The 55,785-nt window shown below is 68.6% G+C and carries 54 protein-coding genes (1 of these 54 only partly in view); 29 read left to right on the forward strand and 25 right to left on the reverse strand.

The window, feature by feature from the left end; all coding sequences use genetic code 11:
* A partial coding sequence (locus tag ABD255_RS20090; RefSeq protein ID WP_344216114.1) for a protein kinase domain-containing protein occupies positions 1–683 on the reverse strand: 683 nt, incomplete at its 3' end.
* A gap of 120 nt (positions 684–803) precedes the next feature.
* On the opposite strand from ABD255_RS20090, the gene lipB reads away from it, so the two are divergent.
* Positions 804–1,523, forward strand: coding sequence for a lipoyl(octanoyl) transferase LipB (gene lipB, locus ABD255_RS20095; protein ID WP_344216306.1), 720 nt, complete (start codon positions 804–806; stop codon positions 1,521–1,523).
* A gap of 512 nt (positions 1,524–2,035) precedes the next feature.
* On the forward strand, positions 2,036–3,574 hold the full coding sequence (locus ABD255_RS20100) for a hypothetical protein (protein WP_344216116.1): 1,539 nt from the start codon (positions 2,036–2,038) through the stop codon (positions 3,572–3,574).
* A gap of 62 nt (positions 3,575–3,636) precedes the next feature.
* On the opposite strand, the gene ABD255_RS20105 is transcribed toward ABD255_RS20100, so the two are convergent.
* The 3 genes from ABD255_RS20105 to ABD255_RS20115 form a co-directional block, all read right to left on the reverse strand.
* The gene (locus ABD255_RS20105; RefSeq protein WP_344216118.1) at positions 3,637–4,602 is read right to left on the reverse strand and encodes a LysR family transcriptional regulator; all 966 of its coding nucleotides are present in this window, start codon (positions 4,600–4,602) and stop codon (positions 3,637–3,639) included.
* Positions 4,603–4,710: 108 nt separating this feature from the next.
* Entirely contained in the window at positions 4,711–5,883 is a 1,173-nt protein-coding gene (locus tag ABD255_RS20110; protein WP_344216120.1) for an ABC transporter permease, read from the reverse strand.
* A complete protein-coding gene (locus ABD255_RS20115; protein ID WP_344216122.1) occupies positions 5,880–6,770 on the reverse strand; it encodes an ABC transporter ATP-binding protein in 891 nt (296 codons plus the stop codon). The genes ABD255_RS20110 and ABD255_RS20115 overlap by 4 nt, the downstream gene beginning before the upstream one ends.
* Before the next feature lie 235 nt (positions 6,771–7,005).
* Here ABD255_RS20115 and ABD255_RS20120 point away from each other — a divergent pair, with 235 nt between their 5' ends.
* Positions 7,006–8,307 (forward strand): hypothetical protein, encoded by a 1,302-nt coding sequence (locus ABD255_RS20120; protein WP_344216124.1) that lies wholly within the window; start codon positions 7,006–7,008, stop codon positions 8,305–8,307.
* Positions 8,308–8,320: 13 nt separating this feature from the next.
* Here ABD255_RS20120 and ABD255_RS20125 read toward each other — a convergent pair whose 3' ends face one another.
* Positions 8,321–8,548 (reverse strand): hypothetical protein, encoded by a 228-nt coding sequence (locus ABD255_RS20125; RefSeq protein WP_344216126.1) that lies wholly within the window; start codon positions 8,546–8,548, stop codon positions 8,321–8,323.
* Between the two features lie 131 nt (positions 8,549–8,679).
* Here ABD255_RS20125 and ABD255_RS20130 point away from each other — a divergent pair, with 131 nt between their 5' ends.
* Positions 8,680–9,924 (forward strand): low temperature requirement protein A, encoded by a 1,245-nt coding sequence (locus tag ABD255_RS20130; RefSeq protein WP_344216128.1) that lies wholly within the window; start codon positions 8,680–8,682, stop codon positions 9,922–9,924.
* Here ABD255_RS20130 and ABD255_RS20135 read toward each other — a convergent pair.
* Together ABD255_RS20135 and ABD255_RS20140 are read right to left on the reverse strand one after the other, a co-directional pair.
* Positions 9,847–10,521 carry a response regulator gene (locus ABD255_RS20135; RefSeq protein ID WP_344216130.1) on the reverse strand — a complete coding sequence of 225 codons (675 nt, stop codon included), beginning with the start codon at positions 10,519–10,521 and terminating at the stop codon, positions 9,847–9,849. The two genes, ABD255_RS20130 and ABD255_RS20135, sit on opposite strands and share 78 nt — an antisense overlap.
* On the reverse strand, positions 10,518–11,867 hold the full coding sequence (locus ABD255_RS20140) for a sensor histidine kinase (protein WP_344216132.1): 1,350 nt from the start codon (positions 11,865–11,867) through the stop codon (positions 10,518–10,520). The genes ABD255_RS20135 and ABD255_RS20140 overlap by 4 nt, the downstream gene beginning before the upstream one ends.
* Positions 11,868–11,928: 61 nt before the next feature.
* Between ABD255_RS20140 and lipA the strand changes: the two genes are divergently transcribed.
* The 4 genes from lipA to ABD255_RS20160 all read left to right on the forward strand — a co-directional run bounded on the left by lipA (position 11,929) and on the right by ABD255_RS20160 (position 15,408).
* Positions 11,929–12,873, forward strand: a complete 945-nt coding sequence (gene lipA, locus ABD255_RS20145; RefSeq protein WP_344216134.1) for a lipoyl synthase — start codon at positions 11,929–11,931, stop codon at positions 12,871–12,873.
* 30 nt (positions 12,874–12,903) lie between these two features.
* The gene (locus tag ABD255_RS20150) at positions 12,904–13,599 is read left to right on the forward strand and encodes a DUF4191 domain-containing protein (RefSeq protein ID WP_344216136.1); all 696 of its coding nucleotides are present in this window, start codon (positions 12,904–12,906) and stop codon (positions 13,597–13,599) included.
* 75 nt (positions 13,600–13,674) lie between these two features.
* Positions 13,675–14,046, forward strand: coding sequence for a VOC family protein (locus tag ABD255_RS20155; RefSeq protein WP_344216138.1), 372 nt, complete (start codon positions 13,675–13,677; stop codon positions 14,044–14,046).
* Between the two features lie 84 nt (positions 14,047–14,130).
* Positions 14,131–15,408 carry a class I SAM-dependent methyltransferase gene (locus ABD255_RS20160; RefSeq protein WP_344216140.1) on the forward strand — a complete coding sequence of 426 codons (1,278 nt, stop codon included), beginning with the start codon at positions 14,131–14,133 and terminating at the stop codon, positions 15,406–15,408.
* On the opposite strand, the gene ABD255_RS20165 is transcribed toward ABD255_RS20160, so the two are convergent.
* Complete coding sequence (locus tag ABD255_RS20165) at positions 15,405–15,887, reverse strand: RDD family protein (protein WP_344216142.1); 483 nt, start codon at positions 15,885–15,887, stop codon at positions 15,405–15,407. The genes ABD255_RS20160 and ABD255_RS20165 overlap by 4 nt on opposite strands.
* Positions 15,888–16,055: 168 nt before the next feature.
* Between ABD255_RS20165 and glnA the strand changes: the two genes are divergently transcribed.
* From glnA to ABD255_RS20210, 9 genes are all read left to right on the forward strand, one after another.
* Positions 16,056–17,480, forward strand: coding sequence for a type I glutamate--ammonia ligase (gene glnA, locus ABD255_RS20170; RefSeq protein ID WP_344216144.1), 1,425 nt, complete (start codon positions 16,056–16,058; stop codon positions 17,478–17,480).
* A 111-nt stretch (positions 17,481–17,591) separates the two neighbouring features.
* Positions 17,592–18,506 carry an ATP-binding cassette domain-containing protein gene (locus ABD255_RS20175; protein ID WP_344216146.1) on the forward strand — a complete coding sequence of 305 codons (915 nt, stop codon included), beginning with the start codon at positions 17,592–17,594 and terminating at the stop codon, positions 18,504–18,506.
* Positions 18,503–19,336, forward strand: coding sequence for an ABC transporter permease (locus tag ABD255_RS20180; protein ID WP_344216148.1), 834 nt, complete (start codon positions 18,503–18,505; stop codon positions 19,334–19,336). The genes ABD255_RS20175 and ABD255_RS20180 overlap by 4 nt, the downstream gene beginning before the upstream one ends.
* Positions 19,337–19,384: 48 nt before the next feature.
* Entirely contained in the window at positions 19,385–20,089 is a 705-nt protein-coding gene (locus ABD255_RS20185) for a response regulator transcription factor (RefSeq protein ID WP_344216150.1), read from the forward strand.
* Complete coding sequence (locus ABD255_RS20190) at positions 20,086–21,552, forward strand: sensor histidine kinase (RefSeq protein ID WP_344216152.1); 1,467 nt, start codon at positions 20,086–20,088, stop codon at positions 21,550–21,552. Before ABD255_RS20185 ends, ABD255_RS20190 begins: the two co-directional genes overlap by 4 nt.
* Positions 21,553–21,596: 44 nt before the next feature.
* Positions 21,597–22,715 (forward strand): LLM class flavin-dependent oxidoreductase, encoded by a 1,119-nt coding sequence (locus tag ABD255_RS20195; RefSeq protein WP_344216154.1) that lies wholly within the window; start codon positions 21,597–21,599, stop codon positions 22,713–22,715.
* Between the two features lie 2 nt (positions 22,716–22,717).
* Positions 22,718–23,032 (forward strand): hypothetical protein, encoded by a 315-nt coding sequence (locus ABD255_RS20200; RefSeq protein WP_344216156.1) that lies wholly within the window; start codon positions 22,718–22,720, stop codon positions 23,030–23,032.
* 279 nt (positions 23,033–23,311) lie between these two features.
* Positions 23,312–24,445, forward strand: coding sequence for a peptidoglycan recognition protein family protein (locus ABD255_RS20205; RefSeq protein ID WP_344216158.1), 1,134 nt, complete (start codon positions 23,312–23,314; stop codon positions 24,443–24,445).
* Between the two features lie 265 nt (positions 24,446–24,710).
* The gene (locus ABD255_RS20210; protein WP_344216160.1) at positions 24,711–26,957 is read left to right on the forward strand and encodes an RICIN domain-containing protein; all 2,247 of its coding nucleotides are present in this window, start codon (positions 24,711–24,713) and stop codon (positions 26,955–26,957) included.
* A 12-nt stretch (positions 26,958–26,969) separates the two neighbouring features.
* On the opposite strand, the gene ABD255_RS20215 is transcribed toward ABD255_RS20210, so the two are convergent.
* On the reverse strand, positions 26,970–27,875 hold the full coding sequence (locus ABD255_RS20215; protein ID WP_344216162.1) for a hypothetical protein: 906 nt from the start codon (positions 27,873–27,875) through the stop codon (positions 26,970–26,972).
* Positions 27,876–27,941: 66 nt separating this feature from the next.
* Here ABD255_RS20215 and ABD255_RS20220 point away from each other — a divergent pair, with 66 nt between their 5' ends.
* Positions 27,942–28,250: a nucleoside triphosphate pyrophosphohydrolase family protein gene (locus ABD255_RS20220; RefSeq protein WP_344216164.1), complete on the forward strand. Its 309-nt coding sequence runs from the start codon at positions 27,942–27,944 to the stop codon at positions 28,248–28,250.
* Between the two features lie 19 nt (positions 28,251–28,269).
* Here the strand turns inward: ABD255_RS20220 and ABD255_RS20225 are convergent, their stop codons facing one another.
* The 3 genes from ABD255_RS20225 to ABD255_RS20235 are packed head-to-tail and all read right to left on the reverse strand — an operon-like array spanning position 28,270 to position 31,102.
* Positions 28,270–29,826 (reverse strand): DUF6297 family protein, encoded by a 1,557-nt coding sequence (locus tag ABD255_RS20225; RefSeq protein ID WP_344216166.1) that lies wholly within the window; start codon positions 29,824–29,826, stop codon positions 28,270–28,272.
* A complete protein-coding gene (locus ABD255_RS20230) occupies positions 29,823–30,464 on the reverse strand; it encodes an ABC transporter ATP-binding protein (RefSeq protein WP_344216168.1) in 642 nt (213 codons plus the stop codon). Before ABD255_RS20230 ends, ABD255_RS20225 begins: the two co-directional genes overlap by 4 nt.
* The gene (locus ABD255_RS20235; RefSeq protein WP_344216170.1) at positions 30,461–31,102 is read right to left on the reverse strand and encodes an O-methyltransferase; all 642 of its coding nucleotides are present in this window, start codon (positions 31,100–31,102) and stop codon (positions 30,461–30,463) included. The genes ABD255_RS20230 and ABD255_RS20235 overlap by 4 nt, the downstream gene beginning before the upstream one ends.
* 95 nt (positions 31,103–31,197) lie before the next feature.
* On the opposite strand from ABD255_RS20235, the gene ABD255_RS20240 reads away from it, so the two are divergent.
* Positions 31,198–32,178 (forward strand): carbohydrate kinase family protein, encoded by a 981-nt coding sequence (locus ABD255_RS20240; protein WP_344216172.1) that lies wholly within the window; start codon positions 31,198–31,200, stop codon positions 32,176–32,178.
* Positions 32,179–32,223: 45 nt separating this feature from the next.
* On the opposite strand, the gene ABD255_RS20245 is transcribed toward ABD255_RS20240, so the two are convergent.
* From ABD255_RS20245 to ABD255_RS20255, 3 genes are read right to left on the reverse strand one after another with little or no spacing between them, the layout of a single operon-like run.
* Positions 32,224–33,519, reverse strand: coding sequence for an alpha/beta fold hydrolase (locus ABD255_RS20245; RefSeq protein ID WP_344216174.1), 1,296 nt, complete (start codon positions 33,517–33,519; stop codon positions 32,224–32,226).
* A 28-nt stretch (positions 33,520–33,547) separates the two neighbouring features.
* Complete coding sequence (locus ABD255_RS20250) at positions 33,548–36,073, reverse strand: polynucleotide kinase-phosphatase (protein ID WP_344216176.1); 2,526 nt, start codon at positions 36,071–36,073, stop codon at positions 33,548–33,550.
* Positions 36,074–37,654 (reverse strand): 3' terminal RNA ribose 2'-O-methyltransferase Hen1, encoded by a 1,581-nt coding sequence (locus ABD255_RS20255; RefSeq protein WP_344216178.1) that lies wholly within the window; start codon positions 37,652–37,654, stop codon positions 36,074–36,076.
* A gap of 289 nt (positions 37,655–37,943) precedes the next feature.
* Here ABD255_RS20255 and ABD255_RS20260 point away from each other — a divergent pair, with 289 nt between their 5' ends.
* The gene (locus ABD255_RS20260) at positions 37,944–38,264 is read left to right on the forward strand and encodes a hypothetical protein (protein WP_344216180.1); all 321 of its coding nucleotides are present in this window, start codon (positions 37,944–37,946) and stop codon (positions 38,262–38,264) included.
* Between the two features lie 74 nt (positions 38,265–38,338).
* Here the strand turns inward: ABD255_RS20260 and folE are convergent, their stop codons facing one another.
* Positions 38,339–39,058, reverse strand: coding sequence for a GTP cyclohydrolase I FolE (folE, locus tag ABD255_RS20265; protein WP_344216182.1), 720 nt, complete (start codon positions 39,056–39,058; stop codon positions 38,339–38,341).
* A gap of 83 nt (positions 39,059–39,141) precedes the next feature.
* Here folE and ABD255_RS20270 point away from each other — a divergent pair, with 83 nt between their 5' ends.
* Both ABD255_RS20270 and ybaK read left to right on the forward strand, forming a co-directional pair.
* Positions 39,142–39,834: a helix-turn-helix transcriptional regulator gene (locus ABD255_RS20270; protein WP_344216184.1), complete on the forward strand. Its 693-nt coding sequence runs from the start codon at positions 39,142–39,144 to the stop codon at positions 39,832–39,834.
* Positions 39,821–40,312, forward strand: coding sequence for a Cys-tRNA(Pro) deacylase (gene ybaK, locus ABD255_RS20275; RefSeq protein WP_344216185.1), 492 nt, complete (start codon positions 39,821–39,823; stop codon positions 40,310–40,312). Before ABD255_RS20270 ends, ybaK begins: the two co-directional genes overlap by 14 nt.
* Before the next feature lie 82 nt (positions 40,313–40,394).
* On the opposite strand, the gene ABD255_RS20280 is transcribed toward ybaK, so the two are convergent.
* Genes ABD255_RS20280 through ABD255_RS20295 form a run of 4 tightly spaced genes read right to left on the reverse strand, consistent with a single transcriptional unit; the run spans position 40,395 to position 44,764 of the window.
* Positions 40,395–41,870 carry a glycoside hydrolase family 32 protein gene (locus ABD255_RS20280; RefSeq protein ID WP_344216187.1) on the reverse strand — a complete coding sequence of 492 codons (1,476 nt, stop codon included), beginning with the start codon at positions 41,868–41,870 and terminating at the stop codon, positions 40,395–40,397.
* Positions 41,867–42,670, reverse strand: a complete 804-nt coding sequence (locus ABD255_RS20285) for an ATP-binding cassette domain-containing protein (protein WP_344216189.1) — start codon at positions 42,668–42,670, stop codon at positions 41,867–41,869. Before ABD255_RS20285 ends, ABD255_RS20280 begins: the two co-directional genes overlap by 4 nt.
* On the reverse strand, positions 42,667–43,722 hold the full coding sequence (locus ABD255_RS20290) for an ABC transporter permease (RefSeq protein WP_344216191.1): 1,056 nt from the start codon (positions 43,720–43,722) through the stop codon (positions 42,667–42,669). Before ABD255_RS20290 ends, ABD255_RS20285 begins: the two co-directional genes overlap by 4 nt.
* A gap of 1 nt (position 43,723) precedes the next feature.
* The gene (locus tag ABD255_RS20295) at positions 43,724–44,764 is read right to left on the reverse strand and encodes a substrate-binding domain-containing protein (RefSeq protein ID WP_344216193.1); all 1,041 of its coding nucleotides are present in this window, start codon (positions 44,762–44,764) and stop codon (positions 43,724–43,726) included.
* 163 nt (positions 44,765–44,927) lie between these two features.
* On the opposite strand from ABD255_RS20295, the gene ABD255_RS20300 reads away from it, so the two are divergent.
* The gene (locus tag ABD255_RS20300; RefSeq protein WP_344216195.1) at positions 44,928–45,959 is read left to right on the forward strand and encodes a LacI family DNA-binding transcriptional regulator; all 1,032 of its coding nucleotides are present in this window, start codon (positions 44,928–44,930) and stop codon (positions 45,957–45,959) included.
* Here the strand turns inward: ABD255_RS20300 and ABD255_RS20305 are convergent.
* Together ABD255_RS20305 and ABD255_RS20310 are read right to left on the reverse strand one after the other, a co-directional pair.
* The gene (locus ABD255_RS20305; protein WP_344216197.1) at positions 45,936–46,610 is read right to left on the reverse strand and encodes a response regulator; all 675 of its coding nucleotides are present in this window, start codon (positions 46,608–46,610) and stop codon (positions 45,936–45,938) included. The two genes, ABD255_RS20300 and ABD255_RS20305, sit on opposite strands and share 24 nt — an antisense overlap.
* Entirely contained in the window at positions 46,607–47,677 is a 1,071-nt protein-coding gene (locus tag ABD255_RS20310; protein WP_344216199.1) for a sensor histidine kinase, read from the reverse strand. Before ABD255_RS20310 ends, ABD255_RS20305 begins: the two co-directional genes overlap by 4 nt.
* Positions 47,678–47,843: 166 nt before the next feature.
* On the opposite strand from ABD255_RS20310, the gene ABD255_RS20315 reads away from it, so the two are divergent.
* From ABD255_RS20315 to ABD255_RS20325, 3 genes are read left to right on the forward strand one after another with little or no spacing between them, the layout of a single operon-like run.
* Positions 47,844–48,770 carry an ABC transporter ATP-binding protein gene (locus ABD255_RS20315; protein WP_344216201.1) on the forward strand — a complete coding sequence of 309 codons (927 nt, stop codon included), beginning with the start codon at positions 47,844–47,846 and terminating at the stop codon, positions 48,768–48,770.
* On the forward strand, positions 48,770–50,197 hold the full coding sequence (locus tag ABD255_RS20320; protein ID WP_344216203.1) for a DUF1349 domain-containing protein: 1,428 nt from the start codon (positions 48,770–48,772) through the stop codon (positions 50,195–50,197). Before ABD255_RS20315 ends, ABD255_RS20320 begins: the two co-directional genes overlap by 1 nt.
* On the forward strand, positions 50,194–50,982 hold the full coding sequence (locus ABD255_RS20325) for an ABC transporter permease (RefSeq protein ID WP_344216205.1): 789 nt from the start codon (positions 50,194–50,196) through the stop codon (positions 50,980–50,982). Before ABD255_RS20320 ends, ABD255_RS20325 begins: the two co-directional genes overlap by 4 nt.
* A gap of 3 nt (positions 50,983–50,985) precedes the next feature.
* Here ABD255_RS20325 and ABD255_RS20330 read toward each other — a convergent pair whose 3' ends face one another.
* From ABD255_RS20330 to ABD255_RS20340, 3 genes are all read right to left on the reverse strand, one after another.
* Positions 50,986–51,462, reverse strand: a complete 477-nt coding sequence (locus ABD255_RS20330) for a phospholipase domain-containing protein (protein ID WP_344216207.1) — start codon at positions 51,460–51,462, stop codon at positions 50,986–50,988.
* A complete protein-coding gene (locus ABD255_RS20335; RefSeq protein ID WP_344216209.1) occupies positions 51,459–53,060 on the reverse strand; it encodes a phosphocholine-specific phospholipase C in 1,602 nt (533 codons plus the stop codon). The genes ABD255_RS20330 and ABD255_RS20335 overlap by 4 nt, the downstream gene beginning before the upstream one ends.
* Before the next feature lie 65 nt (positions 53,061–53,125).
* Positions 53,126–54,208, reverse strand: coding sequence for a 3-deoxy-7-phosphoheptulonate synthase (locus tag ABD255_RS20340; protein WP_344216211.1), 1,083 nt, complete (start codon positions 54,206–54,208; stop codon positions 53,126–53,128).
* Between the two features lie 300 nt (positions 54,209–54,508).
* On the opposite strand from ABD255_RS20340, the gene ABD255_RS20345 reads away from it, so the two are divergent.
* The 3 genes from ABD255_RS20345 to ABD255_RS20355 form a co-directional block, all read left to right on the forward strand.
* Entirely contained in the window at positions 54,509–55,033 is a 525-nt protein-coding gene (locus ABD255_RS20345; protein ID WP_344216213.1) for a GNAT family N-acetyltransferase, read from the forward strand.
* Positions 55,034–55,202: 169 nt separating this feature from the next.
* Positions 55,203–55,673 carry a hypothetical protein gene (locus ABD255_RS20350; protein WP_344216215.1) on the forward strand — a complete coding sequence of 157 codons (471 nt, stop codon included), beginning with the start codon at positions 55,203–55,205 and terminating at the stop codon, positions 55,671–55,673.
* A 9-nt stretch (positions 55,674–55,682) separates the two neighbouring features.
* Positions 55,683–55,785, forward strand: the beginning of a protein-coding gene (locus tag ABD255_RS20355) for a histidine phosphatase family protein (RefSeq protein WP_344216217.1). It continues 449 nt past the right edge of the window; only the first 103 of its 552 coding nucleotides appear in the window; its start codon is at positions 55,683–55,685; the stop codon falls past the right edge of the window.

The raw sequence follows: 55,785 nt of genomic DNA on the forward strand, positions 1-55,785 counted from the left end.
GGTGGGGGCTGGGGTGCGGGGGTTGTGGGTGCGTGGTGGGGGCGGGTGGTGGAGGTTTGGCCTAGGTGGATGGGGGCGGGTGGGGCTAGGTGCAGGATTTGGCGGGAGAGGTGGTCGCCGTCGCCGGTGAAGAGGGAGTCGGGGAACTGGGTTGGTGAGCCGCCTGCTTGGCGGGCGATGGTGGCTAGGGCTGCTAGGTCGGCTTGGGGGCTGCCTGAGTACTCCTGGAGGCGGAGGCCTGCGTCGGTGATGACTGGGCGGCCGTCGGCGTCGAACATGACGTCGCGGAGGTCTAGGTGACCATGGACCAGCCCGGCTCGGTGCATCGCGGCCAACCCCTGTGCGAGTGGGCTGATGAGGGTGACCAGTTCGCCCAGGGACAGCGGACCCCTGCGTTCTAGTAGCGCGGCTAGGGTGCCGGCGGCGACGTACTGGCTGAAGAGGAGCCATTCGCCCTCGGCCTCGCGGACGTCGAGCAGCCTGGCGACGTGCGGGTGGTCGATCGATCGGGCCAGGGCGATGTCGGTGGTGAACGCCTCGGCGGAGGGGATGGAGGTCTTGGGGACGCGTTTGAGCACGGCGTGCCGGCCGGAAGCCAGGTCCCGGAGCAGCCAGACGGTGCCGACCGAACCGGACCCGAGCCCACGGCGCAAGCTGTAGCCGGCGAGGTCTTCGAGTGCCATGCCTTAGAGGTTGCCCGAATCGGCGTCGGCGTCGCGGAAGTTATCCACAGCGAGGGCCGGGGCTGGGTGCCTGTGGACGGGGGCGAACGGCCGCAGATCGGTCGGCATACACTCGATGGCGTGAGGGCTATCAAGTATGTGGAGGCCGGCTTCGGCGCCGACGCGGTGGATTACGAGCAGGCGTGGGCCGAGCAGCGCCGCCTGCACACGGAAGTTGCCGAGGGCACCGGATCTGACACGGTCATCCTGCTCGAGCACCCGCCGGTCTACACCGCCGGCAAGCGCACCGAGCCGCACGAGCGGCCGATGGACGGGACGCCGGTGGTCGACGTCGATCGCGGTGGCAAGATCACCTGGCACGGGCCGGGCCAGCTGGTCGGCTATCCGATCGTGAAGCTCGCCTCACATGTGTATGTCGTGGATTATGTGCGCCGGTTGGAAGAGGCGCTGATTGCGGTCTGTGGCGAGCTTGGTGTGCGTACTGGGCGGGTGAAGGGGCGCAGCGGCGTGTGGGTTCCCGCCGATGAGCGTGGGCGGGAGCGGAAGATCGCGGCGATCGGGATTCGGGTCGCGCAGGGTGTGACGATGCACGGGTTCGCGCTGAACTGCGACAACGATCTGAGCTGGTTCGACCGGATCGTGCCTTGTGGGATCTCCGATGCGGATGTGACCACGTTGTCGAAGGAGCTTGGGCGGGACGTTGCGATCGCCGAGGTACTTGAGCCTGTGCGGCGACAGTTGGACAAGCTGCTGGCTTGGGATGAGTACGAGCGGACGCCGGATCTGGAGCATGAGGATGAGCCGACTCCGGCGGGCATTACGTACGGTCTGACGGTCTGACGGTCTGAGCTTCTGTACTCCGCTCACTGGCTCGCAGCGCGGGCTCAGCAGCGTGGTCGATTGGGGCGGATGGCAAGGAGTCGCCGAGGGGCTCGGTGGTCACCGGCGGAGCTATCTGCTCGGCGGCCCGGCCGGATCGGGTCGGGCTTCCGCGATCGGGCTTGCTGACCACCGATGCGCTTGCGGCCCGGCGATGGGCTTACTGGTCGGATGGCTTGCTGGTTGCTGGAGGGCGGCGGTGGGCCTCGGCCTGTTCGGCGCGGCACTGGTGGTGCTGACGCCGGATGGGCTTGCTGGTGACTGAAAGCCGGATGGTCCTCGGTGTTGCTGGGGCGCTGCGGGGTGCGTTTTTGTTGGTGCTCTGTGTTACCGGGTGGAGCTTGTTGGGCTCGATCCGGCCGGCTGGATGGTTGTGCGGTGGTGGATTGGTGGGTGGTTCACGCCGGTGGAGACGTAAAGATTGAGCGAAGTGTCGTCGCTGCACGGAGCGTAAACGTCGCTACGGTGGGGATGTGTCCAAAATTCTCGGCTTCCTCCTCGGCATCGCCGTAGCGCTCGTCGGGCCGGCCATGTTCGGCGTACTCGCGGCAGACGGCGGTATCGAGCTGAACGCTAAGGAGATGGCGCTTGCCTATGGCATCGGAGCGCTGATCTTCTGGGCCGTGGTGTCGTATTTCTCGGGTGCCGCGGCACTCGGTGCGGCGCTGACCTTCGGCGCGATGATCTACACCGTGCACTGGATTCCCAACCGGACGACGAATTTCCTCAACGACGTTCCCGGGGTGACGACCCGGATGATCGACGGGATCAAGCAGTACACGCTGAACGGTGTGGTGCCGATTCTGGCGGTGATCTCGTTGGTGTTCGGGATTCAGCAGATTGTGCGGGCGGTGCAGCGGCGGCGGCGTGAGCGGGCGGAGGCCGCGCGGCGGCAGGCGGAGCAGGATGCTGCTCAGCAGCAGGAGATGGATTCTGCGGCGGCGTATCCGGTGGGTGGGGGTGAGTATCAGCCCGATAGCCGGTTCGCAAACAACTTTGGCAATACGAGTTATGACGATCTGTTTGATGAGGAGCCGCGGGCGGTGCCGCCGCGTAGTCAGGCTGATGAGCAGACCGCACAGTTTGCGCAGTCGCCGGTTGCTGAGGTTGAAGAGGATCGCGACGAGACGGTGTTGGTGCCGACCGATCGCGATGAGACGGTGATGGTGCCTACCGGCGACGGTTCTGGTGATCGAGACGGTGATCAGTCGCGCGGTGAGCCGGCGGACGAGGCGATTGATCGGTCGGACGACGCGACGCAGGCGGATGAGGACACGAGGCTGACACCCGAGGCTTCGGACGACGACTCGAGGCCTGTGGGAGATGACGCGAGGCTTGCGGGAGATGACGCGGAGCCGGTCGCTGGTGGCGCGGACGAGGGCGGGAGGCCAGGGCGTGATGGTGCGGATGACGGCACCGCCAGGTCTGAGGCTGAGGCTGCTGGCGAGAAGACGGTAATCGCGGGTGCGGGAGACGAGGACGAGCAGGAGGCAGTTGCGCCTAAGCCAGCTGGTGGGGCTACTCAGGCTCCGCAGGCTTCTGCTCCTGGGAATCCGGGGCCGGCTACTGCGGTGACGCCTGCGGCTGGGCCGGTGCCTGGTGTGCAGCAGGCGCCGGTGGTTAAGCCGGATTTGCCGCAGGCACCTGCGCCGCAACCCGATGCGCAGCAGACACACCAGTCACCTGCCGCGCCCCAGGCGGCTGCGCCGCAGACCGAGGCATCACAGACCGCTGAACCGCAGGCGATAGCACCCCAGGCAGCGGCAGCGCAGGCCGCCAGCCCGGCGGCAGTTGCGCCGCAGGCGGTGGCGTCGCAGAGTGCGCCAGCCCAGACTGCGGCTCAGGCGGTTGCGCCTCGGCGGGTTGAGGAGGTTGGGCAGCAGTATCGGGAGCGGATGGATCCGCCGGATGTTGATGACACCGGGGAGTTTCACCTGGGGGCTTTTGAAAGTCCCGGGCGGGGCGATGAGCACACTGCGCCGATGATGGGGCTCAGGCCCGCGGGGGCTTAGAACACAAGTAGATAAGAGAACAACCGCCGCTCTTCCTGTAGAGGGAGGGCGGCGGTTTGGGGTTACGCGACGTGCATGCGTTGGTGGTGGCCCCAGCGGGCGTGTTCGGCGAAGGCCTCGTCGTAGGCGTGGATGGCCATTTGGCAGACGTCGGCGGACATCTGGGCTCGGGGGGAGTCGGTGCTCCAGGCAAGCATCAGGCGGCGGTGGATGGGGTTGCCGGCCAAAGGGCGGGTGGTGACGTCGCTGGAGAGCATTCGGTACGACGTGGGCGAGATCAGCGCGACGCCCTGGCCACTGGTGACGAAGCCCATCAGGACCGACGTGTCCACCGAGTGGTGTTCGATCTTCGGCTGGAAGCCGGCCTGTTCGCAGGCGGAGCGGAAGAGTACGTGGAAGCCGCTGTCGTCCGGTGGCTCGCCGATCCACTCCTCCCCCGCCAGGTCGGCCAGGTCGATCTCGCCGCGGTGCCTGGTCGCGGCGGCCAGCGGGTGGTCGGCCGCCATCACCGCGTACGCCGATTCGGACTCGACGATCGTGCACGCGTCGACCCCGCTCGGCAACCGCAGCTCGAAGCCGGGGAACTCGCGCAGCAGGGCGAAGTCGAGCCGGCCGCTCTCCAGCTGTTGCAGCAGCACGCTGGTGGCCCACTCGACCTCGATGCTGACCTGCTCGATCTCGCCGTGGTCGCGCAGCCGGCTGGCGATCCCCGACATCGGTGCGGTCGGGAATCCACCCAGCCGTACTGCGCTCGACTCCACCGCCGTCATCGCCGAGACCGTCGCGGACAGGTGGTCGACGTCGACCAGGATCGCCCGGGCCCGGTCCACGGCGTACCGGCCCAGGGCGGTCGGGGTGACTCCGGTGCGGGAGCGCTCGAACAGCTCACCGCCGAACGCCGACTCGATCCGCTTCAGCTGCGCGGTCAGGCTCGGCTGGCTGACCTTCAGCCAGCGGGCGGCCCGACCGACGGACCCCGCTTCTGCCACCAGGACCACCACCCGCAGGTGGCGCAGCTCGACGTTCATGCGTTGTGACCGTAGTCCAGGTCGCCGCTCCGCACACAGCTATCCCGTATTGCGGTTTCGTCACAGTGGGCAAATTCTCTGTAACGTTCGCCGCGCTGTCACGATAGGTCAGGTCGACTTGATCGAAATCGCCTCTCGGTAACCGAGCCGCCGCCCCGTCTGCAGCAGCGTCCGCTCGTACAGCCTGGCCCCGAGCCGGACGATCAGCACAGTCGTCAGCAGCAGGATCAGGATGGCCAGCAGCGGTTGCCAGACCGGCACGTGCTCGGTGAGCATCCGGCCGGGCATCGCCATCGACGACGCGACCGGGACGAACGAGGCGACCGTCTTGGCGTTCGCGCCGGCGAAGACCGAGAAGAAGAACGGGATCATCAGGATCATCTGCCCAGGCAGCGTGGTCGAGCCGAGATCCTCCTGCCGGGTGGCCAGTGACCCGGCCACTGCCCACAGTCCGGCGAGCGCCACGAAGCCGAGCACGAAGAAGACCACGAACCAGCCCGCGACCGGCGCGATCACTTCCAGGATGTCGGCCTGACCGGTGGCCAGCAGCCCGAGCAGCGACGCGGCCGCGATCACGACGATCTGCGACAGCGCGAGCACCGTGTTGCCGATCACCTTGCCCCACAGCAACGCCCGAATCGGTACTGCGGCCGCCAGGATCTCCACGATCCGGCTCTCCTTCTCCTGCACGACGCTCTGCGCGATCATCATGCCGAAGCCCAGCGCGGTCATGTAGAAGGCCAGGGCGAGACCGATGTTGACGAAGTCCGCCACGATCTCGGGCAGCGGCCCCGGACTCAGCAACCGCTCCTGGAGTTGCGTGTTCGCCCGCAACTGCTCAGGGGTCAGACCGGCCTGCGCCGCGTTCTGCTCCATCCCGAGGTTGACGGTCGCCTCGCGCAGGATGTTCTGCAGGCCCGAGTCCACCTTCTGCTTGCCCAGTACGACGAATCCGCCGTCGCCCGGCAGCAGAGCCGCCTTCACCTCGCCCTCGCTGACGAGACGTTCCGCCGACGCGGCGTCCGTAGTACGGGTGACTTCGTAGCTTTCGCCGCCCTTGATCGCGTCGGCGCGTTCCACGATCCGCGCGCCGGCGTCGTCCAGGACCGCGATCTTGTCCGGCTTGCCGTTGCCCGCGATCAGCGCGGGGATGATGACGGCGGCCAGCACCACGATCAGCATGAAAGCGGTGCTGCCGAGGAAGGTCTTGTCGCGGATCTTGGTGCTGATCTCGCGCTGGGCGACCAGTTGCCACGGGTGCCGCAGGGTCTCGTTGCTCATCGGGTCGCCTCCCGGAAGACGTCGCTCAACGCCACGCGCTCGGGCCCGAACTCGAGCACCGGCCCACGGCTCATCGCCTGCTGCAGGACCTGTTGCACCAGGCCCCTTTCGTCCTCGGTCCCGACATCGAACAACGCGGTACCACCGGCGACGTCACGCACCTTGATCCCCGGTACGTCGCGCAACCAGCCGGCGTCACCGTCCAGCACCAGCCGGTACGTCGACGCCGGGCCCGCGGCGAGTTCGGCAACCGGGCCCGCGGCAACCACCTTGCCCCGGGACAACACCACCAGGTCGTCGCACAGGCGCTCCACCAACTCCAACTGGTGGCTGGAGAACAGCACCGGCACCTGCGGCGTGACCTCCTCGCGGAGCAGGTCGACCATCGCGTCGACGGCGAGCGGGTCGAGTCCGCTGAACGGCTCGTCCAGGACCAGCGCGATCGGCTCGTGCACCAGCGCGGCGGCGATCTGGACCCGCTGCTGGTTGCCCAGCGACAGCGTCTCCAGGGTGTCCCCCGCCCGCTCGGCCAGCCCGAGCCGGCCGAGGATCTTCTCGGTCCGCTCGGCCGCCTTCGACGAGTCGAGTCCGTGCAGCCGGCCGAAGAAGACCAACTGCTCGTGGATCTTCATCTTCGGGTAGAGGCCGCGCTCCTCCGGCATGTAGCCGAAGTCTCGGCGGACCTCCTGGCTCAGGGGCGCACCGTTCCACCGCACCTCGCCGCTGGTCGCGGCCAGCACGCCGAGGATGATCCGCATCGTCGTCGTCTTGCCGGCCCCGTTCGCCCCGACGAAGCCGGTCATCCGACCCGGCACCACGTCGAAGCTCACACCGTCCAGCGCGAGGTGATCACCGAACCGCCGGGTCAACCCAGCCACGCTCAGCATCCCGTTCACCGTTCCTCTGCTACTTCGGCCCCCGGACCGGACGCACGCCCAGCCGCTCCCGCTCGGAAGCAGTTCCAACGCTAGTCATCCGGCCTCTCGATCACGTCGGTCCGCAGAGTGATCGGCCAGGTCATCCGCAGGGAGGACCAGCACCCGCCAGGGTCTGCTCGCGGGGCCGCGCGAAGACACTCGGCGGAACCGCCCGGGGTGACCCGGTGAACCGTACGGTTGGCTGGTGACGTTCGTTCGGGCCCTGCTGCGAGCCGCCCACCGCCTGCTGACCGACGACAATTTCGACCTCTGGTTGCTGACCGCCGCGGCCGCCGTCTTCACCGTCCTCGGCATCGTGGACGTCGCCGACATGAGCGTGCTGAGCTCGGCGATCCTGGCGCTGCTCGCGGCCCTGGCAGTCGCCCAGATCCGGTCCCGCAAACTGGTCGCGCAGCTCGCGATCGACGGCTCGAAGTCGGCCGGGGTGCTGTTGCGCCAGTTCCCCGAGGACCTGATCAGCCGGCGGGCCGAGGCCGACGACATGCTGCTCATCGGCATCGCGATGGCACGCACGATCCAGGGCGCCCGGGACGATCTCTACCGGGCGTTGATGCGAGGCGCGAGAATCCGCGTTCTGGTCGTCGATCCGACCGACGACAGGCTGGTCGAGCAGGCTTCGATGCTCCGCCCGGCGGGCCGTACGGCGTTGCTGGCCAGGCGGATCAGGACGACGCTGGACGAACTGGTCGAGCTCAAGGGCAGTACGAACGGGAACCTGGAGATCCGGGTCGCGCGCTTCGTTCCCCCGATCGGGGTGAGTCTGCTGCGAGGCGTTCGCCCGGCCAGCATCACTGTCCAGCATCCCGAGCTCCGGCCCGCCTCCGAACCAGGACCGATCCTTCACTTCGAGGAGTCCGACAGCTGGTTCGCCTTCTACGCCCAGGAAGCCGAGCGGCTCTGGGAGGCGGGCACTGCCTGGCCGCTGCCGTCCACCCAGCAGCTGAGGTCGATCGCGCGCCCGCAGTTCACCGACTCCTTCGGGACAACACTGATCACCTCGATGAAGGCCGCGTCCGACCTCTTCATCACCGGAATCACCCGCAACACGCTGCTGAACTCGAACTACCTCGAGTTCGAGCGGCTGCTGGCGGCGGGATGCCACCTCCGGGTCCTGCTGATCGCGCCCGATTCCGCTGCCGCCCGCGGCGCGGCCGAGCGGTACTACGCGGAGCGGTCGGAGGAGTCGACCGTCACCAGGATCGAGCACTCGCTACGTCTGCTGACCCAACTAGCGACATCCACCGGCGCCTCACTGGAGGTACGCCTGACGACCTATCTCCTCTCATCCGGGATCGTCGCGGTGGACATCCCCGACGACCACCGCCACGAGTCGTCCGGGCTGTTCGTCGAGTACTACACCTTCCAGGCTGACGGCGAGCCGAAGTTCGTCCTGTTGCCTGGCGACGCGGGCTTCGACCAGTTCCTGGGCGAGGCCGAGAAACTCTGGGCCGACGCGACGCCCTTCCTCCCCGTCGCGAAGTCGTAGGGCGGACCGGCAGCTAGATGGTGCCGGTCGGTTCGCCGGGGTGGTCTTCGAGGGCCTGGACGGCGCCGAGAAGACTGCGATGAGCGATCTCGTCGCGCTCGTACTCCGCCGGGTCCATCAGCCACTCGCTGACCGGCTGGGTGCCCGGCTCGCCCGGGCGGTCGGCCACATCCATGGCCAGCTCGGTCTCGACCTCGATCTCCAGGCCGTGCAAGAAGTCGTCGCCTGTCGGGGTGCTCATCTGTCCTCCAGCTGGGTTTCGTCCGGTTACCCGCAATGACAAGACAGCGGACAGAGCTGTGACAGTCACAGATCGCGGGGCTGCGCTGTCTAGCTGTCAGAGGATCCGTGCGACCCCAGAGGAGCTGAGCCTTGCCCGCAGCGACAACCAGGATCCGGTACCGGGTCCGGATGACCGCGCGCCCGATCGACGAGCCGCACCGGGCGGCGAGCTCGCTGGAACTGCTGTTCGACCTGATCTTCGTGGTCGCCATCGCCGCCGCCACCGCCGAGTTCGCGCACAGCATCGCCGATGCTCACGCCCTGGACGGGTTGCTGCCGTTCCTCCAGGTGTTCTTCGCGATCTGGTGGGCCTGGATGAACTTCACCTGGTTCGCCTCGGCCTTCGACACCGACGACGTCGCCTACCGGCTGCTGACCATGCTCCAGATGGCCGGCGCGCTCGTCCTCGCCGCCGGGGTGCCGGTCGCGTCCGAGCACGGCGACTACCGGGGCGTGACCCTCGGCTATCTGGTGATGAGGATCGGGCTGGTCGCCCAGTGGTTGCGGGCGAGCATCGAGGATCCCGAGCGCCGGCGGACGGCCCGGCGCTACGCGGCGGGAATCTCGGTCCTCACAGCCGGCTGGCTCGTCCGCCTGGTTCTCGGGCAGGCCGGCCTGCTGCCGCACACGATCGACGTCGTGGTGTTCGTCGCCCTGGCCGTGCTGGAGATCGCCGTACCGAGCTGGGCCGAGCGACCGCGGCCGACCAACTGGCATCCGCATCACATTGCCGAGCGGTACGGCCTGTTCACGATCATTCTGCTCGGCGAGAGCGTGCTCGCCGCGACGATCGGCCTGCAGAGCGCACTGGACGCAGCCAAGATCAGCGTCAATCTGATCGTGATCGCCGCCGCCAGCCTGGTCGTGCTCTTCGCCCTCTGGTGGCTCTACTTCCTCGAACCCGCAGGCGTTGGGCTCCGCAACCGCCGCGAGCGCTCGTACCTGTGGGGCTACCTCCACTACGGCCTCTTCGCCGCGCTCGCCGCAGTCGGTGCGGGTCTGGAGGTAGCTGTCGAGCAGACGGGGCACAAGGTCAAGGCATCCAGCCTGCAGACCTGCTACGCGGTGGCGATCCCCACTGCCGTGTTCCTCGTCCTGCTGTGGGTCATCAACCGGGTGCTCTTCAGCGAGCCGGTAGTGCGACCCAGCGCAGTACTGGTCTCGGCTGCCCTCATCCTGCTCCTGCCGCTCGCGGCTCCGGGGCTCGGAGTGGCTGCCGTGATCGCCGCGATCGCCACGGTCTGCGTGCTGCTCGTGTCAGTGCTCGTCGCCTGGAACCACAAGGCCGCACTCGTACGCGAACACGACGGCCTGGACGCGGTCGCGGAGGCCTAGTTTGAGCAGGACCCGGGAAACATGGGTCTTCACTGTCGCTTCGCCGACGAAGAGCTGGGTGGCTATTTCGGTGTTGGTCAGGCCGCGGGCGATCAGCCCGAGCACCTCCCGTTCGCGCTCGGTCAGGTCGGCGACCAGGTCCGGGCGGTAGACACGTTCGCCGCCACCGGTGAACCGCTTGATCACCCGGCGGGTCACCTCGGGCGCGAGCAGGGCGTGGCCGGAGTGCACCACCTGGATCGCCTCGACCAGGTCCTCGGGCGCGGTGTTCTTCAGCAGGAAGCCGCTGGCTCCCGCGCCGAGCGACTCGAACAGGTAGTCGTCGCGGTCGAACGTGGTCAGGATCACCACCTTGCTCGCGTCGGCGGCGACGATCCGCTGGGTCGCGGCGATGCCGTCGAGGCCGGGCATCTGCACGTCCATCAGTACTACGTCCGGCCGCAACTCCAGGGCGAGCTCGACCGCCTTCTCGCCGTCGGCGGCCTCCCCGACCACCTCGATGTCGGGTTCCACCGAGAGGATCATCCGGAATCCGGCCCGGACCAGGTCCTGGTCGTCCACCAGCAGGACGCTCATCGGCGTACCGGCCTCGCTCATGACTGCGGTTCTCCTTCGAGGGGCGGGGGCGGCTGCAACGGGATCCGGGCGCGGACCCGGAAACCACCCACCGGGCGGGGACCGATCTCGCTCTCGCCGCCGAGCAGGCTGACCCTCTCACGGATCCCGACGTGGCCCAGCCTGCTGCCGACCGGTGCGTGCTTCGGGCGGCCGTCGTCGATCACCTCGACCTCGACCGCCGTGTCGGCCAGATAGCGCAGCGTCACGTGGGCGCTGCGCGCGGTCGAGTGCCGCCGGACGTTCGTCAGCGCCTCCTGCGCGATCCGGTAGACCGACACCGAGATCGTCTCGGGCAGCTTGACCGGCTGCCCGATCTGGTGGAACCCGACCGACAGTCCTTCGCCGGTCGCGGAGACGACCAGCGCCGGCAACCGGTCGGCACCGGCCTGCGGAGCCTTGCCCGCCGGTACGCCGAACTCCTCGTCGTCGAGGTCGGGGTCAGCCGCCCGGAGCATGCCCAGCAACTGGCGCATCTCGTTGACCGCGGTCCGGCTGGAGTCCTCGATCACCCCGAGCGCGTTCTTCGCGGCCTCCGGATCCGACTCCATCACCCGGCGGGCACCACCGGCCTGGATGCCGATGCTGCTGATGTGGTGCGCGACCACGTCGTGCAGCTCGCGGGAGATCCGCAGCCGCTCGTCGATCACCGCGCGGCGGGCGTTCGCCTGCTGCTGGGTGGCCAACTCGATCGCCTGCTGCTCGAGCTCGTGCCGCTGCCGGGCCACCCCCCACGCGGTACGGCCCCAGAAATAGGCGCCGAAGAAGTAGAGGACGTTGAGCGCGGTGTTCAGCAGCACGAACGAGACGTACGGCGAGAGCATGCCCTCGTTGGCGCCCTTGATCGCGTCGGTCTGCAGGGCCTTGACGAACCCGTAGAACAGCCAGCAGAACATCCCGATGAAGATGACGACCATGGTCAGCTTCATCCGGCGGCGGTCCCGCGCCCACGCGGCAGCGGCGTACAGGGCCATGAACTGGGAGATCTGCGTCACAAGGTTGCCGGCGAAGGCGAACGGCACCCGCTCCCCCGCGGTGAAGAACAGCACCGACACGACCAGCAGTACGGCCAGCGGGTAGCGGCGGCGGAAGCACAGCGGCAGCGGGATCGCGGCGCTGAGCAGGTACGCCTCGATGCCTCCGGCCCCCATGTCGACCGCGCCGGGTGAGGTCGCCTTGGCCAGTTCGGTGCCGACGAGACCCGCGAAGGCCATCCCCAGGCCCAGCGCGATGTCCCGGTTCAGCTCACGGCGGCTCGGTACCGGCCGCTGCCACACGGCGCCGGAGGTGCCGGTCGCGGGCGGCGTCCCGGGCTGCGAGGTGGACATGGCTGCCCAGCCTACGGGTGGCCTGGCCGATGCTCCGGCAACGCCGCGTACTCTGGTGGGCGTGACGATCGTTCCAGAAGGACGGAAGCTGCTCAGACTCGAAGTGCGCAACGCGGAGACCCCGATCGAGCGCAAACCCGAGTGGATCAAGACGCGCGCCAGGATGGGCCCGGAGTACCAGAAGCTGCAGGCGCTGGTGAAGTCCGAGGAGCTCCACACGGTGTGCCAGGAGGCCGGCTGCCCCAACATCTTCGAGTGTTGGGAGGACCGTGAGGCCACCTTCCTGATCGGCGGCGACCAGTGCACCCGGCGCTGCGACTTCTGCCAGATCGACACCGGCAAGCCGCTCGCGCTGGACCGCGACGAGCCCCGCCGGGTGGCCGAGTCCGTCACCAAGATGGGCCTGCGGTACGCGACCGTGACCGGCGTCGCCCGCGACGACCTCGACGACGGCGGCGCCTGGCTGTACGCCGAGACGATCCGCCAGATCCACGCGCAGAACCCCGGCACCGGTGTCGAGATGCTCGCACCCGACTTCAACGCCGTACCGGAGCAGTTGGCCGAGGTGTTCTCGTCCCGCCCCGAGGTGTTCGCGCACAACGTCGAGACGGTGCCGCGGATCTTCCGCCGGATCCGGCCCGGCTTCCGCTACGAGCGCTCCCTGGACGTCATCACCCAGGCCCGCGACTACGGCCTGGTCACCAAGTCGAACCTGATCCTGGGCATGGGCGAGACCCGCGAGGAGGTCAGCCAGGCGCTGACCGACCTGCACGGCGCCGGCTGCGAGATCATCACCATCACCCAGTACCTGCGGCCCTCGGTGCGGCACCACCCGGTCGAGCGGTGGGTCCGGCCCGAGGAGTTCGTCGAATTGAAGGAGGAGGCCGAGGAGATCGGCTTCGCCGGAGTCATGTCGGGCCCGCTGGTGCGTTCGTCCTACCGGGCCGGTCGGCTGTACCGTCAGGCTGTGGAGTCGCGGATGACCTCCGCGGCACTGGATGCTTAGTCCCTCGCTCAACATCGGACAAAGGTAGAGATGGCCAAGAACGACGCACCCGCCGAGAAGACCGGCCGGCTGAAGCAGATCCGGTCGGCGTACCAGCTGACCAAGAAGTCCGACCCCCGGATCGGGCTGCTGCTCGCCGCGATCTTCCTCGGCGTGGTCGCCGTGTTCGTGGCCCTCGGGATCTTCGTCGGGCCGCTGCTGGTCTGGACCCCGCTGGGTGTCGCGCTCGGCTTCCTGGCCGCCACGATCATCTTCGGCCGCCGGGTGGAGAAGGCGGCCTACAGCCAGATCGAGGGTCAGGCCGGCGCCGCCGCGTCCGCGCTGCAGACGCTGCGCCGCGGCTGGAACGTGACGCCCGCCGTCGCGGTCACCAAGAACGCCGACATCGTGCACCGGGTGGTCGGCCGGCCGGGCATCGTGCTGGTCGGCGAGGGCCAGGCGAGCCGGGTGAAGAACCTGCTCGCAGCCGAGGGCAAGAAGCACACCCGGGTCGCGGGCGGCGCGCCGGTGATCCAGATCGTCGCCGGTCAGGGCGAGGGCGAGATCGACATCCGCAAGCTGACCAAGCACGTGATGAAGCTGCCGCAGGCGCTGCAGCCGTCCGAGATCACCGACCTGCTGCAGCGGCTGAAGGCGCTGGACGCCGTCCGCCCGCAGGTGCCGATGCCGAAGGGCCCGGTGCCGACCAGCATGAAGGGCGCCCGGCAGGCCATGAAGGGCCGCTGACCCGGCGTAGATCTGGCGTCTCCTCGTTCGTCAGACAGGATGAGAACATCCTTTTTCGAGCGAGGAGGTAACGCGATGGTGGTCGACGACGTTTTCCCTATTGTGATCACCGCTGATCTGGACCGCCTGCTGCCGTTCTACACCGACGTCCTCGGTGGGGAGCAGGTGTACCAGTTCCCGCCCGAGGGCGCTCCGGCGTACGTCAGCCTGCGCTACGGCAAGGCCGCGCTGGGCCTCGGGCACGACCCGGAGTACCGGCGGGCGGCCGGCACCCCGGCGATCTCGCTGTGGCTGTACGTCGACGACTGCGACAGCGCGGTCGAGCGAGTCCGGGGAGCGGGCGGGCGGATCACCGAGGAAGCGGTGGACCAACCATGGGGCGAGCGGGTGGCACGTGCCGAGGACCCCGACGGCAACCTGCTCATCTTCGGCCAGCGCGCCGGATAGATCTCCCGGACCTCGTGTCGCATCCTGAGGCCACCACCGGCCTTAGGGTGCGACGCAGGAACGGATGAAACCCGAGGTAGACAGATGACCGACCTTTATCCCGCGGTGCACGAGCCGGCGGTGGAGACGTGGCCCTCCCTGGCGCCACCCCGCGCCAACCCGGTACGCCGGGCCGGCGCGTCCGCCGCGCTGCGGATGATCGCGCGTGATCTGCCTGCCACCATCACCCTGGACAACCGCCAGTACGGCCTCGGCGGTCCCGGCATGGTCGTGCACCGCACCGGGCCGTTCCTCGCCCGGCTCGGCCAGGACGCGGGCTCCGGCTTCGGCGAGGCCTACCTGGCAGGCGACTGGGACCCCGAGCCCGGCACCGATCTGGCGGATCTGCTGCTCCCTTTCGCCGAGCGGTTCAGCTCCGACCAGGACCGGCATCTGCTGCCGAGGTGGGCGCAGTCGCTGCGCTGGCTGGTCACCCGGAGCCTGCCGGGCGACCAGGAGAACGACCGGGCCGGCGCCCGGGAGAACGTCAGCCGACACTACGACCTGAGCAACGCGATGTTCTCGGAGTTCCTGGATCCGACCCTGACGTACTCGGCCGCGCTGTTCGACCAGCAGCCCGCCTCGGATCTCGCGACAGCGTCGTACGACGAACTGACGCAGGCGCAACTGCGGAAGCTGGACGCGATCCTGGACGCGGCCGGGGTGAAGGCCGGGTCCCGCGTGCTCGACATCGGGTGCGGCTGGGCAAGTCTGGCGATCCGCGCGGCGCAGCGGGGCGCTTGGGTGACGGCTATCACAATCGCTTCGCAGCAGGCGCTGCTTGCTCAGCGTCGGATCGCCGACGCCGGGGTGAGCGACCGAGTGCAGGTGGCGCTGCGGGACTACCGGGACCAGATCGGGGTCTACGACGCCGTACTGAGCGTGGAGATGATCGAGGCCGTCGGCGAAAAGTACTGGCCGGTGTACTTCGACGCGATCGAGCGGCGGCTCGCGCCGGGCGGGGTTGCCGTAGTACAGGCGATCGTGATGCCGCACGAGCGGATGCTGGCCACCCGGAACACGTTTACCTGGGTCCAGAAATACATCTTTCCCGGCGGGCTGATCCCGTCGGTCCGGGTGATCGAGGAGGTCACCTCGCAGCACACGGGGCTCAAGGCGGAGGTGCTCCGCCACCTGGGTGCCGACTACGCCCGGACCCTCAGGATCTGGCGCAACCGCTTCATCGAGCGCTGGCCGGAAATCGCCGGCCTCGGCTTCGATCCCACCTTCCGCCGGATGTGGGAGTTCTACCTCGCCTACTCGGAAGCCGGTTTCCGGGCCGGCTACCTGGACGACGTACAACTCCTTTTGACCAAGCGCTAGCGGCGTACTACGACCGTGTTCGCGGCCTTGTCGTGCAGGCCGCGGCGGTCGCGGTCGTAGACGACGGCGGGGAGCACCAGGCAGATCAGCAGGGAGCGGATGGCGCCGCCGAGCAGGCCGACCTGGGCGGCGTAGCCAGTACCGCTTGCCTGGCCCGTGCCGCCTGTCTGGGTGCGGATCACCCGCAGGCCGAGCAGGCGGTGACCGATCGTCGCGCCGCCCAGGCCGGTCAGGATCGCCGACATGGCGAAGAACACAACCAGTTGGGCGGTGCTGGTCTCGTTGCCGCCGGCCCACAGGGGCCGGCTGGTGATCGCCGACGCGATCAGCCCCGCGATCAGCCAGTCGACGAACAGGGCGGCCACCCGGCGTCCCCAGCCGGCTACGGAGCCCGGTCCGTCCGCGGGGAGGCCGAGGCGATTGCCCGGATAGCGGAACTCCTCGGTGGGTCCTGCCCCGGATTGCGCAGATGATGCCATGATGACGAGGCTACCTAGGCGGCCCGGGATCTCACTGCCCTGCCCGCCCCCTCCAGTGGGTCAGCGCGGACACGCTGGGCGTAACATCCGCGAAACATTGGGGTCACGGCCGAGTAATCGGCAGGGCCTACGTTCAGAACAATCTCTGAGCCACCCCGAGGAGTATGTATGTTTTCCAGCGCTGAGGAGCTGCTCGCCTACGTCAAGGACGAGGGCGTCGCGTTCATCGATGTCCGGTTCTGTGATCTGCCGGGCATCATGCAGCACTTCACCGTCCCGGTGTCGTCATTCGGTCCCGAGGTCTTCGAGGACGGCCTGCAGTTCGACGGTTCGTCGATCCGCGGCTTCCAGCAGATCCACGAGTCGGACATGTCACTGCTGCCCGACCCGACCACGGCGTACCTCGACCCGTTCCGCCGGGACAAGACGCTGATCGTCAACTTCTTCGTGCACGACCCGCTGACGGGTGAGGCGTACAGCCGTGACCCGCGCAACATCGCCCGCAAGGCGCAGGAGTACCTGAAGTCGACCGGCATCGCCGACACCGCCTTCTTCGCGCCCGAGGCCGAGTTCTACGTCTTCGACGACGTGCGGTTCGAGACCAAGCAGAACGAGAGCTACTACCACATCGACTCCGTCGCCGGCGCCTGGAACACCGGCCGGGTCGAGGAGGGTGGCAACCGCGGCTACAAGGTCCGCTACAAGGGTGGCTACTTCCCCGCGCCGCCGGTCGACCACTTCGCCGACCTGCGCAACGACATCACCAAGCACCTCGAGACGAGCGGGCTGACCGTCGAGCGCGCCCACCACGAGGTCGGCACCGCGGGCCAGGCGGAGATCAACTACCGCTTCGACACCCTGCTGACCGCGGCCGACGACGTGATGAAGTTCAAGTACATCGTCAAGAACACCGCCTGGGACGCCGGCAAGACCGCGACCTTCATGCCGAAGCCGATCTTCGGTGACAACGGCTCGGGCATGCACTGCCACCAGTCGCTGTGGAGCAACGGCGACCCACTGTTCTACGACGAGTCCGGCTACGGCGGCCTGTCCGACGTCGCCCGCTGGTACATCGGCGGCCTCCTGAAGCACGCCCCGTCGCTGCTGGCCTTCACCAACCCGACGGTGAACTCCTACCACCGCCTGGTGCCGGGCTTCGAGGCGCCGGTCAACCTGGTCTACTCACAGCGCAACCGCTCGGCCTGCATCCGGATCCCGATCACCGGCTCGAACCCGAAGGCCAAGCGCATCGAGTTCCGCTGCCCGGACCCGTCGGCCAACCCGTACCTGGCCTTCTCAGCGCAGTTGCTGGCCGGCATCGACGGCATCCGCAACAAGATCGAGCCGGCCGACCCGATCGACAAGGACCTGTACGAGCTGCCCCCGGAGGAGCACGCGTCGGTCAACCAGGTCCCGACCTCGCTGCCGGCCGTGATCAACTCGCTCGAGGCCGACCACGACTTCCTGCTCGAGGGTGACGTCTTCACCTCCGACCTGATCGAGACCTGGATCGACTTCAAGCGCGAGAACGAGATCGCCCCGATCCAGCTCCGCCCCCACCCGCACGAGTTCGAGCTGTACTACGACGTCTGATCGTCAGCGTTCGGCGAGCCCACCCGCGACCGCGGGTGGGCTCGTTTCGTTTCACAGGGTTCTCCCAGAAGCTCACAGGAATCGGTGAGTTCGGGGAGCCATGCTTCGGGCATGACGACGATCGAGGTACGCGAGTTGACCAAGCGGTACGGGTCCGACACGGTGGTGGACGAACTCTCGTTCACCGTCGAGCCTGGGCACGTGACCGGGTTCCTGGGGCCCAACGGGGCCGGGAAGTCCACGACGATGCGGATGATTCTTGGGCTGGCGCCGCCTAGCCATGGTTCGGTGCGGGTGGGCGGCCGGGCGTACGGGCAGTTGGCGGTTCCCCTGACCGAGGTGGGTGCGCTGCTCGACGCTGGTGCGCTGCATCCGGGCCGCCGAGCCGAGGATCATCTGCTTGCCATTGCTTTGAGCAACGGCCTCGCCCGCGGTCGGGTGGCCGAAGTACTGGGGATGGTGGGGCTGGAGAAGGTGGCGCGCCGACGGGCCGGGACGTTCTCGCTCGGCATGCGGCAGCGGCTCGGGATCGCGGCCGCGCTGCTCGGCGATCCGCAGGTGCTGATCTTCGACGAACCGGTGAACGGGCTCGACCCGGAGGGCATCCGCTGGATCCGGGACTTCATGCGCACCCTGGCCGCCGAAGGGCGTTCGGTGCTGTGCTCGAGCCACTTGATGAGCGAGATGGCGCTCACTGCCGACCACCTGGTCGTCATCGGCCGCGGCAGGCTCATCGCCGACACGAGCATGAGCGAGTTCACCAGGTCGAACGGCCAGGGCACCGTTCTCGTCCGCGCGGAGTACTGCGACGAGCTGGCTCGCCACCTCACTGCCGCCGGCGGCGAGGTGCGAAGCGGTCCAGAACGGTCGCTCATCGTCTCCGGTCTGGACTCCACCGAGATCGGCCGGCTTGCCTCCTTTCACGGCGTCGCCCTCGTCGAGCTGACCCCGCAGACGCCCTCGCTGGAGGACGTCTTCATGGAGCTGACCCGGGACAGCGTCGAGTACGAGGGGGCGGCGGCATGACCCAGCAATTCATCCAACCTGCTCCGCCCGTCGAACCGATTCAACCCACCAGCGTGCGCTTCACCGACCTGCTCCGCTCCGAGTGGACGAAGTTCCGCAGCCTGCGCTCGGCTTGGTGGGCGCTCCTGGCGATGCTGGTGCTCAGCACCGCCGTCACCCTGCTCGTCTGCGGCAACGGTGACCAGCTGTACGGCGAACTGAGTCCAGCGGAACGGCACACGTGGGACCCGACCGGGGTAGCGCTCAACAGCTTCTTCCTCAGTCAGCTCTGCATCAGTGTGCTCGGCATTCTCGTCATCACCTCCGAGTACGCCACTGGCATGATCCGTACGTCGCTGGCCGCGATGCCGCGACGAGGGCGACTGCTGGCCGCCAAGATGCTGGTCTTCACCGCGGTCGCGCTGCTGGCCGGGCAGGTGACCTCTTTCCTCAACTTCTTCGTCGGCCAAGCGATGATCGGCCGGCACGACGGGGTGCCGAACGCGGCGCTGGGCGACGGCGGAGTACTGGAGGCGGTCTTCGGTACCGGCCTCTACGTGGCCGCGATCGGTCTGCTGGCGGTGGCCGTCGGGACGCTGGTCCGAGCGACGTCGGGCGGCCTGGCCGTGCTGGTCGGCATCACGCTGCTCGTGCCTGCGTTCGGCGGCGCCTTTCCTTCCTGGGTGAGGGAGGCTTTCGCGTACTGGCCGTCGCTCGGCGGGCCCGAAGTACGCAATGTCTATCCGACCGCGGAGTATCCCGACGCGTGGCAGAACCTGGCGGGGATGAGTGTCGGCATCGCGGTGGTGTTGGTTGCCGCCTTCGTGCTGTTCCGGCGGCGCGAGGTCTGACGGTGGCATTCTGGCTGGTATGGGCGACGGGGAACGGCAGGCCAGAGGATGACGAGTGAGCTTGCCGGTGAGCGTCTGCTCGTGGTGGATGACGAGGCCACCGTCCGGGAACTGCTGTCCGCGACTCTGCGCTTCGCCGGGTTCTCCGTGACGTCGGTCGCCACCGGAGCCGAAGCGGTCGACGCCGCCACCCGCCAACAGCCCGACCTGGTCCTGCTCGACGTCATGCTCCCCGACGTGGACGGTTTCGAGGTCGTACGGCGACTGCGCGAACAGCGTCGCGGCGACGGGCCGGTACCGGTGCTGTTCCTGACGGCTCGGGACCGGCAGGCCGACAAGGTGACCGGCCTCTCCCTCGGCGCCGACGACTACGTCACGAAGCCGTTCGATCTGGAAGAGCTCATCGCTCGGATCCGAGCGATCTTGCGCCGCACGTCGGGGTCGCCGCTGGGGCTGTTGACCGTCGGCGAACTGGAACTCGATCCGGATGGGCATCAGGTGACTCGGGCGGGGCAGGTCGTGCGGCTGTCCCCCACCGAGTTCCGCTTGCTGCGTTACCTGATGCAGAACGCCGGGCAGGTCGTATCCAAGGTGCAGATTTTGGATCGGGTCTGGGACTACGACTTCGGCGGCGACGCGAGCATCGTCGACACGTATATCTCCTATCTGCGCCGCAAGACGGACACCGCTGAGCCCAAGCTGATTCACACGGTCCACGGGGTGGGCTATGTGATGCGGGAGCCGCGTCGATGAGAAGACTGCTGCAGCGGCTCTCGCTGCGTCTGCGGTTGCTGCTGATCACGCTCGCGTTGCTGGTGGTCGGGCTCGGAGCGGGGAGCACGGTCGTCGCGAGCCTTCTGCAGAGTCATCTGCAGCATCGGATGGACTCCGAGCTGCGATCCGTCGGAGGGCTTCTGGCGCTGGCACCCGGGCCGATCAAGTCCGGGCCGACCACAACGCCGGGCGAGGTGGATGCGCAGCGCCTGGCGGCCGGCCTCGACCTGTTCGGCAGCCCGTACTTCCTGTTCTTCGATGCTCAGGGCAACGTCACGACCGAGGTCCACTCACCGCGCACGCCGGTCGGGCGGCTGCCTGCAGTCGAGGACATGCGGCGGGCCGAGCCCGATGGTTCCGTGCTCTCGATTCCGGCTGCTGACGGCTCCGGCCAATGGCGGGCTGTGTCCTTGCAGCGTCCTCAGCAGGACGGCAGGTTGGTGCTCGCCGGCTCGTTCGCCGAGGCCGACGCGACCGTCGCCCGGGTCAGGACGAGCAGCCTGATCGCCGGTGCGGTCCTGCTGGCCGCACTCACCGGGGTCGGCTGGTTCGCCATCAACGCGGGGTTGCGGCCGCTGCGCAGGATCGAGCACACGGCTACTTCCATCGCGGCAGGCGACCTGTCCCGCCGCGTCCCCGAACTGGCCCCGGCCACGACGGAAATCGGCCGACTGTCGGCTTCGTTGAACACGATGCTGGGCCAGTTGGAGCGCGCCTTCGCGGACCGCGCGGCGTCCGAGGCCCGGATGCGGAGCTTCGTCTCCGACGTCAGCCACGAACTGCGTACTCCGCTGTTCGGCATCAAAGGCTCCACCGAGCTGTACCGGATGGGCGCCCTGCCCGAGCGCGCCGACGTCGACGCGACCATGCATCGCATCGAGCGCGAGGCGACCCGGCTCGCTGCTCTGACCGAGGATCTGCTGCTTCTCGCCCAGCTCGACGAGGCGCCCGGCGCGCAACTCGAACCGGCCCCGATGGACCTGCGCACGCTCGCCAACGACGCTCGCCACGACTTACGCGCCCTCGACCCCACTCGACCGGTCGATCTCACCGGTCCCAGCGGCGGCCCGCCGGGACCGGCACCCGTGTACGGCGACGAAGCGCGCCTGCGCCAGGTCGTCACCAACCTCGTCGGCAACGCCGTGGCCCACACACCGCCCGGTACTCCGGTCCGCATCGGCGTCGGCACCTCGGGAGGCCGGGCCGTCCTCGAAATCGCCGACCAGGGCCCCGGCATGACCGCCGACCAGGCGAGCCGGGTCTTCGACAGGTTCTACCGGGCCGACCGCTCCCGAGACCGCTCCGGCGGCGCCAACGCGGGCCTCGGCCTGGCCATCGCCCGTTCCCTGACAGAGGCCCACGGCGGAGCCGTCGAACTCGAGACCGCACTCGGCCAGGGCGCGTGCTTCCGTTTGACCTTACCTCTGCTCGCCAGTGACTGAGACAAGGATAAGTCGAGTAAATTCATTGGAATAGACTTCTTGGCATGAGCCTCGAGTTCCTCTGGTACATCCCGAACCAGGTTGAGCCTGGTCACCGCGGCGACGACACGCGGGTCGGTCACAACAGCCTCGAGCGGCTGACCGAACTGGCCCGGTTGACCGAGGAGCATGGCTGGGGTGGGGCGTTGCTCGGGACGGGTTGGGGACGTCCAGACACCTTCACGGTGGCGACGGCGCTCGCGGCGCGGACCACGACGTTCCAGCCCCTGGTGGCGATCCGGCCTGGCTACTGGCATCCCGCGCACTTCGCGTCGGCGGCGACCACGCTCGACCAACTCAGTAGTGGGCGACTGCTGATCAACATCGTGTCCGGCCGGGACAACCTGGCGGCGTACGGGGACAGCGAGGGGGACCAGGCCCAGCGGTATGCCCGGACCAAGGAGTTCCTGCAGTTGGTACGCCGGCTGTGGACCGAGGAGGACATCACCTTCACCGGCGACTACTTCTCCGTCGCCGGATCGACCGTCAGCACTCGACCCGTAGTACGGGAAGGGCGGCCGCACCCACGCCTGTACTTCGGGGGCGCGTCTCCCGCGGCTGAGCGGGTCGCCGCCACCGATGCCGACGTCCAACTCTTCTGGGGCGAACCACTCGACGGCATCGCCGAGCGCATCGACCGCCTGCAGGGCCTGACCGCCGAACTCGGCCGCGAACACGCGCCGCTCGAATACGGCCTGCGGATCACCACCCTCGTCCGCGACACCACCGAGCAGGCGTGGGCCGACGCCGAGGCCAAGGTGGAAAGCATGGCCCACGACGCCGACCACCGAGACCCCCGCCGCTTCCGGGCAGCCGGCCAGCAACGCCTACTCGACCTGGCAGAACGAGGCGACGTCCTCGACGACAACCTCTACACCGCCCCCGGCAAGTACGGAGGCGGCGGCGCCGGCACCACCTGGCTCGTCGGCTCCCCAGAAGACGTAGCCAAGTCCCTCCGCAAGTACCAGGACCTCGGCATAACCCACTTCATCCTCTCCGACACCCCATACCGCGACGAGCTCACCCGAATCGGCAACTCATTGCTTCCGCTAGTGGCCCCGGATCGAGCCGCGCCAAGCCTTGCCCCACTTGATCTGCAGGTCCGTTCAGACATGATGATGTGACGGTGGCGAAGAAACTGCGGCAGGTCGAGAAAATTCAGGCTGAGCGAACCGAGATCGGACGACGAATCAAGACCCTCACCAAGAAGGCGCGCGCCAAGACGATCACACCTCTTGAGAATGACGAGTTGCTCTTGCTTCAACACAAGCATCGCGACCTCGGACGCCGCCTAGCCAAGATTCTGACGAAGCCGAGAATTCTCGACCCACTTGAACTGGCTAGGAGTCGAGCGAAGGGCAGCCGGACGAGACAGGGTCCTGCCGGAGGAGTTCGCCACATCGTCGGAGGCGGAGCACCCGGGCTCGGCAAGCGGTCTTGAGTACACCGCTCCGGTCTCGATGCCTGGCGCCACTTAAGTAGTCGAGATCTCCGTATCCATCGAGCTGTCCATACCCGAGGTTCCTCACCGTCGTAACGGCCGCTCGGCAGCAACTCGACTCGGAGGGGTGGTTGTCGGTAGGTTCCTCGGGGCTTCTGGGGTGGATCCGGGGTGAGGGGTTTGGACTGGGGGCTATGGTGGAAATCACCGAAAGTAGGGGATCCGCCACTCCCTGTTGCCGGAGAGGTGGGACTCGCCGCCCAGTTGTAAGGAGTCCCGATGGTTGTCTATCTGCCGCGCTCCGCGTGGGGTGCTCGCGCGCCCAGTTCCGGTCCGGGGCAACTGGTCGCATCCCGGGTGCTGGGCACGGTGATCCACTGGCCCGGGACCGGGACGACCAGGCCGATCCACACGCGGGCAGCCGTCGCGTCGGCGCTGCGCGGTTGGCAGGCGTACCACATGGACTCGCGCGGCTGGTCCGACATCGCCTACCAGGTGGCGGTCGACCAGGCGGGGCGTGCGTGGACCCTGCGTGGACTGCGAACCCAGTCCGGCGCCAACGGCAACACGGATCTCAACCGGAAGTACGGCGCGATCCTGCTGGTGCTCGTCACGGGTGAGCAACCGACCAGCGCGATGAAGGCCACGGTCCGGGGCGTCGTCGCCGACTTCCGCCGGTTCTACCCGCGCGGCCTGGCGATCCGGCCGCACTCCGCCGTCCGGCCCGACGGCACCGACTGCCCAGGACCCGCCGCCCGCGCGGCGCTCGCACGTGGGGACTTCACCCCGAACAGCTCACCGGAGGACGAGATGACGCCCGCCCAGATGCAGGAACTGAAGAACTTCATCGAGGCCCGTACGCAGGCCTACGCCGTCTGGCTGAAGCGGCAGATGGCGCCGGAGGTCGAGCGGATCGTGCAGCGGTACACCCTCGGTATGCAGGAGTGGGAACGCCAGACCGACGCCGCCGATGCCGCCCGCGCCGCCGCCGCCGTCTGGGCCACCGAGCCGCCGCGCCCCGGCCAGGAGCCGACCGAACCGACCGACCCGGTCGATCCGGCCGATCCGACCGAACCGACTGAACCGCCGGACCCCAACGAGCCGACGGAGAACGGGCCGACGGACCCCAACGGACCGACGGAGCCGACAGGGCCGGGCGGACCTACCGATCCGGTCGACCTCGACGACCTCCCGCCGTTCCCACCCCTCCCCGAGGACCCCACGGATCAAACCGACCCGGCCCCGAGCGAGCCGAGCGAGCAAGCTGAGCCGGCCGAGCCAACTGAACCGAGCGAGCCGTCCGAACAGAGCGAGCCAAGCGAGACCGGGGACCACGCGATCCCGGGCGAGCCAGGCGAGGCCGGGGACAACGCCATCCCGAGCGAACCCGCCGAGGCGAAGCCGGGCAACTGACGCTCCCCACTGCCACTCCCGCCCCGTACTACGCTGCCGCAGCCCGACGCCGCCGCGTCGAGGCTGTGGCTCGGAGTGGCCTCGGCGACATCGTCTTCAGCTGGTTCGACTGACGGCAGCCAGGCGCCGCCGGAGTACGGAAGCGGTTCCGGAACCTCGACCCCCTTTGTCTGACTCTTGAATTAAGTAGGGAAGTTGGCTTTCCTTGGGTTCGCGGCTTTGAATGCGCATTCCCGCCCCCTGCACAAGTTCAGAGGAGAGTCAGATGACTCCAGGAGTCGCCCCACTCCGCCCCCCGCCCGCGGCGCCCCCACGCCGGCGGCGGTTCATCGCGATCGCCACGGCTCTGGTGGCCGCGGTGGCCGGTACCGCGTTGACTGTGACCGCGTCCAGCGACGCGAGCGCCGCGATCTCGCCGACCGGGTGGAACACCGTGGTGAGCAAGAACAGCGCCAAGTGCGTCGACGCCCGCGCCGCCGCCACCGCGAACGGAACGGCCGTCCAGCAGCAGACCTGCAACAGCACCACCGCGCAGCAGTGGCAGTTCCAGCCGACCTCGGGCGGCTACGTCCGGGTCAACGCGCTGAACAACGCGGCCCAGGTCCTCGACGTCACCAACGTCTCCACCGCCGACAGCGCCCCGATCCAGTTGTGGACCTTCGGCAACGGCAACAACCAGCAGTGGCTGCCGGTCGAGGAGGCCGACGGCGCCTACCACCTCGTCAACCGCCACAGCGGCAAGTGCCTGGACGTCCCGGCCGCCTCGACCGCGGACGGCGTCCAACTCCAGCAGTACACGTGCAACGGCACTGCTGCCCAATCGTTCAGGATCAACCCAGTGGACGGCACTCCCCCGACCGACCCGCCCGTGGGTCAGCCCGACCTCGGCCCGAACGTGGCGATCTTCGACCCGTCGATGCCGGCCAGCACCATCCAGAGCAAGCTGAACTCCGTCTTCAGCCAGCAGGAGACCAACCAGTACGGCGAACAGCGGCACGCGTTGCTCTTCAAGCCGGGCACCTACAACGTCAGCGCGAACATCGGCTTCTTCACCCAGGTCGCCGGGCTCGGCCTGACCCCGGGCAGCGTCACCATCAACGGCGCCGTGCACGTCGAGGCCGACTGGTTCCCGCCGCAGAACGCGACCCACAACTTCTGGCGCGGAGCCGAGGGTCTCACCGTCAACCCGCCCGGCGGACTCGACCGCTGGGCCGTGAGCCAGGCGTCGGCGTACCGGCGGATGCATCTGCGCGGCAACCTCGCGCTCGACGACGGCGGCTGGGCCAGCGGCGGCTTCATGGCCGACACCCTGGTCGACGGCCAGGTCCGGTCCGGCAGCCAGCAGCAGTGGTTGTCCCGGAACACCAACTGGGGCAGCTGGACCGGGCAGAACTGGAACATGGTGTTCGTCGGCGCGCAGAACGCTCCGGCCGGCACCTTCCCGAACCCGCCGTACACGAAGGTCGCGCAGACCCCGATCATCCGGGAGAAGCCATACCTCCACATCGATGCCGCTGGCAACTACAAGGTGTTCGTGCCGGCCTTGAAGGCGAACTCGGCCGGGCCGGGCTGGACCAACGGCAACCCGGCGGGTGAGTCGCTGCCGATCAGCCAGTTCTACATCGTGAAGCCCGGCGCGACCGCCGCGACGATCAACGCGCAACTTGCCGCCGGCAAGGACCTGCTGTTCACGCCGGGCGTGTTCAAGCTCAGCGACTCGCTGCGGATCACCCGGCCCAACACCGTCGTGCTCGGCCTCGGCCTGGCGACGCTGATGCCGACCAACGGCACCACGTCGATCTCGGTCGCGGACGTGGACGGGGTGAAGATCGCCGGGCTGCTGATCGACGCCGCGCCGACGAACTCGCCGCTGCTGATGGAGCTCGGCCCGACCGGGTCGTCGGCGAACCACTCGGCGAACCCGACCTCGCTGCACGACGTGTACTTCCGGATCGGTGGTTCGGCCGTCGGCAAGGCGACCGAGACGCTGCGGATCAACAGCGACAACGTGATCCTCGACCACGCCTGGTTGTGGCGGGGTGACCACCGCGACGGCGTCGGCTGGAACGTGAACACCGCTGACACGGGGTTGGTGGTGAACGGCGACAACGTCACGGCGTACGGGTTGTTCGTGGAGCACTACCAGAAGTACCAGACGATCTGGAACGGCAACGGCGGCAGGACGTACTTCTACCAGAACGAGATGCCGTACGACCCGCCGAACCAGGCGGCCTGGATGAACGGGTCTACCCGCGGCTACGCGGCGTACAAGGTCGCTGATTCGGTCACCACACACGAGGCGTGGGGGTTGGGCAGCTACTGCTTCTTCAACGTCAACCCGGGCGTGGTCGCGGAGCGGGCGTTCGAAGTACCGAACAAGGCGGGTGTGAGGTTCCACAACATGGTGACGGTGTCACTCGGCGGCACGGGCACCATCGCGCACGTCATCAACAACACCGGTGGTCCGTCCAACTCGAGCACCAACGTCGCTCAGTGGGTGAACTACCCCTAACGGCCGAAGCCTTCAGCGCCCTGCGGCCTTCAGGATCCGCAGGGCGTTGAGGGTGGCCATCTCGTTCGGCCCGGAGCGGCCCCAGTCGACCACCTCCTGGGAACTGTTGCCGCCCATAGGTCGCCACCACGGCGAGCCCACCTTCCACCGACCGTCCGGCAGGCGCCGTCGCTCCAACTCGTCCAGGGCGTCCGCTGCTCGGGGATCCTTCGCCAAGCCGATCCGGGACAGCACCAGGAGGGCTTGGAGGATGTCGTAGTGCCAGTACGGCGGGTACTTGGGCAGCAGCCACCTCTTGTCGATCACTGCACCATCACTGAGCCGGCGGAACACCCGGTGCTCCAGGAACAACTCCCCAGCCCGTACTGCGGCGTCGCGGGCCGCCGTGTCGCCCGTAGCCCGCCAGTACTCGTGCAGCCCCCAAGCGGCCGCGTGTGTCTCGTGGAAGGACGACCTGTGTGCCTCGGGCCTCTTGTCGCAGTTCCAGCCGCCGTCAGGCCACTGCCACTCCAGCAACCCTTCGGCCATCCCCTGCGTCCGCGGATCCTCAGCCAGCCCGAGCAGCGAGCACGCCGCCAGCGCGTTCCCCTCAATAGACCCACAACGCCGCGCCAGCCCGTTCACCACCGGTACGCCGTACTCCCGGGACCTGGTCATCGTGTCCAGCACCTGCTCCGCCGCTCTAACTGCACGCGGCTCTCCTGCAGGCACCTCCAGCTCCACCATCGACACAATCCGCCAGTGCGCCCCAGTCCACTTGCTGTACGGGTGCTTGGTCGCAGGCGCCTCCAACAACGCCCGCACGTTGGCCCCCTCCAACACGTCCTCCCCGAACTCCTCCCCCAGCAAGTCCCGCCGCACCATCCCCCGAACCGCCGGCTCCTCAGACTCCAGCAACCACTTCACACCAGACTCCATCCCCCGATTCTGCCCACCGACCCCGCCCGAGGTCACCCTGTCGGCGCCAGCTGATTAAGTAGCCCAGTGGAGATCACGGAGTTGGCGGAGCGGGTGGAGAAGTTGTCGGCCAGGTATGGGGAGTATCTGGGGATCGAGCGGGATGGGGACTGGTTCCTGCTGAAGCTTCAGGAGGAAGTCGGGGAGCTGACGCAGGCTTATCTGCAGGTGACCGGGCGGGCGCGGAGCAAGGGAAAGACCGCCGAGGAGATTCGGGACGCGTTTCAGCTCGAGTTTGCGGATGTGTTCTGCCAACTGCTGCTGCTCGCGCGCCACTTCGAGGTCGATCTCCAGCGGGAGATCGAGCGTAAGTGGCTGTCGCATGAGGACAGCTGAGCTCTAGCACCCGCAAGCCTCAGGCTTGCTTCGGCTTCACCGCGAACATGATCATGCAGACCACCGCAGGAATCACCAGCACCCAGGTGTCGCTCAAGCCGAGCAGCACCGGCGCCAGGCAGATCAGGAGCAGGTCGAAGCCGCGCATGGGCGTCGAGAACAGCCCTGGCGGGATCGCGCCCATCGGAGAGGCCACCAGCGGTCCGTCATACGTCGGCGGCCGCGCCGAAGCCTGCCGTACTGCGCCTGTCAGCATCCCGGCCGCGACCGCCACAGCCACCGCCGGACTCTCCAGAGCCGGTTCGGCCAGTGCAGCCCACACCACCGCAAACCCACCCGGTACTACGGCCATCAGCACCCGCAGCTCGCGTAGATCCATGCCAAGCGCCCGGACGAGTCCCACAGACCGGCACACCGAGCGCAACCCGTCCATCAGCGGCCGCACCGCGATGAAGCCGGCCAGGCCAGCCGCGATCGGAACCAGTACGTCGTACCCGGTGCCGGCGACGGCGTACGGGACTACCAGCAGGGCGAAGCCGATCACCAGTCGCCGCGGCCAGCGCAGGATCCGCAGGAACTCCCGGTGAATCAGGGCGACTCCACGCGCGCCACGACCGCGGCGGGACCTCGCCCGTCCCACCAGCCGCCAGTGACGCCCGGACACGACGTCAGCCAGCAAGCTCACATCCAGCGTGATCGCTGCACCAGCCAGCCCGGCAAGCAGATCTCCCCCAGCCACAACGCTCTGCCGGCTGAGCTTGTCGAGTAGCTGGGAGGTGATGACAACTAGCGCCAGAGCAATGAGCAGGGCGACGCAGCTCAGGATCAGCAGCCTGATCTGAGCGGGACTCAGCACCGGCTCAGCAGGCACCTCGCTCAGCCCAAGGCTGATGGTCGCATAGCCCAGGGCGTCCGCCTCCTCCTTCGGCCGGACAGCCAACAGAAGCGCAGGCACGACCGCGAGCAAGAGCAAACCGTCGGCGACCCGCAGGGTCCACCGTGAACGGTTGGCCGACTGCTGAGCCCAGACGGTCACGCAAGCAGTGCAGATCAGCAGCACCGTAGTGAGCACGGCTGCCTCGCCGACGGTGGACCAGGCGGCGCCGAAGAGGGCCCAGCCGACCACTGCGGCTAGGGCCCCGACCACAGCGGCACCCACCATCACCAGCCGGTACGACGGCCGCAGGAGCGACGCGCGATCCACGGGCGTCGCCAGCAGCCAGAAGCCGGTCGCCCGGGAGGCTGAGACCGGCCCGATGCTCAGGAGCACCCGGAGCATGCCGGAAACGAGCAGCGGGACGAGGATGAACGGCACGGTGTCGAGCAACCAGCCGCAGGAGGCCGCAGTACAGGAGGCGCTCTTGTCGTTCAGGTTGAGGAGCACGTTGCCGCCGGTCGCGCCGAGCATCGCCAACGCGAAGACGATCAGGTAGATGTCCTCGAACTGCTGCCAGAACGTGCGATCCGCCTTGCCTCGCCGGACCTTGCGCATCCAGCGGCGCAAGTCCTTCGACTTGGGGATCGCGCCGAAGTCAGCCGGGTCGTAGACGACCGGACCGTCAGATGCTGAGCTCATGGCAGCGGAGCCAGAGCCACGGTCTCGTCGGCGACGGCGTCCACCAGTTCCTTGTCGTGGCTCGCGAACAGGATCGACGTACCGGCCTGCTTCTCCGCCTGCAGCCGCTCGGCCAGCCAGGCGACGCCGTCGGTGTCGAGGCGCTGCTCCGGCTCGTCGAGGACCAGCAGCTTCCGCGGCCGGACCAGCGTCGTCGCCAGCGCGAGGCGGCGGCGCTGACCCGACGAGAGCGACCCGGGCAGTTGCTCTGCGGCCGCGAGCAGACCGATGTCGTCGAGGAGGGTGTCGACGAGGTCCTCCGGCTCTGGGTTGCCGTGCGCGCGGGCCAGCAGATCGAGGTGCTCGGCGACGGTCAGGTCCGGGAAGAAGTCCAGGTCGTCGAGCAACGAGGCGACATCACGCCGGACCACCTCGACCCGCTCGTCGATCGGTACCCCGTCCAGCAGGATCTGGCCGGCCGCCGGCTCGGCCGAGCCCACGATGCACTTCAGCACGGTGGTCTTGCCCGCGCCGTTCGGGCCGACCAGGGCGATCGCCCGGCCGGCCCGCAGGGTGAAGGTGAGGTCCTCGATCACCGGGCGCTCGGCGTACAGGTGCCGAAGGCCCTGGACGGCCAGCCGGGGCTCGGCCGTCGTCATCGCTTGCGGACCAGCGTCAACCCGTCGCCGATGCCGAGGATGACCACGTCGACGCGCTCGTCCGCGGCGATGTGCGCGTTGAACTCCTTGCGGTCGACCGGATCCTGCGCGTGCTTCCCGACCACCCGGCCGCCGGCCAGCGTGTTGTCGAACAGCAGCAGGCCGTTCGCCCGGATCTTCGGCACCAACTGCTCGAAGTAGTCGATGTACCCCGGCTTCTCCGCGTCCACGAAGGCCAGGTCGAACTCGCCCTCGAGCTTCGCGGCGGAGTCGTGCGCGTCGCCGATCCGCAGGTCGATCTTGCCCGCCACGCCGGCCCGCTCCCAGTACCGGCGGCCGATCGAGGTCCACTCGTCGCTGACATCCAGGCAGATCAGCTCGCCGTCGTCGGGCAGCCCGCGGGAGATCGCCAGCGCCGAGAAGCCGGTGAAGGTGCCGATCTCGACGGCGCGCCGGGCCGAGATCAGCCGGGTCAGCGTGGTCAGCAGCGCCGCCTGGTCGGCCGTGGTCAGCATCTCGGACACGCCGCCCAAGGCCTGGGTCTCGGTGACCAGGTCCTGGGCGATCTCGTCCAGCGGCATCCCGTGAGCGACCATGTAATCGTGCAGTTCGTCGGTGACCTGAACCTGAGAGCCCATCGAATCCCGCCGTCCTCTGTGTCGTCGTCCTGTCGCCTGTAGTCTCTACGGGTTGTCCTGCCGCTCGACACCCACCCCTCCGAGGAGACCAACGTATGCGCATCGCCGTGGCCGGTTCGATCGCGACCGACATCCTGATGACGTTCCCCGGACGCTTCAAGGACCAGTTCCTCGAGGAGCAGATGCACAAGGTGTCGCTGTCGTTCCTGGTCGACGAACTGGTCGTCCACCGCGGCGGGGTCGGCGCCAACATTTGCTACGGGATGGCTCAGCTCGGCCAGCCCTCGCTGCTGGTCGGCTCGGTCGGCTCCGACTTCACCGACTACGGCGCCGCGCTGGAGGCCGCCGGGGTCGACATCTCGCACGTGCGGATCTGTGACAACCTGCACACCGCCCGTTTCACCTGTACGACGGACCTCGACGCCAACCAGATCGCCTCGTTCTACACCGGCGCGATGGCCGAGGCCCGCGAGCTCGATCTCGGCGCGATCCACTCCGCCACGGGTGGCCTCGACCTGGTGCTGATCGGCGCGGACGACCCGGACGGCATGCTGCGCCACACCGCGCTCGCCAAGGCGAACGGGATCGACGTCGCCGCTGACCCGTCGCAGCAACTCGCCCGGATGGACGGCGAGCAGATCCGCGAGCTGATCGACGGCGCCACCTACCTGTTCAGCAACGAGTACGAGTCGGGCCTGATGGTTCAGAAGACCGGCTGGAGCCACGACGAGATCCTCAGCCGGGTCGGGGTGCGGGTGACCACCCACGGCGGCGACGGCGTCGTGATCGAGAACGCGGGTGGCATCCTGGCGAAGGTTCCCGCTGTGGCGACGCCTGGTCTGGTCGACCCGACCGGTGGCGGCGACGCCTTCCGGGCCGGCTACCTCACCGGCCGCGCCGCCGGCCTGGACCACGAGGCCGCGGCCCAGGTCGGCTGCACCCTGGCGACCACCGTCCTCGAGACGGTCGGCACCCAGGAGTACTCGCTCGACCGCCCCGCGTTCCTGGAGCGCCTTGCTTCGGCGTACGGCGCAGATGCCTCCGCCACCGCGGCCACCACGCTGAAGCTCGGCTGAGCCGACTGCCCGACGCCGTTTCGTCGGCCTGCCTCCAGGGTCTGCTCAAGAAGACCTAGGTCGGACTCCGCCGCCGACCGAGCGGACCAGGTCGGTCAGGTGGGGGAACACCCCGTCGGACATCCGAAGCCCGTCGTGCTCGTACTCGTTCGTCACCCACGCCTGGACGTTCCCGACCCGGCCGGCTGTCTCCAACTGAAGGCCCGAATCGACGTACATGTCGTCGAAGTACACCGCCGCGGCAACCGGTACTTCGTTGGCGGCCAGCCGGTCCAGGTCGAACAACTGGCTCCACGACGAGCGCGTCGCGAGCAGTTCGACGGCAGCCCGGAAGGGCCGGAGTACGCGGATCTCCTCGAACATCCAGGGGTAGATCATCTCGCCGGTGAACAGGAGCGGCCGGGCGGTCTCCGCGAACTGCGGATGCTTCGCTCGCTCCCGCTCCGCCGCCCAACCCGTCGCGCCGTCACCCGATCCGTAGCAAGCCTCCTGCAACGCCGCGAACAACGGACCGTCGCTGTACGAGCTCAACGCCATCACCTGGCTGAGGAACGTGTCGGACAGTTCGTCGCCCGCGAACGCCTCGTCGATGAGCCAGTGGATCCGCTCGTAACCCGGCTTCATCCCGAAGTCGATGCCGAGCGACTGAAACCGCCGTACGGTCAACTGATCACCGTCGGGCAGCCGGACGTCACCGGCTGCCAGCCGATCGGCGATCGCCGCGACCCGGTCGACGTTGTGCGGATACCGGCGGTAGAACTCGCGGTTCTTCGCCTCGACCCGCGGATACGTCCGCCGGTAGACCTCGGCCGCGGCCGGCGTGACGGAGGGCAGACCACCGGTGACGTAACAGGCCGTCAGTCCTTCGGGCGCCTGCGAAAGATAGGTGAGGGTGATGAAGCCGCCGAAGCTCTGCCCCAGCGTCGACCACTTCTCGCCACCGAAGACCGTGGTGCGGAGGTGCTCGGCGTCGGCCACGATCGAGTCGGCCCGGAAGCACGCCAGGTAGGCCGCCGCTTCCTCGGCCGTGTCGAAGGAATTCATCCGCCGCCCGTCGACCCGAGTACTGCGACCGGTGCCGCGCTGATCGATGAGCACTACGCGGTAGGTCTTCAGGGCTTGGCCGATCCAACCGGAGGTATCGATCGGCCGCGGCGACTTCCCGCCCGGTCCACCCTGCAGGAACAGCAGGCAGGGCAGGTCCTCGTCCTTGCGCATCGGGTCCACCAACTCGCGTGCGAAGACGGTGAGCCGCCGCGGGTCGGCGTCGTCCCACCAGTTCAGCGGTACGTCGACCGTGTGCTCGCGGACGTGCATGCCGGGAATCGTGTAGCTGGTCATCTGCTCCTCATCCGTTGTCTGTTGCGCGTTAGAGGCGGGGATCGACCGGCTCGGATTCGAGCGCGAGCACGGCGAACACGCATTCGTGGATCCGCCAGAGCGGCTCACCGCGGGCAGCACGCTCCAGCGCCTCGAGGCCGACCGCGTACTCGCGGAGTGCCAGCGACCGCTTGTGCCCGAGCTTCCGGTCGCGCAGGCGGTCGAAGTTCTCCGGCTCGGTGTAGTCGGGTCCGTAGATGATTCGCAGGTACTCCTGCCCGCGAACCTTCAACCCTGGTTGGGCCAAACCCTTCGCCGTCCGCACCAGGTTGGCCGCCGGCTTCACCACCATGCCCTCGCCGCCGGCCTCGGTCAGCTCCTCCCACCAGGAGATCCCCTCCTGCCACGAGGAGGCATCCACCGCCAGGCGTCGGGTGGGAGTGATCAACGAGGGGCCTGCGGCAACCATCCGATCCGCAAGCTCGAGGTGCCAGGCGTGCGGCTTCTCCTGGTACGTCGCTCCCTCCGAGGCAAGCAGCTGGAACGGGGCCAGGCGCACTCCCTCAAGCCCTTCGGTCGGCCAGCAGTAGCGCCGGTAGGCCGCACTGAACAACTCGGCATTCACCGTACGGCGCTTGGTCCGCGCGAGCATGTCCCCCACGTCAAGCCCTGCTGCCAGAGCGGATTCCAGTGCTGCGGTTGCTGCAGGCAAGGACGATCGAGCTGCCGCACCGACAGCGGCGTACTGGTTGCGGAGCAGGTCGCCGGCCTTCGCGCTCCACGGCAGCAGCTCGGCATCGAACAGCAGCCACGACGTGCCGAACTCCTCGAACAGCCCGGCCGCCACGGCCACCTCCCGCAGTCCGAGCAGCAACTCGTCGGTCAGAGCCTCGCCGAAGAACGACCGCCCGGTCCGGGTATGAACAGCTCCCCGCCCGGCCAGCCCGAACCGCTTCTCCGCGACCTCGTCCTCCCGAGTCAGCAGTACTACGGCCCGCGAGCCCATGTGCTTCTCCTCGCACACCAACTCGGTGACTCCCTGCGCCTGGTACGCCTCGAACGCCTGCGTCGGGTGCTCCAGCAGACCTGGCTCCGGTGACGTCGCCACCGGGCTCATCGTCGGCGGCAGGTAGAGCAGGAATCGCGGGTCGACCGCGAACCGGCTCATCACCTCGAGGGCCGCCCCAGCCTGCTCGGCTCGCACGCTGATCCAGCCGTGTGTCGTCGTCTCGATCACTCGGCGCCCAATCACGTCGGTGATGTCGAGGACATCGGGCTCGCGCTCAGGAGCGGCCGGAACGTGCAGCGGCTTCGTGGGCTTGTAGTACTGCTTGGCCGCCTCGACCGCGACCAGTTCGCGCTCGGGATAGCGAAGCGCGGTCAGCGAGCCACCGAACACGCAGCCGGTGTCGAGGCAGATCGTGTTGTTGATCCACTCCGGCTCCGGCGTCGGGGTGTGCCCGTAGACAACCATCGCGCGGCCGCGGTACTCGTTCGCCCACGGATACCGGATCGGCAGGCCGAACTCGTCGGTCTCGCCGGTGGTCTCGCCGTACAGGCAGAACGAGCGGACCCGGCCCGACGTCCGGCCATGCATGCGCTCGACCAGGCCCGCGTGCGAGACGACCAGGTTGCCGTCGTCGAAGACGTAGTGCGAGATCAGCCCGTCGATGAACGTCGCGACCTCGGCCCGGAACTCCGCCGACTCGGCTTCGAGCTGCTCCAGGGACTCGGCCAGGCCGTGGTTGATCCGCACCTTCTTGCCGCGCATCGAACGGAGCAGCTTGTCCTCGTGGTTGCCCGTCACGCAGTACGCGTGGCCGGCGGCAACCATCCCCATCACGAGCCGCAGTACGCCGGGGGTGTCCGGGCCGCGGTCGACCAGGTCGCCGACGAAAATCGCCCGGCGCGACGGGTGCTCGGCGTCCACGGCACGGCCCTCGGCGTCCCGGGTGATCGTGTAGTCCAGCGAGGTCAGCAGTTCCTCGAGCTCGGCGCGGCAGCCGTGGATGTCGCCGACGATGTCGAACGGGCCGGTCTGGTCGGTCAGGTCGTTGAACAGGCGAGTCCGCTCGATGGTCGCGGCCTCGATCTCGTCGACCCCGGTCAGCACATGGACGCCGCGGAAACCCTCCCGCTTGAGGCTTTTCAGTCCACGTCGCAGCTGTGACCGCTGCCGGGCGATCACCTGCTTGCCGAACTGCCGGTCCGTGCGCTGCTCGTTCCGCTGGACGCAGACCTGCTCCGGCGGATTCAGGACGATTGCCACCGGCAACACGTCGTGTTCCCGAGCCAGGGCGATCAGTTCCTTGCGCGCCTCGGGCTGCACGTTGGTCGCGTCGATCACGGTCAGCCGCCCGGCTGCGAGCCGCTTGCCCGCGATGAAGTGCAGTACCTCGAACGCGTCCTTGGTGGCGGCCTGGTCGTTCTCGTCGTCCGACACCAGCCCACGGCAGAAGTCGCTGGAGATCACCTCGGTGCCGAGGAAGTGCTTGCGGGCGAAGGTGGACTTGCCCGAACCACTCACTCCGACCAGTACGACGAGGCTGAGCGCCGGTACGTCGATCTGTGCCATTCAGCTCGCCTCCTTCAACCTGAACAGGGCGAGCTGGGTCGGCGGCCCTACCTCGGGGTCGTCCGGTCCTACCGGGCGGAACTCGACGGAGTATCCGTAGGTCCGGCAGACCGAGTAGGCCCAGTCCTGGAACTCCGACCGGGTCCATTCGAACCGGTGATCGGGGTGCCGGAAGGCGCCCGCCGCGAGCTTCTCGAACCGCACGTTGTACTCCGAGTTGGGCGTCGTGACGACGACTGCTCCCGGACGTGCCGACCCGAACACCGCCTTGGCCAGAGCAGGCAGACGAGGCGGGTCGACGTGCTCGACCACCTCCATCAGTACTGCGGCGTCGAGGCCGGCCAAGCGCGCGTCGGCGTACGTGACGGACGACTGGAACAGCCGAAGCCGCTCGCGCTGCCGGTCGGACATTTCATTGACGTGCAGCCGCCGCTCGGCATACGTCAACGCCCGAGCCGATACGTCGGTGGCGACCACCTCGTCGTACCGCCCGTCCTTCAGCAACTCCGCAACCAGCATCCCTTCCCCACACCCCAGATCCCCAACCCGCCGCCCACCCACTTCCCGCAACACTTCGAGAACGCTCGCCCGCCGCTGCGCGGCAAGCGAGAGCGGCTGGAAGGAGGAGGCTGAGCCGCCGTCGGCTCCACACCCGGCTTCGCCGGGGCCGACCGCTTCAGATGAGGCCGTCCCGAAGCCCGCGCTGGTGCTGGGTTCTTGCCCGGCGCCCAAGCCGGAGCCCGCTCCAGGCGAGGCGCTGCCGGAGGCTGGCGGGGGCGGCATGAGGTCTTCGCCGAATTCTGTGAGGGCGTCCCCTTCGAGGAGTTCGCCGTCTGCCTCGGTCAGGCGTTCCAGGGCGGTGTCGGTGAGGTTGCGGCGGTGGGCCAGGTAGCGGTGGGAGATCAGCTGTTTGTCCGGATGGGCGCCTAGCCAGCCCTCGCCGGCGCGGATCAGCTTCTCGATCTCGTCCGAACCGACCCAGTAGTGCTTGGCGTCGTCGAGGACCGGCAGCAGCACGTAGAGGTGGTTCAGCGCGTCAGCCAGCCGGAGTTCGCCCTGCAGGCGCAGATCGACGTACCGCGAATCGCCCCACTCGGGGATCTCCGGGTCCAGCGGTACCGGGCGGGCGTCCACGGTCCAGCCAAGCGGCGCGAACAGTTGTTCGGCGAGCGCGGAACCACCTCTGCACGGCAGCGCCGGGACGTGGATCTCCAGAGGGAGAGCCCGAGCGGCGAGCTCGGCGCGGGCGTCGCAGCGGCCGTTCATGGCGGTACGGAACAGCTTGCCGAGCGCGACCGCGAGCAGGCTGGACGCGGCGTACGGGCGGTCGTTGACGTACTGCCCCAGCGTGAAACCCTCGCCGCCCCGACCCCGCGCGGAGCGCACGAGCGCGATCGGGTCGACCTCCAGCAGGACGGCCGCGATACAGCGTTCGGGAGTCGCTTCCGGATACACCACATGCGCTGTCCCGCCCGCGACCTCCAGGAACTGCGGTCGCGCCGGATTCTTGTGCAGCAGGAACCCGAGGTCCGTCGCGGGGACGTCTGGGCCAATCGAGCGGGTGGCGATCGTCAGGAACACCTCCGTATTCGATCACGCCGGCCGTCCGATCACCGCCTCATTTGTCAGAAGCTGACCGGGGTGGATCGATCGAAGACTGAGACACGCGGGGCGACCTCTGGCGTGTCCGGCCGGTTGGTTCTACCTTGATTTGCAGTGAATGAGTCGCTACAGACCGTCCTTCCCCGCTGACAGTCCGTACCGGTCCCCGGTTTGTGGCGAATGCCCTGAACCACGCCGACTCCGGGGAAAGGACCATGGCTACTCCCTCAGGCCAACCACACACCGCGCGCACCGAAGAGGTCCGCCGGTGAAACCCCAGACATTCGAACTCGTCCGGTACGCAGATGTCAGCGGAGTCTCCGGCACCGGCACGGTCGCCGAAGGATGCGTCTTCACCGATGGCTCGGTGGCGCTGCGCTGGCACGGCCAGAACCCCTCGACAGCGGTCTGGCCGGACCTCGACTCCATCCTCGCCGTCCACGGCCACTGCGGCGCGACCGTCGTCCGCTGGCTCGACGTCTCGGAGATGGAGCCGGTCCCAGGCACCGACCTGCTGCCCGGCGAAGTCGCTCACATCCTCGCCACCGGCCGGCACACCCACCACCCACCGGCGGTAGCCACCGCCTGACCCGTACTGCGCCAGCCGGCACTGCGGCCGAGCCGTACTCCGTCAGGCGCGTACTCCGTTGGGCGGGTGCTCCGTCAGGCGCCGATTCCGGTGAGGGCGAAGAACTCCTGCCGTGAGCCGGGGTTCTCGCGCAGCACGCCCTTCAGGGCCGAGGTGACCGTGCGGGATCCAGCCGCACGAACACCACGCAGCGACATGCACTGGTGCTCGGCCTCGATCACCACGCCCACGCCCTTCGGAGCGAGGTGGTCCTGCAGCCAGTCGGCGACCTGCTTGGTCAGCCGCTCCTGGACCTGCAGATCGCGCGCGAACAACTCCACCACGCGGGCCAGCTTCGACAACCCGAGGATCCGCGCACCCGGCAGATACCCGACATGCGCGACGCCTTCGAACGGCAGCATGTGGTGCTCGCACAGCGACTGCACCGGGATGCTCCGGGCCAGCACGAGCTCGTCGTACCCCTCGTCGTTCGGGAACGTGGTCAGGTCGAACTCACGGGGCGTCAGCATCTCGGCGTACGCGTCGGCGACCCGGCGCGGCGTCTCCGCCAGGTGCTCGCTGTGCGGATCGCGGCCGAGCGCCACCAGCAGGTCGGCCACCGCCTTCCGCGCCGCGACCAGATTGATCTCCGGCCGCCCGCCGACGATGTGCAGCGGCACGCTCCGCCCGGCCGCCGGCTCGCGCTCCGCGCCCCTCTCCCGCACCGGCCCCAACTCCCGCACCGGCTCCAACTCCCGCTCAGGCCCCAGGTCGCGCAGGTCCGCGGTGTCCAACTCTGATCGGAACGTGGTCATCTGCGCGCCTCCAGCGTCGAGAACATTGACCTGGCAACCACCTTATCTCTTTCGTCAACCAAAGTTGGCGGTAGAATCGATTCGTGGACAAATCGGTGGACGCCCGCGTGCAGGCCGTCGCCGCCCTCGATGAACCGACCCGGCGGCGGCTCTACGACCATGTCGTCGCTCAGCCCACACCGGTCAGCCGCGACGACGCAGCCGAGGCCCTGGGAGTCCCCCGCACCACCGCCGCGTTCCACCTGGACAAACTGGCTGACGAGGGCCTGCTCGAGGTCGTGTTCGAGCGTCGTACCGGTCGGAGCGGGCCTGGGGCGGGTCGCCCGGCCAAGCTCTACCGCCGCTCGGACCGCGAGATCGAGGTCTCCTTCCCCGAACGCCAGTACGACGTCGCCGGCCGACTCCTCGCCGCCGCCCTCGAGGACGCCGAGTCCACCGGCGACTCCCCCCGCCAGGCGCTGGAGCGACGAGCCGGCAAGTACGGCGAAGCGGTCGGTCGCGCGGCTCGCAGCGAGCCGAGGACTCCGCTCACCCGGGTCCTCGAGTCGCACGGCTTCGAGCCCCGGGAGCACGACCTCGGCATCGACCTGATCAACTGCCCGTTCCACGCGCTCGCGAAGGACTACACCGACCTCGTCTGCACCATGAACCTGCGCCTCGTCGGCGGCGTGCTCACAGGCCTCGGCGACACCGGACTGCTTGCCGAGCTCGACCCGCAACCCCCGCACTGCTGCGTCCGCCTGACCCGAATAGGGTCTGAGGGTGGCGAAGGCTAAACAGGGTGGGCAGGGCACGCCGGCGACCGTGGCCCTGGCTAAAGCGGGCGTCGAGTTCAGCACGCACGCGTACGAGCACGACCAGGCGGCGAAGTCGTATGGTCTGGAAGCTGCCGAGGCGTTGGGCCTGAACCCCCAGCAGGTGTTCAAGACCCTGCTGGTCGAGGTGGACGGCAAGCTTTCGGTCGGTGTGGTGCCGGTTGACAAGCAACTCGATCTGAAGGCGGTCGCGGCCGCGCTCGGCGGCAAGAAGGCCGTGATGGCCGACCCGGCGGCGGCCGAGCGGATCACCGGCTACGTGGTCGGCGGCATCAGCCCGATCGGCCAGAAGCGCCCGCTGCCGACGGTCGTGGATGCCACCGCCACGGAGTACGAGACGGTCTATGTGTCCGGTGGCCGCCGGGGTCTCGACCTGGGCCTGTCCCCCGGCGACCTGATCGCCGTCACCTCCGCTCGGACCGCGGCGATCGCCCGCTAGCTCAACGTCAGGTTCTGGAAGGCACCGGTACCACGGAAGACGTTCAGGCCGGCCATATCCGTCCGCTGCCACTGGCTGGATATCAGGGACCAGGGATGTTCGTGATCAGCGTCGGCGGACCGGCTGCCTTCCAGATCGAGCCGAGCTCGTGGATCGTCAGCGACTCCAGCCGGATCTTTCCGTCGACGAACAACTCGACGCCGTCGCCGCCGGGGAGACTGTCGAAGTTCACGTTGTGGCTCTGGTAGACCTCGCCGTCGTTGCCGAACACCTCCAACTGGCCCCGATCCACCAGGATCCTCAGCTTCACCTTGCCGCGGTCGGGGTTGAGCGCAGTACCGTCGAGCGTGGCCGATGCGGCGTCGTAGACGACGTCACGGTCGGACCAGCCGTCCGGGCTCGTGTGCAGCCGAAATCCGAAGCGCGTCGCCTCGCGGACGTCGACCGTCGCCTCGATCTCGTAGGTATCCGCCCGTACTCCGGCCAGCAGTTGCCGAGCGCTCCGACTATCCAGGGTCCGGTTCTCCCAAATCTGGGTGGACACCCGCGCGGTCGCGATCTCAGGGATCGGCGTGCTCACCACCCGTGGCCCGGCAGGCGTGTTCTTCAGCCGTTGCTCGACCGGGAAGGTCGCGTTGCCGGTCCAGATCGTGCCTTCGTTGCCACCCTGCCACGCCATCGACACGATCCTGTCGGTCGGCAGATTCGTGAACGTCAATGCCGCGTAGTAGCTGCCGCCGGCGCGGGTCTCGGTCTGGTTGATCTTCTGCGGACCGGTCCAGGAGGATGTGAACGCCGTACCGTCGAAGTCGCCGACCACATACTTGCCGCCGGCATCGCTCAGTACCCACTGATGGCCGCCGTCCAGCGGCATCCTGACCATGTCCGGGCACTCGAAGAGCCAGTCGGCCTGGTAGCGCGAGGCGAACGACCAGTCGAGCAGGTTCGACGAGGTGTAGAAGTCGACGCCGTTGCCGCCCTGGTCGGACCAGACGACCATGCCCCAGCGCTTCGAACCCGGATCCCAGAACACCTTCGGATCCCGGCTGGTCTTCGCCCTCGGCGTCACCACCTTCTTGCCGTCCGCGAACGATATGAAGGTGTTGCCGCCGTCGAGGCTGTAGAACACGGTCACGCCGTTCGTCCCGGAGTACACGACGATCGGGTCGTGGTCGCCCGTCTTCAGACCGGTGACGTTGCCGGTGTCGACGACTCCGCCGCCGGACCAGAGATCGCCCGGGTGAACGCCCGGTTCGAGCGCGATCGGCTTCTGCTGCCAGTGCACGAGGTCAGTACTCGTCGCGTGACCCCAGTGCATGGTGTCCCAGACCAGTCCGTGCGGGTTGTGCTGGTAGTAGAGGTGATACACGCCGCGGTAGTAGAGCGGCGCGTTCACGTCGTTCATCCAGCCGCCGCGCGAACTGAAGTGGAACTGGCCTCGGTTGTCCTCCTGGTAGTTGGTCACCGGATAGGGAAACTCCGGGTACTCGACAACTGCGGTGTCCTGCACGCCCAACACTCCCGCCAAGGTCAATGCCATCACCAACGATCTGATCATCCGTCGTCCTTCAACGCCAGGTCCGGTGGCGCGCCTTCGTCGCCGATTCGCAGGGCGCCGGTCATCAGCGAGACAACCTGACTCATCGAGGCGTCGGCCGGGCTGACCACGCCGACGCGACGCCCGAGCCGGTGCACGTGGATGCGATCAGCCAACTCGAACACCTGCGGCATGTCGTGACTGATCAGCACCACCGGAAGGCCGCGGTCCCGGATCCGGCGGATCAGGTCGAGCACCAGCCGGGACTCCTTCACCCCGAGCGCGGCGGTCGGTTCGTCCATGATCACCAGCCGGCTGCCGAACATGGCCGCCCGGGCGACCGCTACAGCCTGACGCTGACCACCGGACAAGGTCTCCACGATCTGCCCGATGTGCTGGACGGTTTCGATGCCGAGGGCATCCAGTTGCCGCTGCGCCTGCTTGCGCATCTCTCGCCGGTCGAGGAGCCGGAAGACCGAACCCGCCGGGCCGGATCTGCGCAACTCGCGGCCGAGGAAGAGGTTGGTCGCGATGTCCATCGCCGGGGCCAGTGCGAGGGTCTGGTGCACTGTCTCGATCCCCGCCTGGCGTGCTTCCAGCGGCGAGTGGAAGCGGGTCGCCTTGCCGTCGAGCATCACCGTGCCCGCGTCCGGGACCAGCGCGCCCGACAAGGCCTTGATCAGGCTCGACTTGCCGGCGCCGTTGTCACCGACCACGGCGAGCACCTCACCGGCGTACAGGTCGAAGTCGGCGCCGTCGATCGCGGTCACCCGGCCGTACCGTTTGACCAGGCCGCGGGCTTGGAGTGCGGGCGGTGTCATCGGGACCTCCGGCGGGCGAGTTGATCGAAGGCGACGGCAGCGATCACCAGTACGCCGGTCGCGACGTCCTGGTAGAGGCTGTCGATACCTGCCTGGGTGAGACCGCTGCGCAGTACTGCGACGATCAGCGCGCCGACCACTGTCCCGATGACGCTGCCCCGGCCACCGAACAGGCTGGTGCCGCCGATCACCACGGCGGTGATGCTGTCCAGGTTGCCGGTTTGGAAGGCGTTCGGGTCCGCGTTCGGGATCCGGCCGAGCGCCTGCCAGGCGGCGAACGCGTAGATCACGCCGGCGATCAGGTAGACGCTGAACCGGGTCCTGCCGACGTGGATTCCGGTCAGCCGCGCCGCCTCCGGATCGTTGCCGAGGGCATACACATGCTTGCCCCAGGCAGTCTTCGTCAACGCGTACCAGGTGATCGCGAACATCAGCACGGCCAGCGTCATCCCATGCGTGACCTTCACCTGGCCGAACAGGTATCCGCCCTCACCGAGCACGTTCAGCAGCGAGTCGTTCACCGGCCAGGAGTTGCCCTGCGAATAGAGCCGCCCCAAAGCCAGTACTACGGTCAGCATGCCGAGCGTGACGATGAACGGTGGAAGGTTCAGCCAGGTCACCAGACCACCGGACACCGCACCCAGCAGCGCACAGACCGCGAACCCGGCCAGCAGCGCGAGCGGCGGCGTGGTCCCCTCGGTCACCAGCCGAGCGAACAACATCGTCCCGAGCACCATGATCGCCGCGTTGGCCAGGTCGATCCCGCCGGTCAGCACGATCAACGTCTGCCCCAGTGCCAACGTCGCCACCACCAACGACTGCTGCACCACCAACGACAGATTGTCGACGGTCAGAAAGGTGCTGGTGGTCAGACCGAAGACAACAATCGCGACAGCCAACGCTCCCAGCGGACCGAGCGCAGGGTTATGCAGAAAAGCCTCAGCCGCCCGGCTCCCCCGCACCGCGCCGCCGGCCCGGGCGGCGGAGGTGGAGGAGGAGCCGCCGGAGGCGGGTGGGGTCGGGTGGCCGGTACGGGCGGTCGGTTCGCTCATCTCAACCCCAGCAGTTCTGGGTGCCCCAGGTGGTGTCTTTGCTTTCCAGGCCTGGAAGGGGTTTGTCGGTTATCAGCTGGGCGCCGGTGTCCTGGAAGCCGGAGGGCTTGGAGCCGTCCTTGCTGAAGGCAACGACCGCGTCCACGCCCTGCTCGGCCATCTTCTTCGGGAACTGCATCACCGTGGCCAGGTACTTCCCGGCCTTCACGTCGGCGACGCCCTGGCAGCCGCCGTCGATCGACCCGACCGCCACCTTCCCCGCGAGACCCTTCGCAGTCAACGCAGCGACCGCACCCCGAGCGGCCGGCTCGTTCAGCGTGTAGACAGCGTTCACGCTCGCGTCGCGCTGGAGCAGGTTCTCCATCGCCGCCTGCGCCTTGTTCTGGTCACCGTTGGTCGGCGCGGCGCCGAGGATCGCCGGATCACCGTCCTTGAGCCCCATCCCCTGCAGGAACCCGCGATGCCGCTGCTCGTCCACCGTGCCACCCGGCGTCCCGTCCATCAGCAGCAGCTTGGGAGCCGTCTGGCCGAGAGTGGCCTTGATGTACTTGCCCTGCAGTTCGCCGGCGGTCACGTTGTTCGTCGCGTAGGTCGCGTCGACGGCATCCTTCGGATCGGTCTCGGTGTCCAGGGCGATCACCAGAACGCCCTTCTCCTTGGCCTGCTTGAGCGCGCCGAGAATGCCGGTCGAGTTGCTCGGCGTGATCAGGATGCCCTTCACGCCCTGCTGGACCAGGTTCTCGATCGCGGCCACCTGGCCCTCGTTGTCGCCGTCGAACTTGCCGGCCACCGCGATCAGCGTGGCGCCCTTGGCCTCCGCCGCGGCTTTGGCGGAGTCGCGCAGCTTGACGAAGTACGGGTTGGTGTCGGTCTTGGTGACCAGGCCGATCTTCACCGGCCCGCTGCTGTCACCGCCGTCGCCGCTGCCCGCCTTCGTCTCGGTGCACGCGGTCGTCGCGGCCAGGCACAACGCCAGTACTGCGACCGGCAGCCGCCCCGCGCTCTGCGTCTTCCTGGCGGCCTGGAAAGTCTTGAGTGCCACGGATCTGCCCTCCGGGGTCCGGGCGCCCGGGACCGAACCCCGGGCGGTGGGGTCGGAGCGGCCTGGGCCGCTCGTTTGAGCGAAGTTAGGCCTGTCCCGGAACCGCCCGCAGCCTTTGCGCAAAGCCTTGCGCAACGCACGCTCAGCGACCACCATTCGACGGATGGTCACGATGACCGAGGTCGCCCGCAGCGCCGGAGTGTCGGTGAGTACGGTCTCGCATGTCGTGAACGGCACCCGACTGGTCGCCCCGGCCACCCGGGAGCGGGTGCACCACGCGATGCGCCTGCTCGACTACCGCCATCACCCGATCGCTCGGTCGCTGGCAGCCGGCTCGAACCAGACCATCGGCCTCGCCCTCACCGCCGCCTCCAACCCGTACTGGGTCGAACTGGTCCAGGGCATCGACGGCGAGGCCACCCGGGCCGGGCTGAACCTGATCATCGTCGACACGCGCGACGACGCCCGGCACGAGGCGGCCGCTGTCGCGAACCTGCTCGCCCACCACATCGAGGGCCTGGTGATCGCGCCCGCCGACGGCTGGCGCGACCTCACCCTGCCGCTGCTGCGGGACCACCCGGTGCCGTACGTGATCGTCGACCGGATCGATCCCGACCTGCGCGCCGACCAGGTCGGCGTCGAGAACGAGGCCTCGACCGCCGCCGTGATCGACCACCTGATCTCGCTCGGCCACACCAGGATCGGCATGATCGCGGGCATCTCCGGGTTGTCGACCAGCGCCGAGCGGTTACGCGGCTTCCACCAGGCCCATCAGCGTTTCGACCGTCCGATCGACCCCGCCCTGATCGTCGACGGCTCCTCGACCAGCGAGGGCGGACGCAAGGCGGCACTCGCACTGCTGGACCTGCCCGATCCGCCGACCGCGGTCTTCGCCGCCAACAACGACATGACGATCGGGGCCCTCGGAGCGCTCCGGGCAGCCGGCGTCCGGGTGCCGCGCGACCTGGCCGTCGCGGCCTTCGACGACTTCGCCTGGGCCGACATCTTCAGCCCAGGTCTGACGACGGTCGCCCAACCGTCCGCCGCCATCGGCGCCCGCGCAGTACAGCTTCTGCTCCGGCGAATGACCGACCAGGACGCTCCGCCGCAAACGATCCGGCTGCCCGCCGAGATCATGCATCGCGAGTCCTGCGGCTGCACGCCACCGGACCTAGTGTCCGCGGGGAACCACTAGTCCGGATTCGTAGGCGATCACCACTGCCTGGGTTCGGTCCCGCAGCCCGAGCTTGGTCAGTACGCGGCTCACGTGGGTCTTGACGGTTTCCTCCCCGACCACCAGCCGGCCGGCGATCTCCGGATTGGACAACCCCTCGGCAATCAGGCGCAGCACTTCGGTCTCGCGCGGGGTCAGCGAGTCCAGCAGGCGCGGTGGCTGGGCCAGTTGGGGTCTCAGCCGGGCGAATTCCCCGATCAGCCGTCGCGTCACAGTCGGAGCAAGCAGCGCCTCCCCCGCGGCGACCACCCGGACCGCGTCGAAGAGCCGTTCGGACGTCATGTCCTTGAGCAGGAACCCGCTCGCCCCGGCGCGCAGCGCGTCGTACACGTGCTCGTCGAGGTCGAACGTGGTGAGCATCAGGACGCGAGGCCCGACCGCACCGCCGGCCGCCGCGATCCGCGAGGTCGCCTCGATCCCGTCCATCACCGGCATCCGCACATCCATCAGGACGACATCCGGCCGGTGCTCCCCACAGACCCGTACGGCCTCCGCGCCGTCCGCCGCGGTCGCCACGACGGTGAAGTCGGGCTGAGTCCCCAGCAACGCGGCGAAACCGTCGCGGACGACCTGTTGATCGTCCACCACGACGATGCTCACCGCGGCAGTCACCGAGCCACCGTCTCACTCGACACCGGGCGCGGTATCGGCAGCGTCGCCTCGACCAGGAAGCCGTTGACCGGTGCGGGACCGGTCCGAAGCCAACCGCCGACCGTCGCCGCGCGCTCCTGCATCCCGAGCAGCCCGTGCCCCTCCCCCGATTTCCCCGTACTGCGACCCGGGCCGTTGTCGCGGACACGCAACCGCAACTCATCCGCGCCGTACTCCAGTTCGACGTCGACGGCAGCACCGGGTGCGTGCCGCCGGGTATTCGTCAGGGCCTCCTGGATGATCCGGAACGCGATCAACTCGAGGCCGGGATCGAGCGGACCGACCAGGCCGTGAACGATCAGCCGGGTACTCGCACCGGTCGAGTCACGCGCATCGTCCACCAGGTCGACCAGTTGCTGCAGACTCGGTTGGGGTTTGCGCGTGGGTTCGGTGCCTGCGTCCTCCCGGAGCACTCCCAGCAGCCGGCGCATCTCGGTCAGCGCCGCCCGGGCGGTGTCGCCGATGGCGACCAGCCGATCGGCTCCCTCGGCCGGCAGGCCGGGAGTCGTCAACCTTGCCGTTTCCGCCTGGACCGCGATCATCGAGATGTGATGGGCAACGACGTCGTGCAACTCCCGGGCGATCCGGGCTCGCTCGCCGCGCAGCGCGTGTTCGAGCAGCGTGTCCGCGACCAGGCGGCTGGACTCGTCGCGTGCCGCGGCCTCCTTCAGCCGCTGCCGGCGGCCAGTGACGATCACCGCGCCGACGAGGTAGATCACCGCGAGGAGAGCAACCAGGCCGGCCACCGTCGTCCACTGGTAGGCGAGAACGCTCAGCAGGTTGGCGACCGCGACAACGCCCGCCCCGAGCACGAGATGCTCGCGGGAAACCGCCAGCGGTGCCGTGCTCGCCAGCGCGAGGAGCAGCGCGATCGACAGGTTCGCGCCGGTGCCCTCCAACTGGACCACCGTCTCGATCACGGCAGCCGTGCCGAGCCCGATCGCGGCCACGGCGGGCCACTCGGGCGCATCGGTGATCCGCCGGCTGATCGCGGCGACCCGGTCGACCAGCCTGTCTGCCTGCGTCACCCAGCCATTGTCACCGGTCCGGACCGCTATCGGCGTCACCTTCGCCAGCCGTTCCGCATCCCCCGCCTGGGGGACGTCCGGCCCCCGCGCTCACCGGTGCCCGGGACAGCGAAGACCGCCCACTGGTGTGACGACCGAGCGGCCCTCGGCTTCCTAGCCTGATCACATGTCAGCAACCATCGAAATCCGCGGCCTGTGCAAGGCCTACGGGCAGCAGGTCGCAGTCGACGATCTGTCCTTCACCGTGCTCCCCGGCCAGGTCACCGGTTTCGTCGGACCGAACGGCGCGGGCAAGTCGACGACGATGCGGATCATCCTCGGCCTCGACGCCCTCGACGCGGGATCCGCGCTGATCGACGGCCGCCGCTACCAGACCTTGCGTTCCCCGCTGTGTCACGTGGGTGCACTGCTGGACGCCGCCGCGCTGCATCCAGGTCGGCGGGCGCGGGATCACCTGCTCTGGATGGCGCAGTACAACGGGCTGCCGGGCAGGCGGGTGGACGAAGTGCTGGAGCAGGTCGGGTTGACGTCGGTCGCCCGACGCCGGGCCGGCACCTTCTCGCTGGGCATGCGCCAGCGGCTCGGCATCGCGGCGGCCCTGCTCGGGGATCCGGGAGTGCTGCTGCTGGACGAGCCGGTCAACGGGCTCGATCCGGAAGGCATCCAGTGGATCCGCGGGCTGCTTCGCTCACTGGCGGCGGACGGCCGCGCGGTGCTGGTGTCGAGCCACCTGATGAGTGAGCTGGAGGGAAGCGCCGACCACTTGGTGGTCATCGGCAACGGCCGGCTGATCGCGGACACGAGCGTGAGCAGTCTGCTCGCGGCGGCCTCCGGCGGCAGAGTGCTGATCCGGACTCCGGAGTTGTCGCAGGCAATCACCGTACTGGCCAACGCCGGCGCCACCGTCGCCACGACGGATCGTGAGGCCATGACGGTCTCAGGACTGGCCGCGGAGCGCATCGTCGCCGTCCTGGCCGAGCACGGCGTCCGAGTCTCGGAGGTCTCCACCCATCGGGCCTCGCTGGAGGAGGCCTACATGGAACTCACCCGCGACGCCGTCGAGTTCGGCGCCACCGCTGCGAAGGAGGCGTGATGACCGCGACGCTGCCGGACCAGCGCAGTACGGGGCAGGGACGGGACGGGTTCGCCCAGATGCTGCTGGGTGAGTGGACCAAGCTGCGGTCCGTCCCTCGATGGGGCCTGACCCTGCTCGCCGCGGTTCTGCTGACCATCCTGATCGCGTTGCTCACGGCAACGGGCAGCAGTTCGTCCTCCGATGGGGGCGGCGGTGAGTCCGGTTCCGCGCCCGCGGACTACCTGGACGAGGGCTACTTCGTGTTCAAGCCGCTGCCCGGCGACGGCAGTATCACCGCTCGCGTCGTCTCGCAGGACGACAGTGGCGAATGGGCGAAGGCCGGCGTGATGATCAGGCAGGGAGCCACGCCGGGCTCGTCCTACGCGGCGATCATGGTGACGCCGGGCAACGGCGTACGACTGCAGGCCGACTACGAGAAGGACGACGTGGCCGGCAGTCCCGGCACGGCTCCCCGCTGGCTGCGCCTGACCCGGAGCGGGGAATCGATCACCGGCTACGAATCGGCCGACGGCTCCAACTGGGCCGAGGTGGGCAAGGTGCGGCTCGCCGGACTGGGAGCGACGGCCGAGGCAGGGATGTTCGTCGCCTCGCCGAACCGGCTGCGGATCGAGCGCCAGTTCGGCGGCGAGAGCATCTCCGCGGTGCCCAGCCCTGGCCGCGCGGTCTTCGACAACGCCGGTACGACGCCCGACCAGGCGAGCATTCCCTGGCAGGAACGCAACCGCTCGATCCTGCCCGAGGAAGGCAGTTCGACCGAGGAGAACGGCCTGTTCACGATCACCGGCTCGGGGGACGTCGCGCCCTTCGAGTTCGGTGACGACATCGCCAAGATGACCCTCAGCGGCGTGCTCGCTGGACTGATGGCGATCGTCGCGCTGGGCGTGCTGTCCATCACCTCCGAGTACAAGCGCGGCATGATCCGCTCGACCCTCACCGCCGGGCCAAGGCGCGGCCGGGTGCTCGCGGCGAAGGCCGTGGTGCTCGGCGGCGCCACCTTCGCCGCCGGTCTGGTCGCCAGCTTCGGCGCCTTCCTGCTGGCCCAACCGATCCTGGAATCGAACGGCTTCGAGGCCTCGTCGCTGTCGGACTGGCCGGTGCTCCGCGCCATCATCGGTACTGCGGCCCTGGTGGCCCTCGTCGCCGTGCTCAGCCTCGCCGTCGGCGTCATCCTGCGTCACAGCGCGGCTGCCATCACCGCGGTGGTCCTGCTGCTCTTCGTACCGCAGATCCTCGGCAGTGGCCTGCCCTTGTCCGCCGCGTTGTGGCTCGGACGGGTCACGCCCGCGGCCGGATTCTCGATCCAGCAGACCGTCGAGCAGTACGACACCGCGATCGGCCCGTGGGCGGGACTCGGGGTGCTCTGCGCGTACGTCGCGGCGGCGCTGGCGGCGGCGTACTGGTTGCTTCGCCGGCGGGACGCATGAGGAACTCGATGCACGCCGAGTGGACGAAGCTGCGGACCGTACGCAGTACGGCGTGGCTGGTGCTGGCGGTGGTCGCGGCGATCGTCACCGTGGCGGTGATGGCGACCGGTTCGGTCAGCACCTCCCGCTGCCCGTCGCCGGCGGAGTGCTTCGAGGACACCACGAAGCTCAGCCTGACCGGCGTCTGGCTCGGCCAGATCGCGGTCGTCGTCCTCGCCGTTCTCACCATCAGCGGCGAGTACGGCGACCGGCTGATCCAGACCACGCTGACCGCGAATCCGCGCCGGCTGACCGTCTTGTTGACCAAGGCAACTGTCGTCACCGGGATGGTACTGGCGGCGAGCACGCTGGGCGTCCTCGGTTCGCTGCTGGCCGGCCGGATTCTGCTGCCAGGCAACGGATTCACGGCGGCGAACGGCTATCCCCCGCTGTCCCTGGCGGACGGCTCGACGGCACGAGCGGCCGCCGGTACGGTGCTCTACCTCGGCCTGATCGCGCTGTTGAGCCTCGGCATCGCCACCGTGGTCCGGGACACGGCCGGCGCGATCATCAGCGTCCTCACCCTGCTCTACATCTTTCCGCTGATCGCCGAACTCGTCGCCGATCCGCAGTGGCACGAACGGCTCCAGAAGCTCGCACCGATGACCGCCGGCCTGAGCATCCAGGCCACCACCGGCCTCGATCGACTGGCGATCGGGCCGTGGCCCGGGCTCGGCGTACTGGCCGGCTATGCCACCGGTGCGATGCTGCTGGGACTGGCCGTCTTCAAGCTCCGCGACGCCTAGGATTCACCCGGTGACGCTCGGAGCGCCGGACTCCAGGTGACCGGTGAGGCGGCGGCGGTACGTCGTGTCCTCGGCGGTGGTGACCTCGAGGTCGTACCAGCCCTGGTCCGTCGGCCAGGCGAGGGTGCGGGTCTGCCGTCCGCGCACGTCCTGGTTGACCGTCCGGCTGCCGTAGCCGCGGGACCTGAGCTTCACGCTCAGCGGCTTCGTCCCGGTGTTCTCGAGCTCGACGTGCAGCGAACTGCCGTCCTTGCGAACCCGTACGTCGAGTCCGGCCGCGACGCCCTCGACGGATCCGGCCAGCTCGACCCAGAACCGGTTCGGGCCTTGCACGGCGAGCTCGTACGGACCACTCACCGGGACATCGGTGAACAACTGGCCCCGGACGTCGAGATGCACCGGCGCGGGCAGTTCACCGCCGTACGGGTAGATCGCGAAGTGCGCCGCCTCGTCGGCCTTGTTGCCCAGTCGCAGCTTCAACTTGCCGCCGGCAACAAGCCGGAAACCGCCGGCTGGTAAGGCAGTGCGCGTGCCGGGCGACGGCCGGGCTCCTGCAGCGGCAGGGCCTGGGTGGCCGGCGGATTCGGCTGCCAGCGGGAGATCGGCGCGGGCACCGGACCGGGTGCGTCGACCGACGGCCGGCGGTGCGACTTCTTGAAGTCGAAGGCGGAGACGAGGTCTCCGCACGCGGTCCGGCGCCAGTCGCTGATGTTCGGCTCCTGTACTCCGGTCCAGCGCTCGAGGAACTGGATCACCGAGGTGTGGTCGGACACCTGCGAGTTCACCTGCCCGCCGACGGACCAGGGCGAGATCACCGTCATCGGAACCCGCGGGCCGAGGCCGATCGGGCGGCCGGAGTACCAGTCGTCGTCGTTGCCCGAGGCGGGCCGCGGCGCCACCGGCGGCGGGACGTGGTCGAAGTACCCGTCGTTCTCGTCGAAGTTGATCAGCAGGACCGTCTTCGACCACGTCTCCGGGTCCTCGGCGATCGCGTCGAGCAGGTCGTAGACGAGGTTCGCGCTGCCGATCGGCGTGGACGTACTCGGGTGCTCGGAGTCGATCGCCGACGGCACGAGCCAACTGACCTTGGGCAGCTTGCCCGCCTTGATGTCGGCTCGGACCCGCGGCACCAGCGACTCGGGCTCGCTGCGGTACATCGCCTGGTAGAACAGCTTCTGGTCCGGCGCAGGCTGCTTCGCCACCGCCGCCTCGAGTTGCTTCAGGGCCTCGGCGCGCTCGGCCGGCGTCTTCGCGAAGAGCTTGTCGTAGAACTCCTCGGTGGTGCGGTAACCACCCGGCACCGACGCGAGGATCCGGCGGCCGAGTTCCTTGAAGGTCTTGAAGTACTCGACCGCGTTGTCGGTGAAGTTGTCCCACTCCTGGTAGATCTGCCAGGACACCCCGGCCGCTTCCAGCCGCTCCGGGTACGCCGTCCAGTCGTAGCCCTGGTGGTCGTAGGAGTACGCGGCGTTGGTGATCGCGCGTTGCGTGGTACCGGGTTCGTAGCCGGTCGTGCCGGACCACAGGTAGTTCCGGTTCGGGTTGGTGGAGCCGTTCACCGAGCAGTGGTAGGCGTCGAGGATCGTGAAGGTCTCGGCCAACTCGTACTGCAACGGGATGTCCCGGCGGTCGTAGTACGTCATGGACGCGGCGGTCTTGGCCTGCACCCAGTCGTCGTTCCACCCGTTGCCCCAGGCCTGGGTCGCGTCGGAGAACCCGTGCGGGAGCGCGCCGAGGTACTGGATGTCGTCCGCGTCGCGTCCGGCGTCGGCTGCCGCCTTCCGGATCGAGAACGGCAGCACCTCGCCCCCGCCGGTCACCGGCTGGCGGAACACGGACTTGCCGTTCCGCAGCCGCAGCGGCAGGCGGTCGCCGTACCCGCGGACGCCGCGCAGCGTGCCGAAGTAGTGGTCGAAGGACCGGTTCTCCTGCATCAGGACGATCACGTGCTCGATCGCCTTCAACCCACCGGGTCTGATCGGTTGCGCCATCGCCGCGTGCAGCGACGGTGGGAGCAGCGACAACGCTGCCCCACCGGCTGCGGAACCAAGAACCAGGCGGCGGGAAATCTCAGTCATGCCCTGGACAGTAGGTCAGGACCGGGCCTACGCGGGATGCCTCGCGGCGACCATTCTTCAGAAGTTCACGCGCCCGTACGACGCTTCACCGCGGCGTCGCGCAGTCCCTCCAGCACGGCCTCGGTGGTGTCCCAGCCCAGGCACGCGTCGGTGATCGACTGGCCGTAGGTGAGCGGCGTCGTCGGGTCGAGATTCTGCCGGCCCTCCACCAGGAACGACTCCAGCATCACCCCCACGATCGCGTTGTTGCCGGCGGCCACCTGCTCACCGATCTCGGCGGCCACGTCGGGCTGGCGGCGGTGGTCCTTGCGGCTGTTGCCGTGGCTCGCGTCGATGACGACCCGCTCGGGCAGGCCGGCCTTGCGGAGCAGTTCCTGCGCGCCGGCGACGGACCCGGCGTCGTAGTTCGGGCCGGCGTCCGAGCCACGCAGTACGAGGTGGCAGTCGGGGTTGCCGCGGGTGTGCAGGATCGCGGGGGCGCCGTCGTGGTCGATACCGGTGAAGACGTGCGGCACCTCGGCCGCCTTGATCGCGTCGACCGCGGTCGAGATGCTGCCGTCGGGGCGGTTCTTCATCCCGATCGGCATCGACAGGCCGGACGACAACTGCCGGTGCACCTGGCTCTCCACCGTCCGCGCGCCGATCGCGCCCCACCCGACGGTGTCCGCGATGTACTGCGGGGTGATCGGGTCGAGGAACTCACACCCGACCGGCAACCCCTTCGCCAGCACTTCGAGCAGCAGCGCGCGGGCGGTCCGCAGACCCGTGTTGACGTCACCCGAGCCGTCGAGGCCCGGGTCGTTGATCAGGCCCTTCCAGCCGAGGGTGGAACGCGGCTTCTCGAAGTACACGCGCATCACCACGAGCAGACCGTCGGAGAGTCGCTCGGCGACGGGGCGCAGGCGGTCGGCGTACTCCAGGGCCGCCTGGGCATCGTGCACCGAGCAGGGGCCGACCACGACGAGCAGCCGGTCGTCGTCGCCGTTCAGCACGTCCGTGACGGCCTGCCGCCCGGCGACGACGGTCTCGGCCAACTGATCGCTCAGCGGCAACTCGTCGTGCAACGCCAGCGGCGTGATCAACGGGACGGTCTTCTCGATCCGTCGGTCGACGACCGGGCCCGGACTGGTCTTGGGAAGGGTGTTCATCAGGGAGACCTTTCCGCCGGACCTCCGCGGTGGACCCGAGGACAGCGCCGGCTGGGAATGAGAAAAGGCAAGGACGAATGTCCTTGCCTCGAGAGCCGGCTCTGGTTCTTGGTCGGGCGTCAGCGATCGGCTGAGCTGCCCGGCACCACAGCCGGCCACTCAAAAAATCGCCAATACCAACGCTTCACGTCGCCGACGATAGCACCCACCGCAACCGGCCTGTCTCGCCGGATCCCGCGGATCGAGACGGCAGCCGGAAATCCGCTGGCCAGTCCCAGCTCCACCTGGTTGCCTCGGGCCATGATCACCACCGCTGCGTCCGTCCGCCCGGCCCGGCTCGACGAGCTCGCCGAGCTGCGATCGATCGAACAAGCCGCCGGGGTGTTGTTCCGGGAGATCGGCATGGTCGACGTCGCCGAGCATGCGCCGCCCGCGGTCGAGGTGTTCGAGCGCTACCAGCGGGCCGGCCGGGCCTGGGTGCTGGCCGGCCTTGACGACCGGCCGATCGGCTTCGTGCTGGTCAAGCTGGTCGACGGCGCGGCTCACATCGAGCAGGTGAGCATCCACCCGGATCACGGCCGGCAAGGGCTCGGGCAGCTGCTGATCGACCACGTCGCCCAGTGGGCCGCCGGCCAGGCGCTGCCCGCCGTGACCCTCAGCACCTTCCGCAGCGTCCCCTGGAACGGCCCGTACTACGCCCGTCTGGGCTTCCGCGAGCTGACGACGGCTGAGATCACCCCGGGGCTGGCCGAGATCCTCGCGGAGGAGACGGCGTTCGGCCTCGACCCGGCGGAGCGCGTCTTCATGCGACGAGAGAGCGTGTAACCGCAGGCTGCCGTGGGTCGTTGAGGGCTGCACAAGGTCGAGGCACTAGTCGAGGCGTTAAGGGGTGCAGCACGGTGGCAGGTCCGCTCAGGGGTCAGAGGGTGCTCGAGAGTCAGGGTTTGCTCGGGTGTCCGGGGTTGCTTGGTAGGCAGCCGGCCGGGGCCGGACGGTGAGGCCGCGGACCTTCGAACTGGTCCGCTATCGCGATCTCAGCGGTGTCTCCGGCACCGGTGTGGTCGCCGAGGGCTGCGTGTTCACCGACGGGTCGGTGGCATTGCGCTGGCGGGGTAACAACCCGGCGACCGCGGTCTGGCCGGATCTGGACTCCGTGCTGGCGGTCCACGGGCACGAGGGCGCGACCGAGGTCCGCTGGCTGGAGACCTCCCGCCTCGCCGCAGAGGCGAAGCCCAGGCTGCCTCAGCCGCGTCCCGACAACAGCTTGGAGGCTGGGGCCGAGGCGCTGGCCCGCGCCCGTGCCGCAGCAGAACCGGCGCACGCCGGCAGCTACCGGCCCGAGCTCGACCTAGACCACCTGTTCGGCGCACAGCACAGCGTCCGCCCGCCGACCTCTATCGCCGACCCGTCCGGCCCGCCGAGCCCCCACGCCCGAGGCTGGGCGGGAGCCCGGCACCTCAGGTAGAACTCTCTCGTGACCCAGATCTACCTGGTCCGGCACGGTGAGCCGGACTACGCGCCGGTGGATAGCCGTGGCTGGCCCGGAATGGCCGCTGACGCGGCTCCGCTGACTCCGG

This window comes from Kribbella sancticallisti, from assembly GCF_039530625.1.
GTDB lineage: Bacteria > Actinomycetota > Actinomycetes > Propionibacteriales > Kribbellaceae > Kribbella > Kribbella sancticallisti.

What these genes read in the sequence shown, in the direction of transcription:
- ABD255_RS20230 (WP_344216168.1), bottom strand. Translation starts at nt 30,464, where the DNA reads ATGACGACGGCCGAGCCCCGGCTGGCCGTCCAGGGCCTTCGGCACCTG.
- ABD255_RS20250 (WP_344216176.1), bottom strand. Translation starts at nt 36,073, where the DNA reads ATGGCACAGATCGACGTACCGGCGCTCAGCCTCGTCGTACTGGTCGGA.
- ABD255_RS20150 (WP_344216136.1), top strand. Translation starts at nt 12,904, where the DNA reads ATGGCCAAGAACGACGCACCCGCCGAGAAGACCGGCCGGCTGAAGCAG.
- ABD255_RS20325 (WP_344216205.1), top strand. Translation starts at nt 50,194, where the DNA reads ATGAGGAACTCGATGCACGCCGAGTGGACGAAGCTGCGGACCGTACGC.
- glnA (WP_344216144.1), top strand. Translation starts at nt 16,056, where the DNA reads ATGTTTTCCAGCGCTGAGGAGCTGCTCGCCTACGTCAAGGACGAGGGC.
- ABD255_RS20110 (WP_344216120.1), bottom strand. Translation starts at nt 5,883, where the DNA reads ATGAGCAACGAGACCCTGCGGCACCCGTGGCAACTGGTCGCCCAGCGC.
- ABD255_RS20175 (WP_344216146.1), top strand. Translation starts at nt 17,592, where the DNA reads ATGACGACGATCGAGGTACGCGAGTTGACCAAGCGGTACGGGTCCGAC.
- ABD255_RS20315 (WP_344216201.1), top strand. Translation starts at nt 47,844, where the DNA reads ATGTCAGCAACCATCGAAATCCGCGGCCTGTGCAAGGCCTACGGGCAG.
- ABD255_RS20235 (WP_344216170.1), bottom strand. Translation starts at nt 31,102, where the DNA reads ATGGGCTCTCAGGTTCAGGTCACCGACGAACTGCACGATTACATGGTC.
- ABD255_RS20160 (WP_344216140.1), top strand. Translation starts at nt 14,131, where the DNA reads ATGACCGACCTTTATCCCGCGGTGCACGAGCCGGCGGTGGAGACGTGG.
- folE (WP_344216182.1), bottom strand. Translation starts at nt 39,058, where the DNA reads ATGACCACGTTCCGATCAGAGTTGGACACCGCGGACCTGCGCGACCTG.
- ABD255_RS20210 (WP_344216160.1), top strand. Translation starts at nt 24,711, where the DNA reads ATGACTCCAGGAGTCGCCCCACTCCGCCCCCCGCCCGCGGCGCCCCCA.
- ABD255_RS20190 (WP_344216152.1), top strand. Translation starts at nt 20,086, where the DNA reads ATGAGAAGACTGCTGCAGCGGCTCTCGCTGCGTCTGCGGTTGCTGCTG.
- ABD255_RS20185 (WP_344216150.1), top strand. Translation starts at nt 19,385, where the DNA reads ATGACGAGTGAGCTTGCCGGTGAGCGTCTGCTCGTGGTGGATGACGAG.
- ABD255_RS20195 (WP_344216154.1), top strand. Translation starts at nt 21,597, where the DNA reads ATGAGCCTCGAGTTCCTCTGGTACATCCCGAACCAGGTTGAGCCTGGT.
- ABD255_RS20180 (WP_344216148.1), top strand. Translation starts at nt 18,503, where the DNA reads ATGACCCAGCAATTCATCCAACCTGCTCCGCCCGTCGAACCGATTCAA.
- ABD255_RS20140 (WP_344216132.1), bottom strand. Translation starts at nt 11,867, where the DNA reads ATGTCCACCTCGCAGCCCGGGACGCCGCCCGCGACCGGCACCTCCGGC.
- ABD255_RS20135 (WP_344216130.1), bottom strand. Translation starts at nt 10,521, where the DNA reads ATGAGCGAGGCCGGTACGCCGATGAGCGTCCTGCTGGTGGACGACCAG.
- ABD255_RS20125 (WP_344216126.1), bottom strand. Translation starts at nt 8,548, where the DNA reads ATGAGCACCCCGACAGGCGACGACTTCTTGCACGGCCTGGAGATCGAG.
- ABD255_RS20335 (WP_344216209.1), bottom strand. Translation starts at nt 53,060, where the DNA reads ATGACTGAGATTTCCCGCCGCCTGGTTCTTGGTTCCGCAGCCGGTGGG.
- ABD255_RS20320 (WP_344216203.1), top strand. Translation starts at nt 48,770, where the DNA reads ATGACCGCGACGCTGCCGGACCAGCGCAGTACGGGGCAGGGACGGGAC.
- ABD255_RS20165 (WP_344216142.1), bottom strand. Translation starts at nt 15,887, where the DNA reads ATGGCATCATCTGCGCAATCCGGGGCAGGACCCACCGAGGAGTTCCGC.
- ABD255_RS20300 (WP_344216195.1), top strand. Translation starts at nt 44,928, where the DNA reads ATGGTCACGATGACCGAGGTCGCCCGCAGCGCCGGAGTGTCGGTGAGT.
- ABD255_RS20340 (WP_344216211.1), bottom strand. Translation starts at nt 54,208, where the DNA reads ATGAACACCCTTCCCAAGACCAGTCCGGGCCCGGTCGTCGACCGACGG.
- ABD255_RS20105 (WP_344216118.1), bottom strand. Translation starts at nt 4,602, where the DNA reads ATGAACGTCGAGCTGCGCCACCTGCGGGTGGTGGTCCTGGTGGCAGAA.
- ABD255_RS20285 (WP_344216189.1), bottom strand. Translation starts at nt 42,670, where the DNA reads ATGACACCGCCCGCACTCCAAGCCCGCGGCCTGGTCAAACGGTACGGC.
- ABD255_RS20225 (WP_344216166.1), bottom strand. Translation starts at nt 29,826, where the DNA reads ATGAGCTCAGCATCTGACGGTCCGGTCGTCTACGACCCGGCTGACTTC.
- ABD255_RS20280 (WP_344216187.1), bottom strand. Translation starts at nt 41,870, where the DNA reads ATGATCAGATCGTTGGTGATGGCATTGACCTTGGCGGGAGTGTTGGGC.
- ABD255_RS20115 (WP_344216122.1), bottom strand. Translation starts at nt 6,770, where the DNA reads ATGCTGAGCGTGGCTGGGTTGACCCGGCGGTTCGGTGATCACCTCGCG.
- ABD255_RS20240 (WP_344216172.1), top strand. Translation starts at nt 31,198, where the DNA reads ATGCGCATCGCCGTGGCCGGTTCGATCGCGACCGACATCCTGATGACG.
- ABD255_RS20205 (WP_344216158.1), top strand. Translation starts at nt 23,312, where the DNA reads ATGGTTGTCTATCTGCCGCGCTCCGCGTGGGGTGCTCGCGCGCCCAGT.
- ABD255_RS20215 (WP_344216162.1), bottom strand. Translation starts at nt 27,875, where the DNA reads ATGGAGTCTGGTGTGAAGTGGTTGCTGGAGTCTGAGGAGCCGGCGGTT.
- ABD255_RS20345 (WP_344216213.1), top strand. Translation starts at nt 54,509, where the DNA reads ATGATCACCACCGCTGCGTCCGTCCGCCCGGCCCGGCTCGACGAGCTC.
- ABD255_RS20155 (WP_344216138.1), top strand. Translation starts at nt 13,675, where the DNA reads ATGGTGGTCGACGACGTTTTCCCTATTGTGATCACCGCTGATCTGGAC.
- ABD255_RS20245 (WP_344216174.1), bottom strand. Translation starts at nt 33,519, where the DNA reads ATGACCAGCTACACGATTCCCGGCATGCACGTCCGCGAGCACACGGTC.
- ABD255_RS20290 (WP_344216191.1), bottom strand. Translation starts at nt 43,722, where the DNA reads ATGAGCGAACCGACCGCCCGTACCGGCCACCCGACCCCACCCGCCTCC.